This is a genomic window from Mesorhizobium sp. WSM4845 (assembly GCF_055811455.1).
Genome location: NZ_JBVVQA010000024.1, coordinates 1 through 55,824, shown reverse-complemented (window position 1 = coordinate 55,824; position 55,824 = coordinate 1). Strand labels below are relative to the sequence as shown.

Genomic DNA, 55,824 nt, shown 5'->3' with positions numbered 1-55,824 from the left:
CTCCAGCCTGATGGTTGTCGAAGGCAGACGGCCGGTCGGACTTGTCCATCTGCACGATCTGCTGCGCATCGGCGCGGCCTGAGCTCGCCAGAGCGAATCGAAACAGTCTCTGAGAGACATCAGGCCTGTTTGAAAAGTCGCCCGCCGAGATGGTCGGATCAGTCCAGGACCGCCTCGACCGTCAGTTCCAGATCGGCGTCGGCCGCGCCCGTCACGCGCACCTGCGTGCCGGCCGGCAGGTCGGGGCCGGAGACGCGCCATAGCGTATCGCCCAGCTTTACGCGGCCGCGGCCGTCCCTGATCGGCTCGTCCAGGGTGGCCATCCTGCCGATCATCTGTGCGCCGCGGCGGTTGAGCAGTGGCTGATCGGTGCCATCATCGCGCCCACCCACCAGTCTCTTGCCGACATAGGTTGAAACCAGCGACATCGCCAGGAAGGCGAGAACCTGGATCTGCCAGGTCCAGAAGTCCGCGTCCCAGATGAGCAGGGACACCACGCCGATCAGCAGCGCGGCGATGCCGATCCACAGCATGAATATGCCCGGTGCGATGACCTCCATCACCAGGAGGACGAAGCCGAGAACCATCCAAACCCAGGGGCCGAGTTCGGAAATGATGCGTTCGAACATGGCCTCAGGTCTCGCTGGGACGAACCACGGGCGGGCGTGCAGCTTGCCGCGTGGTGCCGGCAGTGCCCTCGCTGCCGAAGACTTCCTTGGCAATCGCGCCGATGCCGCCGAGCGTGCCGATCAATGACGAAGCTTCCATAGGCATCAGCACGACCTTGCTGTTTGTGGCGGAGCCGATCCTGGTCAGTGCTTCGGTGTATTTCAGTGCAACGAAGTAGTTGAGCGCCTGCACGTCGCCATTGGCGATCGCTTCCGACACCACTTGCGTGGCGCGGGCCTCGGCCTCGGCCGAGCGTTCGCGCGCCTCGGCGTCGCGGAAGGCGGCTTCCTTGCGGCCCTCGGCTTCCAGGATCTGCGACTGCTTGAGGCCTTCGGCGTCGAGGATCTGCGCGCGCTTGTTGCGCTCGGCCATCATCTGGCGCCCCATCGATTCGACGAGATTGGCCGGTGGATTGATGTCCTTGATCTCGACGCGGGTGATCTTGATGCCCCAGGGATGCGCCGCCTCGTCGACGACGCGCAGAAGGCGTTCGTTGATGGCGTCGCGGTTCGACAGCAGCTCGTCGAGGTCCATCGACCCCATCACGGTACGGATGTTGGTCATCGTCAGGTTGAGGATGGCGTTCTCCAGCCCGGCGACCTGGTAGGCGGCCTGCGCCGCGTTGAGCACCTGGTAGAAGGCGACGCCGTCGACGGCGACGGTGGCGTTGTCGCGGGTGATGATCTCCTGCGTCGGGACGTCGAGCACCTGCTCCATCATGTTCAATTTGGAGCCGATGCGGTCGACGAACGGCACGATGAGGTTGAGGCCGGGGCTCAATGTCCTGGTATAACGGCCAAAGCGTTCGACGGTGTAATTGTAGCCTTGCGGGATTGTCCGGATGCCTTTGAAAAGCACGAGCACGACAAGAGCGACAAGAACAAGAAGCGCGATATCGAAACCACTGAAATCCATTTGGCTCTCCCTCAGATGCCGGCCACGGAAATGTTTCAACGCGAGCGACTTCACCAAACACTTAAGTGTGTTTCAGGAACGTTACAATCAGGTGATAGTGGATTACCGGTGCATAGAAAGCCGGTTGGCGGCGCTCGATTGTATCGGCTTCACACCCAACCCGACAGTTCGCGCCGCACCATCGCCTCGATCACCCCCATGCCCTCGGCACTGTCGTTGAGGCAGGGAATATGCGCGAACTTTTCGCCGCCGGCATGATGGAAAGTCTCGGCCGCCTCCCTGCCGATCTCGTCCAGCGTCTCGATGCAGTCGACAGAAAAGCCCGGATTGACGATGGCGATCGATCTCACGCCTTCTCCGGGCAATTTCTCGACCATCTTGTCGGTGTAAGGCTGCAGCCACTCCTGCGCGCCGAAGCGCGACTGGAACGTGGTGATCAGCTTCTTCTCATCCCAGCCGAGCTTTTCCCGCAGCAGCCGGGTCGTCTCAAGGCAATGGGCCTGATAGGGGTCACCCTTGTCGGAATAGGGTTTCGGAATGCCGTGATAGGAGGCGATGACCATTTCCGGCTCGAAATCGAGGCTCGCCAGATGGCGCTCAATCGACGCGGCGAGCGCTTCGATATAGACCGGTTCGGCATAGTAGGGCGGCACGCTGCGGATCGCCGGAGCGCGGCGCATCTTCATCAGCGCGCGAAACAGCTGGTCGTTGGCGGTCGCGGTCGTGGTCGCGGAATATTGCGGATAAAGCGGAAAAGTCAGAATGCGGTCGCAGCCCTGCGCGACCAGCCCTTTGGCGACGCTCTCGGTCGAAGGATTGCCGTAACGCATTGCCCAGTCGACGCTGACGCCGGGCAGGTCGCGCAGCGCCTCGGTCAGCTTTTCGCTCTGAGCGCGGGTGTAGGTGCGCAGCGGCGACTCGTTGCGCTGCCGATTCCAGATTCTCGCATAGTTGGCGCCCGACTTCTTCGGCCGCGTGGTGAGTACCAGCCCGTAGAGGATCGGATACCAGATCGCCTTGTTGAGCTCGATGACGCGCAGATCGGACAGGAATTCCCTGAGATAGCGCCACATCGGCTTGAATTCGGTGCCGTCGGGCGTGCCGAGATTAACCAGCATGACGCCGATCCTGCCCGCCCCGACCGGCGGCTGTCCTGCCGGCAGTGGGCCGACGACCTTCGCGGCTTTTCGATCGGCAGGGTTAGAAAGCGTCATAACGGGTCTCCGGACACTGCGCGAAACTAGCGATGCCGCGCCGGTTTTCAATGCAGCGTCTGGCCGCACCTTATCAGCGAAAGCAGAAAAACCCGCCCAGTTAGCCGGACGGGTTTTCCAACGATGACCGTAGAATTCAGTTTGCGGCCGGGATGGTCAAGGTTGCGCCGACGGGAAGGCGGCGCGGCTCGTAGTCCTTGTTGGCATCGGAGATCGTTTTCCACCTGGCGCCATCGCCATAGGCCTTTTCCGCCAGGTCCCAATAGGTATCGCCGGCAACGATCACATGGCTGCTTTCGGCCGGCGTTGCCTCGGCCGGCTTTGCCGGTTCCGCCGCAGGCGCCGGTGCAGCCTCGGCTGGCTTGGCCGGCTCGGCAGGCGCCGGCGTTGCCGGGGCGGGTTCCGCCGGCACGGCTGGCGGTGTCGTGGCTATATCGTCCGAACCCGCCGGCGGTTCGGGCATCGCCGGGTCCGCAGCTGCGGCTGGAGCCGTTTCTGCTGGTTTTGCGGGCTCGGCCGGAGCGGGAGCCTCGGCCGGTTCCGCGGCGGCGGCGGCCGTGATTTCGGTGATGCGGCCATCGAGCTTCGGCGTATAGGGCCGATGCGCGCCGAGATAATCGGCGACCACCTGTTCGAGGCCCGGACCGTAATCGTAGGCGTTCTTGGCCTTGTCGGCGAAGACCCTATAGCCGTCGCCGCCCTGGCGCACAAAGTTGTTGGTGGCGACCAGGTAATCCTTATCCGGATTGATCGTGGTCCACGCGCCGCCTTGCATGACTTCGACCGACTTGACGCGCCCGGCATTCGGGGCGGCCGATTTGTCGAATGAATACTTCAGGCCGGCAACCTGCGGGAAGCGTCCGGCGCCGTCCTCGATCTGGCTGAGACCGTTCTCCAGCCCGGCAACCAGATCCCTGCCGGAAATCTGGAAGGTCGCCACTGTGTTCTGGAACGGCAGCACGTTCAGCACCTCGCCCATAGTGACGGTGCCCTGGTCGATCGAAGCGCGCAGGCCGCCGCCATTCGTGACGACGATCTGCACACCCTGGTCCTTGACGCGGTCGAGGACGGCATCGGAGACAAGATTGCCTATCTCGCACTCGCGGGTGCGGCAGTTCTCACGGCTGCCGTCGATCGCCTTCGTGGTCTCGGCGACCTCCTTGTTCTTCAACGCCTCGATCGGCGCGCCAAGCTCCTTGATGCGGGCAAGCACGGCGGAATCCGGCGTGATCGACTTGTCGAGGTAGATCGGGTCTCCGCTGGCTTGCTTGACGACGCCGTTGTCGTCGAACACGACCTTGAACTCGCCGAGATATTTCGAAAAGGACGCCGCCTGGACGACCGGCACCTTGTAGCCGTCCGGATTGTCGACCATCGTCGGGTAGGGGCCTTCAGCCTTGGGGTCGGTATTGGACAGCAGCGAATGGCTGTGGCCGCCGACCACCACGTCGACACCCGGGATCTTGGCGATGACGTCGCGCTCGCGCTTGTAGCCGATATGGGTGACCGCGATGATCTTGTTGACGCCTTCTCCCTTCAGCTTCTCGACCTCTGACGTGATCAACTTGACGTCGTCCTCGATCGTGACGTTAGGGCCTGGCGAAGTGAGTTCCGGCGTGTCGTTGGTGACCGCGCCGACGACGCCGATCTTCTGGCCGCCGACCTCGATCACAACAGACGGTTTCACGCGGTCACCGAGCTTGGATTGCGCGTTGGCCTTCACGTTGGCGCCGAGCACCGGAAACTTGATCATGTCCAGGAACGGCGCCAGCGCCGCCTCGCCGTCGTCGAACTCGTGATTGCCGACCGCCATGGCGTCGAATTTCATCTGGTTGAGGAATTCGCCTTCGGTCTTGCCCTTGTAGGTCGTGTAGAAGAGCGAACCCTGGAAATTGTCGCCGGCACTGAGCAACAGCACGTTCTGGCCTTCCAGCTTCTTGCGCTCCTGGATGATCGCGGTGATCAGCCGCGCCGCGCCGCCGATGCACTCGCCCTTGGTCTCCTCTTCGGCCGAGCAGGTCGATTCATATTTGTTGTTGCTTTCGATGCGGCTGTGCCAGTCGTTGATGTGCAGGATGTTCAGCGTGTAGTCGGCAAAGGACATGCCGGTCGAAAGGCCAAGCGTAGACGCCGACAGGGCGGCAATGGCGGCGGTCTTCTTCATCTTCGTCTCCCGGATGACCTGTTTATGCCCTTGCTCGACTGGAACATAACAGCCGGCTTTTCGCCAATGTTCACATCGCGTTGTAGCCGATGCAAGCGGAATCGGGCCCAGCTTTGCCGGCACAAAAAGACGGCGGCCTCAAGCCGCCGTCCTTTGCAAAAGCATTCAGTATGGGCTCAGGTGCGTCGCGTCAGCACAAAGTTCTGCCCGCTCACGCTGGTGCAATTAAGCTGCGAGGTGGAGATCAACAAGCAGTTGAAGCTGATCGGCGTCTGGCGGATCAGCGAAGTGCCCTGGATTTGGACCGAGGTGCCGCCGGTCATGGCGTAGCTGCCGTCGGCAAGCTTCTGGCCGGTGTCGGTGGCGACGGTCTTGAAGCTGCCGCCGGCGAAGGTCGACAGGCCCGTGCCCTGCGCGTCGATCCATGAGCCTTCGACCGGACTCCGCGTGGCCGATGGTGGCCCGCCCGGGCCGGCGGTGGTGCACGCCGCCAAGGCGGCAGCGGCCGCGACAATGCCGGCCGAAAGCAATTTGCGCGCAATCGTCATCATCAAGATCCTCTCCTCTCGCATTGGCCCGAAAATCGATGCGATTTTTCGGAAAGCACGATGCGTACACTCGAACCACCAGAGCGTACTTTGTGCGTCCAAATGGATGCACGTCGCTCCAGGCCGCCTTCCTTCAATCGCCCGATTTCCAGACGATTGCAAGGCAGTGAGACATTGCTTTCGAACGAGGATGTTGAACTATCGAACGAGGATGTTGCGGAATTGCCATGGGTCGTTTTTGTCGAGGTCTTCCGGGAACAGCCCAGGGCGGTTGTCGAGCGGCGTCCAGTCGGTGTAATAGCCCTTGATCGGCCCGAGATAGGGCGACTGCACTTCCAGGCAGCGCCTGTAGTCCATCTCGTCCGCCTCGACGATGCCGGCCTCGGGATTTTCCAGCGCCCAGACCATGCCCGCCAGCACTGCCGAGGTGACCTGCATGCCCGTCGCGTTCTGATAAGGCGCCAGCTTGCGCGCCTCCACCAGCGACAGCTGCGAGCCGTACCAATAGGCGTTCTTGTCGTGGCCGTAGAGCAGCACGCCGAGCTCGTCGACACCGTCGACCAGTTCGTTTTCATCGAGCACGTGATGCACCGGTTGTGCGTTGCCGGCAGCGCCGAACATTTCGTGCAGCGACAGCACGGCGTCATTGCAGGGATGGTAGGCGTAGTGGCAGGTCGGGCGATATTGGACCTTGCCCTTCTTGCCGCGCAGGGTGAAGAAGTCGGCGATCGAGATCGACTCGTTGTGGGTCACCAGGAAGCCATATTGCGGGCCCGGCGTCGGGCACCAGCTGCGCACACGCGTGTTGGCGCCCGGCTGCTCCAGATAGATTGCGGCCTTCGAGCCATGCTTGTGCTTCTTGCCGTTCTTCGGCATCCACGTCTCATGCGTGCCCCAGCCGAGCTCGGCCGGTTGAAGCCCTTCCGAGATGAAGCCTTCGACCGACCAGGTATTCCAGAACACGTTCATCGGCTTCGGCTTCTTGGTGCGCTGTGTGTCGCGCTCGGCAATGTGGATACCTTTGACGCCGGCCTTCTTCATCAGCCTGGCCCAAGCTTCGCGATCGTGCTGCGCGGGCTCGGAGAATTCGAGGCCAAGATCGGTGGCGAGGTTGACCAGCGCCTGCTTGACGAACCACGAGACCATGCCTGGGTTGGCGCCGCAGGTGGAGATTGCGGTCGTCCCGCCGGGGTGCGCGCGCTTTTCTTCGATCATGGATTCGCGCAGCGCATAATTGGTGCGACTGCCAGTGTCGGCCTTCGTGTCGAAATAGAAGCCGAGCCATGGCTCGACGACGGTGTCGATGTAAAGCACACCCAGCTTGCGACAGAGCCGCATCAAATCCACCGAGCCGGTGTCGACCGACAGGTTGACGCAAAAGCCCTGGCCACCGCCTTTGGTCAGCAGCGGCGTCAAAAGCTTCTTGTAGTTCTTGCTGGTCACCGCATCCTGCATGAAGGTGATGTCGCGCTCGTCGAGCAGCTTGCGATCGGTATCGCGTGGGTCGATGACCGTCATGCGCGACTTGTCGAACTTGAAATGGCGCTCGATCAGCGGCAGCGTTCCCCGTCCGATCGAGCCGAAGCCGATCATCACGACAGGGCCGGTGATCTCACCGTAAACGGGCCAGTTTTCATTCGCCATTTTATCGATTACTCCCTCAGATAGGCTGAAAAGCCGGGCAAACAGACGCAAAGCGGAGCATTTTTTTGCCCGACCGCCACGCGCTACAACCACAGATCATTGTCATAAACCAGCGAAAAGCCGCGAGCTACGCCGCATTCGTCATGTGGTTAAGGAGGACGACCAGTCGCTGACGGTCGGCGGTCATTTCCCGAGTTGGCCCTTGTAGTCGAGTTGGGCGAAGTCGGCCGCCCGCAATGGCGCGGCGAAAGATGCGGCGAGCACCAGCTCTCGTCGATGGTTCCCGATCTCGGTCACATTCCGGTGACACTCGGTAAGCGCAACAGCTTCGGTCGAGAGGCCGAACACTCTGCGCATGTCCGATCCATTCACCCTCGCGGCAGATCGCGCGAGGTCACATCGGCGATTGCCTTGCGAAGCCGGATCGTCTCGATTTTCTCGCCGGGACGCAATATGCCGATCACCGTTTCGATGTCGGGACAGCCATTTTTGCGGCATACCAGCTCCGTGACGGACACGACGACATCGTCATCGAGCCCGCAAGCCCTGCGAACCCAGACCTTGATCTGTCTGGTCTTCTCCGGAAGGGCAAGGCCGCGCGGGGCGAGTGAGTTCGCGAGACGGTTCATATCCAATCCCGTTCCGAAGACGAAGGCGCTCGGCCAGAGCAACGGGATAAAAGACGCGCGCTGTCGTCGGCCTTGCCGAACCTATGCATTCAGCGCCACCAGCGTGTCCATTTCGGCGCGGCATTTGAGGAAGCCGTCTTCAATCAGGCCTTTGGGCAGGTTGCGGCCGATAAATACCAGGCGGCTGACGCGCTTCTCCCCCGCTTTCCAGGGCTTTCCAGGGGCGCTGGTGATCGCCTTCGAGCAGCATGTGGACGGCCTGAACGACAAAGCGGTGTTCATCGCCCTCGAACGCCAGGATGCCTTTCATGCGCAGCATGTCGATGCCGAATTTCTGTGTGATCATCTGGATCCACGGCAAGAACTTGCGCGGATCGATCGAAGCTTCCGTGACGAGAAAGAAGCTGGTGACGTGATCGTCATGCACATGGTTGTGGCCCGCGTCGAGAAAGTCCGGCTCGACTTCGAGGACACGGTTCAGATCGAACGCGCCGCGATCCAGAACCTCGTCGAGTGGAACGTTGCAACGTATGGAATGCTTGATCGCAGCCGTCGGGTTGATCCTGCGAATGCGCGCCTCCACTGCCTTGAGTTCGGCCTGCGCCACCAGGTCGGTCTTGTTCAGTATGACGATATCGGCGAAGGCGAGTTGCTCCTGCGCCTCGTGGGCATGATCCAACTCGCCGAGGAGATGCTTGGCATCGGCGACGGTGATGGTCGCATCGAGTGTCGTCTTCTGCCTCACATCGTGGTCGACGAAGAAGGTCTGGGCGACGGGGGCGGGATCGGCAAGGCCGGTCGTCTCGATCAGGATGGCGTCGAAACGGTCTCTGCGCCGCATCAAGCTCTCAATGATCCGGATCAGGTCGCCGCGCACCGTGCAGCAGATGCAGCCGTTGTTCATCTCGAAGACTTCTTCGTCGGTATCGACGATGAGGTCGTTGTCGATGCCAATCTCGCCGAACTCGTTGACGATCACGGCGTACCGCTTGCCGTGCTGTTCGGACAGGATGCGGTTGAGCAGCGTCGTCTTGCCGGCGCCGAGGTAGCCGGTAAGAACCGTGACGGGCATTTTCTGGGCTTCAAGCGGCATAGTCGTCTCCGGATGTTGGATTGCGGATTTCAGCTGGGTCAGGCGCGAGCCGATTGGATCGCCCGTAGACGGAAGACTGGCGTCTGTTCAATGCGCGCAAGCCTCGCACAGACCCGAAAGCTCCACCGTGGCCGAGTTGGTTTGGAAGCCCTGCCGTCGGGCAATCCGGCGCAGCACCCGCTCCAATGCCGGGTCATGAACCTCACTTGCGCGCCCGCAATTCGCGCAGATTGCAAAGGCGGCGCGCCCATGGGTGCCGCATTCGCTGTGGACGCAAGAGCGCAAACGCGCTCAGGCTCTCGATCCGGTGAACCAGGCCCTGCTCGACGAGCCGATCCAGAGCGCGATAGATCTGTAGCGGCGAGCGGAGCCCTTCCTGGCGAAGAAGTCCAAGCAGTTCATAGGCCCCCATCGGCCTCTCGGAGCGCGTCAGCGCGTCGAGTACCAGCTGCTGGTTGCGTCCAGGCATCCGCTGTTCCCTCGTGTTCCAGGCAGTTTTGAGCACAATGGCGAGCGTCAGTAATAGTATAACATTTTGGATTGACGAACGTGATAACATAACATAACGGATCGTCAAGAGCGGGGCTGACTTCGATGGCTCCCGCGGTGATGGATCGAATGGCTGCTTGTGTGATCTTTCAAGACCTGACGCATCAAGACCTGCCGCTGGGCCGCAACAGCGTGCCTCGATGGGATCGTACGGCCAGGCGATCATTTGTCGGCGGGCACGATCCACATTCCCTTTTATCTCTGCCGGGGCGCGCGGCTGCTCGCCACGCGTCCGGCGCATCTCCCACAGAACCGCTTGAACAAAGGAGTCGATCGAATGTCCAGGACGCTAAAACTCGCCGCCGTGATAGGCGCTATAACATCGTTGCCAATCGCTCCGTCGGTGGCCGCTGCCGAGAACCTTAGGGTTGTCGCCAGTTTCTCGATCATCGCCGATTTTGCCAAGAATGTCGGCGGCGATCGTGTCGACATCGTCACGCTGGTCGGCCCGAATGGTGACGCCCATGTCTACGAACCAAAGCCGGCCGACGCGGCAACCGTCGGTTCGGCCGACGTGGTGCTGGTCAACGGCCTCCAGTTCGAGGGCTTCCTCCAGCGTCTCGTCGAGGCGAGCGCGACGAAGGCGCCGATCGTGGAATTGACCAAAGGCGGCGAGGTGTTGCGCAAGACCGAGGAAGAAGGTCACCACGATCAGGATAAAGCCGCCGAGGGCGGGGAAAAACACGCCGCGGCGGAAGAGGGCCATGAGGAAGGGCACCATCATCACGGCGAGTCCGATCCCCATGCATGGCAGTCCGTGCACAATGCCGAACTCTATGTGAAGAACATCGCCGACGCCTTCTGTGCCGCCGATGCAGCCGGCTGTGATACTTATCGGGCCAATGCCGAATCATACGGCCAGCAGCTCGAGGCACTGGAAGCGGAGATCAAGGCTGCCGTAGCTGAGATCCCCGAGGACGAGCGCACGATCATCACTTCCCACGACGCCTATGGCTATTTCGAACACGAATACGGCATAAAATTCCTGGCGCCGGAGGGCGTCTCCACCGAATCCGAGGCATCAGCCTCCAACGTCGCGGCCCTGATAAAACAGATCAGGCAAGACAAGGCTTCGGCAATCTTCGTGGAGAACGTCACCAATCCGCGCCTGGTCGAGCAGATCGCCAGCGAGACGGGCCTGAAAGTCGGCGGTGAGCTCTACTCCGACGCCCTGTCGGATAAGAACGGTCCGGCTGCGACCTATCTGGAGATGATGCGGCACAACGTCACGACGATCAAAGGCGCGATCCTCGGAAGCTGACCGCTAGCCTGTGATGGAAAGGCGGAGCAATCCGCCTTTTCCTCGATTACCAATAGTCATGTAATAACATTCAAGGAGAATACCGTGAGGACAAATTGGGCGTCAGCCACGGCCATCGCGCTGCTTGTGTCCCTATCAACAAGTGCTGCCCACGCCGAGGAGGTGACCGCATGGCGCCTCTTCATCTCGGACCACGCGGACCCGAAGGTGACCGTAATCGATGCGGTCGATGGCGAAAAGCTCGACACGTTCGAGATCAAAGGGCCGGCGTCGCTCCATCGCAGCGAAAGCGGCAGGACCGTGTTTGCCGTGCAGGGCTCGGCCGACGTCGTTGCCGGGATCGCGAGCGGCATTTCCTTCGAGGACCACGGCGAGCACGGCGACATCGACGTCGAAGCGCCAAAACTTGCCGGCGTCGAGATCACGGGCAAGAAGCCGTCGCATTTCGTTGAGCATGACGGCGACTTCGCCGTTTTTTTCGACGGCGAGGGTGTCGCCCGCATCATCTCCGAGAGGTCGGCCCTGGAAGGCAAGCCGGATTTCAGGGAAGTGAAGACGGACGCGCCGCAGCACGGCGTCGCAGTCGCCTTCGGCTCCCATGTCCTGCTGTCGGAGCCGAACCGGGAAAAGCCGGACGAGCTTCCGGTCGGCATCAGGGTCGCTGACAAGGCCGGCGCGCCGATCGGCGGCAGCCACGCCTGCCCAGACCTCCACGGCGAGGCGTCTTCCGGCAATATCCTGGCTTTCGCCTGCGCGACCGGCCTGCTTGCCGTCAGCCATGGCGACGGCAGTCCGGCGATCCGTCATCTGCCCTATGCCGACAGCCTGCCGGATGGCAAAACGACGACGCTGATCGGCGGCAGAGGCCTGCAATATTTCCTCGGCAACTACGGCGCCGACAAGGTGGTGCTGATCGATCCGACGATCGAGAGCGACGCATTCCGGCTGATCGACCTTCCGACGCGCCGCGTGCATTTCGCGGTCGACCCCGTTCGTGCCAAGTTCGCCTACGTCTTCACCGAGGACGGCCAGCTTCACCAGCTCGACGTGGTGAAGGGGGAGATCGCAAACTCGCTCAAGCTGACCGACCCTTATTCGATGGACGGTCACTGGAGCGATCCGAGGCCGCGTGTCGCGGTCGCCGGCGACAAGATCGTGGTCACCGATCCCCTGCAAGGCGTGCTGCATGTCGTTGACGCGACGTCGTTCGAGAAAACCGGCGACATTGCCGTCGAAGGCAAGCCCTTCAACATCGTTTCCGTCGGCGGCTCCGGTCAGACCCACGAAGGCGAATAGTCGCTCCTCCCAAGCGGCTGCCGCGCGTCCGGCCCATTCCTTCTCGGGCCGGACGCATCTTCTCCAACTCGCAAGGGAACCATGCTCGAGACACAGCAATGGGCGCATCGTCCGGCACCGATTGCATTTCAGCCAAGCCGTGCCGGGATCAGTCCGCGCAGTGAATTGCCGACGAACAGCGCTTTGGCCGACTTCAGATCATCCAGGCTGTAGATTGCTTCGCGGGCGCGGCCTTCGTCCAGCAATTCGCCGCGCAACACGCCAGGCAGCAAGCCGCAATCGAGCCGCGGTGTCGCCAGCGCGCCGTCGCCGAAATCGGCAAACAGATTGGTGATCGTGCCCTCACAGAGTTCGCCACGCTCGTTGGCCAAGAGAACCTCGTCGGCCCGGCTGATCAGATATTCAGCGCGCGCCCGCTGATAGGTGTCCCGGCGGCTCGTCTTGTGGCGCAGCAGCGTGTCGCTTGAATCAAGCCGCACCCGCGCCAGTTGCAGCCTCCAGACCTTGTCGGCTGCGTGCGGCTCATAAGGCAGCGCCGAGACCGTCACCTTGCCGCTGCGCGACAGGACCAGGCGTGTGCGCAAGGCTATGTCAGGCCTGTCGACGGCGTTCCTGAGCATCTCGCCGACCTTCTGCGGATCGCAGGCAAAACCCAGTTCGGCCGCCGAGGCATAAAGGCGTGCCAAATGGCGGTCGAAACGGAGGAAGCCCTGGCCCGGCTGCCAGCGCATGGTTTCGATCAGCTCGAAATCGGCGGTGTTCCCGTCGCGTAGCGCGCTTTCAGCAGGCACTCCTGATACTCCTCCTCGGCCGTCGAATCGAAGACGACGCCGCCGCCGACATTGTAGACGGCCTCGCCGCCGGAAAAGAGCGATATGGTGCGGATCGCCACCGAAAAGCGCATCGTGCCGCCGGGCGCGATCCAGCCGATCGCGCCGCAATAGACGTCGCGCGGCGTGGCTTCCAGATCGTGCAGGATTTCCATGGCGCGGATTTTCGGGGCGCCGGTGATCGATCCGCATGGAAACAGCGCAGCGAATATCCGGCGGATGCTGAGGTCGGGCAACAGCTTGGCCCGCACGCGGCTCACCATCTGGTGGACGGTCGGGTAGCTCTCGATGCGGAAAAGCTCCGGCACCTCCAGCGTGCCGACTTCGCTGATCAGCGAAATGTCGTTGCGCAGGAGATCGACGATCATCCGGTTCTCAGCCTGGTTCTTCTCGTCATTGAGCAAGAACGTCTTCAGCCGCTTGTCCTCCGCCTTGGTCGCGCCGCGCGGGGCGGTGCCCTTCATCGGATGCGTCTCGATCATGCCTGCGGCGTCGATCTCGAAGAACAGTTCCGGCGAACGCGACAAGACGAGCGGATCGCCGAGCGCGATCAGCGCGCCGTATTTCACCGGCTGGCGCTCCGTCAGCGCGTCGAAGGCGGCCAGCGGATCGCCCGACCATTGCGCATGAACCGGAAAGGTCAGATTGCCCTGATAGCAATCACCCTTGCGAATGTGATTGTGGAGCCGCGCAAAGCGTTTTGCGTAGTCTTCCGAAGTCCAGGCGGCCCTGGCGTTGAAGATCGGGCCGTTGGTCGACGGCGCGTTGCCGGGCACGACCGGCTGTTCGACAGGCGCGTCGAAGATCCCCAGGCAGACAAGCGGGGCGCGGCGTCCGCCCGGCAGCAGCGGAACGAGCTTCGGCTCGAGCAGGTAGCCGGCCTCGTAGGAGAAGTAGCCGGCCAGCCATTTGCCGGCGTCATGCGCGGCCTGCGCAATGTCCAGCGCCGGCAGGAAATCCTCTGCCTCATGCGCCACGATGATGTCGGCCGGCTGGTCGAAGACGAGCTGATGAGCGCGCTCGTCATTTCGAAAAATTGCAGAGGGCAGGGGCATGGGACTCGGATGCTGCGATCGATGACGCCAGCTATCGCTCTATATGGCGGCTCGATCGCGCGCAATCGAGAGACCGGCGTCTCAAGACGCAAACGCAGCTTGATGCAAAAGCAAACCGGCGGCACCTCGCGGGCGTCGCCAGTTCCTTATGTGCTCGATGCCGGCAGGCAATTCAGGTGTTGCTCCCGGTCCCCGAGGTCGGGAAGCGGCGCGCGAATTCCTCCTCATCGCCGGCGGCAAGCAGTTTCGCCTGCTCGATCCAGCGCTCACGCTCGATGCGGCCGTCGAAGTTCAACGTCTCCTCGATCCGCTTGACGTCGGCGGCCGTCCAGGCGGCGATTTGCGCGTAGGTCGTCACTCCGAGCCCGTGGAGCAGTCGCTCGTTGGCCGGACCGATGCCGATCAGGCGGCGCAGATTGCTGGCTTTGCCCACCGCCGCCTCTGTTGTCGCGGCTTTCTTTGCCGCTGGCGCAGCGCTCTTTGGTGCAGCACTGGTTTTTGATGCGGGAGGTTTTGGCGCACTTGCCTGCGACGCGCTCGCTTTCGACGCACTCGCTTTCGATGCACTGGCCTTCGGCGCGGCTGCCGCCTTCACGGCCGCCGGTTTCTTGGACGTGGTCTTTGCTGGCCCGGACCTAGCCGGCCCGGTCTTGGCCGGCGTCGCCTTGGCGGGCGTCGTGTTGGCCGGCGCGGATGTCGCTATCAATGCCGGCGGTGCCGGGATTGCTGCCTTTGTCGCACCGGCCTTGGTGTCTTGCGCCTCGCCCAACTGGCGCTCCAGGTCGGCGCGGGCGCCGCGGCATACTTCCAGCTCACGGGTCAGGCGGTCGGCGTCGGCGCGCAGCCTGTCGCGCTCGCTGCGGGTGCGGTCCATGTCACCGCGCAGGCTGTCGAGATCGCCACGCGGGCGTCCCCAGATGAACCAGCCAGCCAACACACCTACCAGGAACGCCAGGAGCATGTAGAAAAAAGTGCCCATTGTCTCTCTCCAGTCCGATCCATCTGCCGTGGCCTGGGACCTTGGCGCAAGGACCATTCAATGGTGGCTCCGCTGCTCGCGGAACAGCCGGCTTAAATCGCGCCTGTCGGCGACCGGCTTTCCTGCCATGGCCAACGGCGCTGTCGCAATCGTCGAAGCGCCCGTGACCGGCCGAAGATTTGGCCGCGCCCGGCTGAGCTTGAGGCGGGACGCTATCATACAGCTTCCGGAAAGCTAACGGAAAAATTCCACGGAGAGTTATTTAAGAACAGGTATTTAGCGCAAGAATAGAATGGCCTCAATATGCACTGCGGCTAAACTGTTCTGTCGAACCTGGCTGTTCAGCGCTGTGCGTCAATTGTCTAGAGCTTCGAGCTCGTCGATCAGCCCGCCGATCACGCCAAGGCCGATCTGCCAGAAGGCAGGATCGGTGGCATCAAGACCGAAGGGAGCCAGGAGCTCGGAATGATGCTTGGTGCCGCCGGCGCGCAGCATGGCAAAATATTTGTCCTGAAAGCCACGCTCTGCATTCTGATAGACCGCATAGAGCGAATTCACCAGGCAGTCGCCGAACGCATAGGCGTAGACGTAGAAAGGCGAATGGATGAAGTGTGGAATATAGCTCCAGAAGACCTCGTAACCCTCGCGCAGCTTGATCGCCGGCCCGAGGCTTTCCGCCTGCACCTCCAGCCAGAACTGGCCGAGCCTGTCCGATGTCAACTCGCCGTTTTTGCGCTCGGCATGCACCTTGCGCTCGAACTCGTAGAAAGCAATCTGGCGCACGACCGTGTTGATCATGTCCTCGACCTTCTGGGCAAGCATGGCCTTGCGCTCGCGCTTGTCGGTGGTCTGGTCCAGCAGCGAGCGGAACGTCAGCATCTCGCCGAAGACGGACGCCGTCTCGGCCAGTGTCAGCGGCGTCGAGGCCATCAGCGCGCCCTGGCTTGCGGCGAGCACCTGATGCACGCCGTGGCCAAGCTCATGCGCCAGCGTCATCACGTCGCGCGGCTTGCCCATGTAGTTGAGCAGGACATAGGGATGCGCCGACGGCACGGTCGGATGCGCGAAGGCGCCCGGCGACTTGCCAGGCCTTACCGGCGCGTCGATCCAGTTGCGGTCGAAGAAAACCCGGGCAATCTCCGCCATGTCAGGTGAAAAGCGCTGATAGGCGGAAAGCACCGTGTTCTTGGCCTCGTCCCAGCCGATGATCGCTTGCGGGGTCTCCGGCAACGGCGCGTTGCGGTCCCAGTGGTTCATCACTTCCATGCCGAGCCAGCGCGCCTTCATCGCGTAGTACCGGTGTGACAGGCGCGGGTAAGCGTCACGAACGGCTGAGGCCAGCGCATCCACCACGCTGCGCTCGACGCGATTGGCGAGATGACGCGAATCGGCGATGTCGGCGAAGCCGCGCCAGCGGTCGGAGATCTCCTTGTCCTTGGCCAGCGTGTTGGTGATCAGCGTGAACGTGCGCAGATTCTTGCGGAAGGTTGCGGCCAGCGCTTCAGAAGCCCGGCGGCGCACCTCGCCATCGGCGTGCTGGAGGCGGTTCAGCGCCGGCTCCAGGGTCAGCTCTTCGCCATCGATGTCGAAGCGCAGGTCGGTCATCGTCTCGTCGAACAAGCGGTTCCAGGCGCCGCGTCCGGTAATCGACTTCTCGTGGAGAAGCTGCTCGACCCGGTCTTCGAGCTGGTAGGGTTTGTCCATGCGCAGATCAAGCACCCACGGCCGGTAGTGAGCGAAGGCGGGATCGGCAGCAAGCGCGGTTTCGATCGCGGCATCGTCGACAAGATTCAGTTCGAGCGCGAAAAACAGAAGATGCGCGCTGGCGTCGGTCATCTTCTCCTGAATGTCGCCATAGAGCTTGGCGCGCTGCGGATCCGCGGTGTTGCCGGCGTAGATCAGTCCGGCATAGGAGACGATCCGGCCAATCAGTTCCTCCAGCGCCTCATAGGCGGCAAGCGCCTCGCCCAGCCTGCCGCTGTCGGCCCGCTCCGCCTCGGCGACGAGCGTGCCTTTCCAGCGGCTCTCGAAGCTGATGGCATCGGCGATCGCCTTTGAAATGTCACGTTTCAGCTCGGGGGCGCCCATGCCCGAATAGAGATCGGCGAGATCCCATTCCGGCAGATCACCAAGCTCCGCCGCGCCCTGACCGGACGCCGCCGCCGCAAGCTGCCGACTAAAAACCATGCTCATTGCCGACACTTTCCAGATTGCAAGACCTGAGAGACCGTTTGGAAACTCTACTCTGGCGGCCATCTGATGGCGTTTTCTGCGCTTACCTACAGCGCCGCGCGTCCAATGGACGCGCCGCGCTCTAATGTCCGCTGCGCGCCGGTTCTCGAAACCACCACCATATGACTCGCAAGAGCGAACTTCGAAACAGTCTCTAAGCGGTCAGCCCCAAAGATTCAAAGGGCCAAAGATTCAAAGAGGATGAGAAAGCCCGTCAAATCCTAAGGAATTCGTTCACCGGGTTTTTTGAAAGCTTATTTAGAACCCTGTGCCAGGATGATCCATAGGGTTGGATTCCCCATTGGGAAGACACAGTGGGGTGGGCATATTGGCGAGCATCGTTGAACCAGTCATGACAGGTTCCATACTCATAGTCGATGACGATCCCGTGCAGCGCAGGCTGCTCGAGGCGGCGGTGACGAAATTCGGCCACAGCGCGATCATCACGGATGGCGGCGAGGCCGGTCTCGACGCGCTCGACGGGCCCAAGGCGCGCGACGTGTCGGTGGTCATCCTCGACCTCGTCATGCCGGGCCTCGACGGCATCGGCGTGCTGAAGGCGATGCGTGAGCGCGGCATCCAGGTTCCGGTCATCGTACAAACCGCCCAGGGCGGCATCGAAACCGTCGTTTCGGCCATGCGTCACGGTGCTTTCGATTTCGTCGTCAAGCCGGCATCTCCCGACAGGCTGCAGGCATCGATCGGCAACGCGCTCAAAGTCGAGGCGGTCGAGGGGGAAGTGAAGCGCACGTCGCGGCGGCGCGGCGGCCATCTGACCTTCAAGGACATGATCACGCACAGCCCGGCGATGGACCGGGTGATCCGTCTCGGCCAGAAGGCGGCCGCGTCCAACATCCCGATCCTTATCGAGGGCGAATCCGGGGTAGGCAAGGAGTTGGTGGCGCGCGCCATCCAGGGCAGCGGCGATCGCCGCTCAAAACCGTTCGTCACCGTCAATTGCGGCGCCATCCCCGACAATCTGGTCGAATCGATCCTGTTCGGCCACGAGAAGGGCTCGTTCACCGGCGCCACCGAAAAACACACCGGCAAGTTCGTCGAGGCGCATTCGGGCACGCTCTTCCTCGACGAGATCGGCGACCTGCCGCTCGACGTGCAGGTCAAGCTGCTGCGCGCCGTGCAGGACGGTGAGGTCGATCCGGTCGGCGGGCGTTCGACCGTCAGGGTCGATATCAGGCTGATCTCGGCGACACACCGCAATCTTCTGCAGCAGGTCAAGGACGGTAAGTTCCGCGAGGATCTGTTCTACCGCCTGAACGTCTATCCGATCTTCGTGCCGCCGCTGCGCGACCGTCGCGACGACATTCCGTATTTGGTCGAGCATTTTCTGGACAAGGTCGCGCCCGCCGGTCCACGTCATCGCCTGCACGGCATTTCGGCTGCGGCGCTCGCCATGCTGCAGGCCTACGACTGGCCGGGAAATATCCGCCAGCTGGAAAACGCCGTATTCCGGGCCTCGGTGCTTTGCGAAGGCGATCTGCTGACGGAAGAGGAGTTTCCGCAGATCCGGGCGCAGGTCGAGGGCACCGTCAACCTCGATGCGCATGGCGCGTTGCCCGCGTTGCCTTTGGTCACCGAGCCGCCTGGCGAGGATAACGGCATCGCTGTAGCCGAGCTCGATCCGCCAGCCAGGCCGCAGCCTCGCTTCGGCACGCTGCGGGCGCTGGACGAACGCGGCAATGTGCGGGCGCTGGCCGAAGTCGAACTCGAAATGATCAAGCTCGCCATCGACCATTATAGCGGCCAGATGAGCGAAGTTGCCCGCCGCCTCGGCATCGGCCGCTCGACGCTCTACAGGAAGCTCAAGGAATATGGCATCGATCCGGATACGGGCCGTATCGACCGCCTTGCTTCTTGACAAGGCAACTCTGGCTGACAAAGGCAGCCCGGACCAGCTTGCCAGCCCGGCATCAGGACAATCGACAGTCGTCGAATCGGGCGTGACGCGGTCGGGCGACGCGCTTGCGGGCAGTGTTCACGCATTGAGGCGTCTGGTAACAGATCGTGTTCAGGCAAAGCCCAAAACATGATCTAAACCAGCAGTTTACCAAGAAACCCCGTGCAATATTTTTGACGGGATATCGCCACGGTGTTACCGCATTTCGGCTTCAATAAGCGATGATTAACCATTAGGATCGATATTCGGATGTGAACACCACCGCATCCGTTGGTCAAATCCGGGGACAAACGGCAGCCTGCAAGGCCTTTTGATTTGAACAAAGTCGAACGACACACAAACGGGCGGCACTATCACATGAGCGCCTGGCCGAGATGGCTGGCAGCGGTGATTCTCGCCTTTGGCTTCCTTACAGCGGCTGCGACCGGCGCCAGCGCCCAGACACGTTCGCTGAAACTCTACAACCTGCACACCAAAGAGAAGGCGGAGATCGTCTTCAAGCGCGGCGGCCGCTACGATCAGGCGGGTCTGAAAAAGATCAACGTCATCCTGCGCGACTGGCGCCGCAACGAGCCGACCAAGATGGATCCGCGCCTGCTCGACCTGGTCTGGGAGGCTTACCGGCAGAGCGGCGCCCGCGACTACATCCAGGTCGTGTGCGGTTATCGCTCGTCGTCGACGAACTCGATGCTGCGCAGCCGCAGCAGGGGCGTTGCCAAGAAAAGCCAGCATACGCTCGGCAAGGCCATGGACTTCTACATTCCCGGCGTGCCGCTGAAGAAACTGCGCGACATCGGTCTGCGGATGCAGGGCGGTGGCGTCGGTTATTATCCGAGGTCCGGCTCGCCCTTTGTCCACATGGATGTCGGCAATGTGCGGCACTGGCCTGGCATCAGCCGCCAGGAACTGGCGCGCGTGTTCCCCAACGGCAAGACGCTGCATGTGCCGAGCGACGGCAAGCCGCTGCCCGGCTATTCACAGGCGCTCGCCTCGTACAAGGCGCGCAAGGGCGCCGGCGCTCCCGCCATCGAAATGGCCAGCGCAGGTGGAGGTGCCAAAAGATCCGCCGGTCTGCTGGCGGCTTTCTTCGGCGGCGGTGAAGACGAGGCCGATGACAGCGCCGATGTGGTGGCCGCGCCAACGCCGAAGTCAACAAATGTGAAGCCGGCGAGCGTGAAGCTGGCGAACGCCAAGCCGGCGCCGGCCGCCAGGAACAGCAAGCTTCCGGGCATTGCCATCGTATCGCCTGAGGATGCGAAGCGCGCCGAGATTCCGCAAATCGCCGATGCGCCTGCTCCGGAACCGGAGGAGGACACGCCGGAAACGATCATCGCGGCGCTGCCGGCGCGCAGCGTGCCGCTGCCCGATTTCGCCCCGCGTCCGAAGGCCGATGTCGCTCAGCCGCCCGAAAACGTTCCGTTCGGCGTGGCGGATGCCACCGCCACCACCGAACAGGCGGTGACGACCGCGCAAGCGCCGGCGAACGCTCCCTTCGGCATGGCCGAACCGTCCGTTGTCGCCGATGCGGCGCAGGTTGCCGCCAACAACATTCCGTTGCCGAGCTGGCGCCCCAATCACTCGTTGCCGGCCGACCTTGCAGCGGCCGACCTTGCGCCGCAGGACAAGGCTGTGCTTCTGGCGCTGGCGGATACCGCCGGGCACGGCAAGACCGCTACCGATGTGTTCTCGGTGCTGCCGTCGGCTCGGCCCGATCTGGCCCAGCCCGAACTGGCCCAGCCTGACCAGGTCCAGTCTGCCGCAGTCCAGTCTGACGCGGTCAAAGCCGTCCTTGAACGGGTCAGCGCAACCGACGAATACCAGGTCGCTTCGCTCTCCCAGCCCAGCGCGGCCCTCGGTGAACTGGCGAAGGGCAATGCCGCATCGCCGCGTGAGGCTGTCTTTGCCCGCCCGGCTGGCTCCGATCCGGCCGCGGCGATCGGCACGGGTGTGAAGACCACCCGCAAGGCAGCCAGGGCAACCGCCCGTGACCTGAAGCCTGGTCGCAAGTCCGTGGTGGTCGCCGCAGAGCCAACGGCGGCGCGCTGGGCGTTGAACAGCGGCGAGAATGTCGCCACCGTCTCCAGCGCGACGACGGCGCAGCGCTACGCCTACAATATCGTGCACACGCCCCCAACCGAAGTCTATACCGTGGGCTTCCAGGCGGACGATCAGTTGGCCGACGCCAACCGGTTCACCGGCAATGCCGTCAAGTTCCTGTCGGTCGCCCGCTTCAGGACCGAGTAGCGGATCGACCAACCAATAAAAAAGCCGCGCCGGTAACCCGCGCGGCTTTTTTTTATGGATGTCGTTATCGCAAAATCGCTGCACGCCCTCGGGTCAGGCCCGAGGGCATGCTTTTGCGCGGCATGCATTGGTCTGCTTGGGGTGAGAGTTGTCTCTATCGCCCGAGCTTGCTCGCGGCGCGCGCCAGGGCTTCGATTTCGTCCCATTTGCCGGCCTTGACCAAATCGTCCGGCGCCACCCAGGAGCCGCCGACGCAGATGACGTTGGGCAGGCTCAGATAGTCGCTGGCGTTCTTGTCGGTGATGCCGCCGGTCGGGCAGAATTGGACATCGGCGAGCGGCGAGGCGAATGCCTTGAGTGAGGCGATGCCGCCCGACTGTTCTGCCGGGAAGAATTTCAGGAAGCGCAGGCCTGCCTCGCGGGCGGCCATGATCTCACCGGGCGTGATGGCGCCGGGCAGCAACGGAACGTCGCTGTCCTTCGCCGCCGCCAGAAGCTCGCGGGTGATGCCGGGGCTGACGATGAACTTCGATCCGGCTGCCGCCGCCTCGTCGAACTGGCGGGCGTCCAGAATGGTGCCGGCGCCGACGATGGCGTCCTCGATCTCGCTTGCCACAAGCCGGATCGCCTCCAGCGCATCAGCGGTCCGCAGCGTGATCTCGATCGCCGGCAGGCCGCCGCGCGCCAGCGCGCGCGCCAGCGGCACGGCATCAGCGAGATTGGCGATCTTCAGCACCGGGATAACCGGTTGGCCGTTGAGGAGCGACAGGAGCTTTTCGGTCTTGCTGCGCATTTGTCGTCTCTCCGGTATTGATCCGTACAATCGGTTAGCAGAAGGCCGGTTTTCTGTCCACGAAGCGAAGCGTGTCGCTATGTCACGCGCTGCCGGCAAGTCCGTCAGACCGGCCGTCAAGGCCACCAAGGAGAGGCTGCTCCGCGCGCCGGCCTTGAATCGGCTTTCATGAGCGTTTAGTGGCTTCGGCGATGACACTGCCCAATCAACCCCTGCGCGTTGCCGCGCTCTACAGGTTTGCCCGGCTCGACGACTTTGAGGCGTTGCGCGCGCCGCTCGCCGCCTTTTGCTGCGGACGCGGTATCAAGGGCACGCTGCTGCTGGCGCATGAGGGCATCAACGGCACGGTCGCCGGCAGCGAAGCTGACATTGCCGCGCTCATCGATCATCTCGAATCCATCGAAGGTCTCGCCGGTCTCGAGGTCAAGTACAGCAGCGCCGCGCAGATGCCGTTTCACCGCATGAAGGTGCGGCTGAAGCGCGAGATCGTCACCATGGGTGTTGGGGATCTCAATCCGGCGGCAAGCGCCGGCACCTACGTCGCACCGGCCGACTGGAACGCGCTGATATCGGATGTGGACACGATCGTCATCGACACGCGCAACGCATACGAGGTATCGATCGGCACGTTCAAGGGAGCGGTCGACCCCGCGACAACGAGCTTTCGCGAATTCCCGACGTGGGTCGAGCAGCATCGAGCCGAACTCGTCGGCCGCAAGGTGGCCATGTTCTGCACCGGCGGCATACGCTGCGAGAAGGCAACGGCCTATGTGAAGTCGCTCGGCTTCGAGGATGTGTTCCATCTCAAGGGCGGTATCCTGAAATATCTCGAAGAGCTGCCCGCCGAGCAAAGCCTCTGGCAGGGCGAGTGCTTCGTCTTCGACGAACGCGTCTCGGTGTCGCACGGCTTGGTCGAGGGTGAGGCCGAACTTTGCCGCGCCTGCCGGCATCCGCTGACCGGGCAGGACCTGCTGTCGTCGAAATACGCCGCCGGCATCTCATGCCCGCATTGCTACGATGCCCGTTCCGACGAGGATCGCGCCCGCTACGCCGAGCGTCAACGCCAGGTCGAGCTGGCGCAAGCGCAAGGCAGGGCTCCGCACATTGGACGTTAAAGCGACGTGCGTCGGCTTGGACGCACAAAGTGCGCTCTAACATTTTGAATCCATAAATCGTGCTTTCCAAAAATCGATTCCGATCTTCGGCCCAACGCGTTGGACAAGGCAGATCCTGACATCATCTCGTTTGTGCCGTCGCCGGCAAAGCGCCCATCCGTCATTGTAATGTCCATATGCGGGGCCTACCTGTTCAACGTCCGAAAACCTGCCCGGCGCTTTCGGCCGGCCAATTCTGGAGGCACTGATGTTCGATCCCAAGAAGCTCCTCAACGATCTGCTCGGCTCGCAAATTCCCGGAACCGGATCGACCGTGCGCGACAAAGGGGGCCAGGCGGTGCAAATGGCCAAGGACAATCCGCTGGCCGCTGGCGCGCTGGCCGCGGTGCTGCTCGGAACCGGCGCTGGCCGTCAGGTCGCCGGCACGGCGGTGAAGCTCGGCGGCCTGGCCGTCGTCGGCGGCCTCGCCTACAAGGCCTACCAGAACTACAAGAACGGCAAGGCGCCGGCTGAAACGCAAGTTGCCGGTGAACCGGAATTGCTACCGCCGCCCGCCGACACCAGCTTTCATCCCTCGCAGGCGCCGCAAGGCGAGGACGAATTCACGCTGACGCTGGTGCGCGCGATGATTTCGGCGGCGAAGGCCGACGGCCATATCGACGACGACGAACGGCAAAAGATCGCCGGCAAGCTCAGTCTCGCGGGCATCGACTCCGACGCGGAGAAATTCCTGTTGTCGGAACTGGAAAGGCCGCTCGACCTGGATACGCTGGTCGCCGGCGCCCAAACCGACGCCCAGAAGCTCGAGCTCTACACCGCCTCGCGCCTCGCCATCGATCCGAATACACGTGCCGAACGCGGCTATCTCGATCTGCTCGCCGGCCGCCTCAGCTTGCCGGATGCCCTGCTCGACCATGTCGAGGCGACGGTGTCGGCGGCGAAAGTGCCGGCGCCAGAGGTGCCGGGATCGGGCAAGGCAACCGCCAATTCGCGCTGGTAGGCTTCAGGGCCGCGGAGAGCGGCAATCCGGCGTGCTTTCGCGTTAATGTCTCGTTTACCCAGGAAGCGCATGATTTTAAGCAGTCGGATCGGCTTTCCTCCTCCCAGCCGGTTCAGATCAGGGCGGCCGCCAATGGCCGCCCTTTTTGTCGCAGCCGGTTAGCGCATGAGCCGAAATCGGAATCGATTTTTGGAAGCGATCATGCGCAAATTCAAAATTGCTCAAAATCATGGTGCTATAGCGTCCTTGCGGGCATGCGGCGCTATAGGAGGACAGTTATGACAGACTACAAAACAGCCATCGTCACTGGCGCCGGCACGGGCATCGGCAAGAGCGTCGCCACGGCGCTGCTCAGGGCCGGCTGGAATACGGTGTTCTGCGGACGCCGCAAGCCGGTGCTGGACAAGGCAATCGCTGATGCCGGATCGACACAAGCCAAGGCGCTGGCGGTCGCCTGCGACATCAGCAAGGCCGACCAGGTCGACGATCTGTTCGAGACGGTGGCGGCGGCTTTCGGTCGTGTCGACCTGCTCTTCAACAATGCCGGCGCGGGCTACAAGTCGACATTGATCGACGAGATCCCGGTCGAGGTGTGGAACGAAATTGTCGGGGTCAATCTCACCGGCTCGTTCCTGTGCGCCCGCGCTGCCTTCGGCGCCATGCGCAGGCAGCAGCCGATGGGCGGTCGCATCATCAACAACGGCTCGGTGTCTGCCTACGCGCCGCGTCCGGGCTCAGTGCCCTATACCGCGACCAAGCACGCCATTACCGGGCTGACCAAGACGCTGGCGCTGGACGGCCGGCCTTATGACATCGCCTGCGGCCAGATCGACATCGGCAACGCCCTGACCGACATGGCGCAGGCGATGACGGTCGGAGTACCGCAAGCCAATGGTTCCATCGCCGCCGAAGCGGTGATGGATGTCCAGCAGGTCGCCAATGCCGTCGTCCATATGGCCAGCCTGCCGCTCGACGCCAATGTGCTGTTCATGACCGTGATGGCGACGAAGATGCCGTATGTCGGGCGAGGGTGAGCGGCCGGTTCGCGTAAGCGAATTCATCGTGCCACTGGCACGATGAAAGGCCGGCGAACGCCGGGGGGACCCGGCCGGACGGCGTTCAATTTTGGCTAATGCATGTCGCGCAAAAGTGCGCAGCGGTTTTGCGATAACGACATGCATAAAACAAGAACTAAAGCGCGTCGCATCCTTCAAACGCGATGCGCTTTAGGACTGCGTCACCGAAAGCGGCACGCCCGGAAGATATAGCGAAATAGGGCGGATTTCGTAGACGGCCGTCGGATTGACACGGCGAAAGTCGCGCGCAATCGCGATCGCGGCATCGCGCGTGGCGCAGTCGACGACGTATAGTCCCAACAATTGCTCCTTGGTCTCGGCGAAGGGTCCGTCAATGACCATTCCGGCGCCCGGCCCGCGCAAGGTGCACGCGTCTTGGGTCGCCCCGAGCCGCGCCGCCGGGCCGAGGCTACCATCCCGGTAAAGCCGTTCGTGGATATTGAGCAGGTCGGCCATCAGCGCCGCGTCCTCCTCCGGCGTCAGCGCCGTGATCACTTCTTCCACGTGATAGGCAAGGATGGCATAGAACATCTGACATCTCCTTTCGTCGGTCGCGTACCCGCCCTCACTTGCCCAGAAACGCCTTGATCCGTTCCAGCGCGCGCAGGATGTTCTCTTCGGAATTGGCGTAGGACAGCCTGATATAGCCTTCACCGAGAACGCCGAAATCAGGTCCGCCGATCAGCGCCACGCCGGCATCCTCAAGCAAAGCCGAGGCGAGTTTCTTGGCCTTCCAACCAGTTTTTGAGACATTAGGGAAGGCATAGAAAGCGCCTTTCGGCGTGATGCAGGAAACGCCTGGTAAGGCGTTCAAGCCTTCGACCACGACGTTCCTGCGGCGGTCGAAGGCGCGCATCATCTTGTCGACGTCGTCCTGCGGACCGTCGATGGCCGCGATGCCGGCATACTGGCTCGGCGCATTGACGCAGGACCAGCAATTGACCGCCAGCTTGCGCACCTTGTCGTAGAGGTGGGCGCCCTTGTCGCCGTTCGGCCAGATCGACCAGCCCATGCGCCAGCCGGTCATCGCCCAGGTCTTCGACCAGCCGTTGAGCACGATCAGTCGGTCGCGGATTTCGGGGAAATTGAGCAGCGAGAAGTGCGTCTCGCCGTCATAGGTCATCACGTCGTAGATCTCGTCGGAGAGGATGGCGACGTCCGGGTGCGCTTCCAGCCCCTTGACCAGCTTCTCGATCTCGGCGCGCGGGGTGACCCCGCCGGTCGGGTTGGCCGGCGAGTTGAGGATGAGCAGCCTGGTCTTCGGCGTGATCAGCGCCAGCGTCTCCTGCGCCGAGAAGGCAAAGCCGTTCTCCTCGCGTATCGGCACCGGAACCGGAGCAGCACCGGTGAATTCGATCATCGAGCGATAGATGGGAAAGCCGGGATCGGGATAGAGGATCTCGGCGCCCGGTTCGCCGAACATCAGGATCGCGGCGAACATGGTCGGCTTGCCGCCGGGCAGGATCATCACCGCCTCGGGCGACACCTCGACACCGGTTGTGGTCAGCGTGCGGCGCACCACCGCTTCGCGTGTCGCCAGCAGGCCGTTGGCCGGCGTATAGCCGTGGTGGCCGTCACGCAGCGCCTTGATTGCGGCTTCGACGATGTGCTGCGGCGTCTTGAAGTCGGGCTGGCCGATGCCGAGATTGACGATATCGCGGCCCTGATGGGCGAGCGCGGTGGCACGAGCCAGCACCGCAAAGGCGTTTTCCTCGCCGAGACGATCGAAGGCCGAAATCGTGTGGAGCATTTTTCCCGTCCCTGTGGTTCTTTCACCGAGCGAGCGTTTTTGTGAGCGTCCTTTCGCAAAAGTCAAACGGATTGGAGCTTTGGGTGTCGGAAAATCTCAAGAATTGGCAACCGCGCCCGCGGCCGGAGCGCAAGGTGCTGGAGGGGCGCACTGTCAGGCTTGAGCCGCTGAGCTCCGAAAAGCATGGCGACGGCCTTTTCGAGGCGTCGTCGGTGCCTGATGTCGACGGCCGCTTCGCTTGGCTGCCCGATTATCCGCCGCAGACCCGCGCCGCCTTCCAGCCGTGGCTGGACAAGGCCGAAGCCAGCGAGGACCCGCTGTTCTTCACCGTCATCGACAAGGCCAGCGGCAAGGTCGCCGGACGCCAGACGCTGATGCGCATCGACCCTGCCTATGGCGTTATCGAGATCGGCAACATCTATTGGGGTCCGCTGATCTCGCGCAAGCCGGCGGCGACGGAAGCGCAATTCCTGTTCATGAAATACATCTTCGAGCTTGGCTATCGCCGCTACGAATGGAAATGCAACAACCGCAACGAGCCGTCGAAGCGCGCGGCGGAGCGTTTCGGCTTCAAGTTCGAGGGCATTTTCCGGCAGCATCTTGTGGTCAAGGGCGAAAACCGCGATACCGCGTGGTACTCGATCATCGACAAGGAGTGGCCGGCACTGCGTAGAGCCTATGAGGCATGGCTCGATCCGGGCAATTTCGACGGCGACGGCCGGCAGAAGCGACGGCTCGAGGATTTCCGCGCCGAGTTCGGCGCCTGACCATGACCCAGGACCACGATCCCGAAAAGTGAAGGCGAGTTTTCGGGCAAGATCGTGGTCAAACCAGAAGGACCATGATCCCGAAAAGTGGAAGCCGGTTTTCGGGCAAAGATCATGGTCAAACAAGAACACAGAGCCTCCGTCCGGATTCTGCCGGGATGGATCAGTTCTGACAGGAGTTCGCAGGTGGCGCATACCCACGACCATGGTTCGCAAGGGCATGACCGCAGCCACGGCGCCGGTCATGTGCACGGCTCGACCGACAAGAAACGCGTGCTGATCGCCGCCTGCCTGACCGCCGGCTTCATGATCGTAGAAGCGCTTGGCGGTCTCTTGACGGGATCGCTGGCGCTGCTGGCGGATGCCGGCCACATGCTCGCCGACTGTATCGCGCTCGGGCTTGCCTGGTATGCTTTTCATCTGGCCGGCCGGCCGGCCACGGTTCGCCTCACCTACGGTTTCGGCCGGGTCAAGACGCTGGTCGCCTATACCAACGGTATCGCCATCTTCGCCATTGCGCTGTGGATCATCTATGAGGCCTGGGAACGCCTGCTGACGCCTGCGCCCGTGCTCGGCGGGCCGATGCTGGTCGTTGCGATCGCCGGCCTGCTGGTCAATATCGGCTGCTTCTTCGTGCTGCATGGCGGCGACCGCGACAGCCTGAACATGCGCGGCGCCATCCTGCACGTGCTCGGCGATCTGCTTGGCTCGGCGGCGGCGATCTTAGCTGCGCTGATCATCCTGGCAACGGGCTGGACGCCAATCGATCCGATCCTGTCCGTCCTTGTCTCGCTGCTGATCCTGTCCACCGCCTGGTCGCTGATGCGCGAAGCAGCCCATGTCCTGCTCGAAGGCGTGCCGGCGAGCCTCGATCGCGACCTGATCGCCAGGGACATAGAGCGGACGGTGAACGGCGTGCGCGAGGTGCATCACATGCATGTCTGGTCGCTTGACGGGTCAAGCAACATGGCGACCTTGCATGCTTGCCTCAACGATGGCGTCGATGCCCACAAAGCGGTCAGCGCCATCAAGAAGCGGCTTGCCGCGCATGGCATTGCCCACGCCACCGTAGAACCGGAATTCGGCCATTGCGCCGATGATAAGCATGATGGCGAGCACGACCATGCGCATGATGCGGCTCCGCATCATCGCCACTATCACTGATCCCAGGAGTTCCATGGCATGGTAACGAAGTTGACGAATCCCCGCCGTGTCCGGGCCGCGTAATGGATCGCGACACGCGCAATGCGGCGATCGGCGCACTCTGGGTGCTGCTGCTGTTCGGCATCGCCGCCTACTATTTGCCAACCGTGATGCTGGCGGTCGGCCGCGTCTCGACCATTCTTGCCGCCATTATTGCGGCTGTCTTCATGGTGGCCATTTTCGTCGTGTTTTGGCTGCGTGGCCGCAGCCAGCGCAAAAAGGATCATTGATATGCGTGTTTTGATTACCGGCGCGGCAGGCATGGTCGGCCGCAAGCTCATCGCCTGGCTGGCGAAGGATGGAACGCTCAGCGGCCGGAAGGTCGCCGCGCTCGACCTTCACGACATCGTGCCGCCGCAGGCGCCGACACTGGATGGCGTCGACGTCACCATCCATACAGGCGATCTCGCCGCGGCGAGCGCGATGGAACGGCTGGTCGCGTCGCGCCCAGACGTGATCTTTCATCTCGCCGGCGTCGTGTCGGGCGAGGCGGAGGCCAATTTCGATCTCGGCTATCGCGTCAATCTCGACGGCACAAGGGCGCTGTTCGATGCCGTAAGACTGGCGGGGTTTGCGCCGCGCGTCGTCTTCACCTCGTCGATCGCCGTGTTCGGCGCACCGTTTCCGGACATTATATCAGACGAATTCCACCCGACGCCGTTGACCTCCTACGGCACGCAGAAGCTGATGGGCGAAGCATTGCTCGCCGATTATACGCGGCGCGGCTTCTTCGATGGCATCGGCATCAGGCTGCCGACCATCTGCGTCAGGCCGGGCAAGCCCAACAAGGCGGCTTCGGGCTTTTTCTCCGGCATCATCCGCGAGCCGTTGAGCGGCCAGGAAGCAATATTGCCGGTGCCGCGCTCCGTCGTGCACACCCACGCCAGCCCGCGCTCGGCGGTGAATTTTCTGATCCACGCCGCAGGGATCGACGGCAGCGCCGTCGGGCCGCGCCGCAATCTGACGATGCCCGGTGTCGCCGTCACGGTCGGTGAGCAGATCGAGGCCCTGGAACGCATTGCCGGCGCCAAGGCGGTGAAACTGATCCGCGAGGAGCCCGACGATACGATCTGGGCGATCGTCAAGGGCTGGCCGACACGGTTCGAGGCGCGGCGGTCGAGGGAGCTTGGCTTTGCCGCCGAAACCAGCTTCGACGACATCATCCGCGCCCATATCGAGGACGAGCTGGACGGGAAGATCGCAGGTTAGCTGTCGATATTCGGGGCCAGCGGCAACACACAAATTGTCGACCTCGGCGCTGCTCCTCACCTGCCTGCCGGCATCCTCTCCCCGTAAACGGGGCGAGGGGGCTGGCCGCAACGTTGGCGATCCCCCTCTCCCCTTTTTTTACGGGGAGAGGGTAAGGGTGAGGGGCAGCGCCGACGCCCGGTAAGGGTGAAGGGACTGCTTCATCCGCCAGTCAGGCTCGCCGACAACAACAGCAACCCAAACAAAAAGACGAAGGCTGCGCCGCCGATCTCAACGATCGAGTGGATGCGGTTGCCCATGCGGCCGTCGCCAGCGAAATACACCGCCCAGTTCTTGGCCGTCACCGCCAGCGTCGCCAGGATCGAGACGGTGATCGCGGTGCCGAGTGCCATCGCCAGCACCGACAGAATGCCGCCGAACCACAGCCCGTTGAGCATGGCAAAGCTCAGCACGATCAGCGCGCCCGAGCAGGGGCGGATACCGACCGCAGCCACCGCCGACCAGGCGGTGCGCCAGTCGAAGCGGTCGCCGGAAAGCAGCGCCGGGTCGGGCGCGTGTGAATGTCCGCACGTCTCGCAGACCTCGCCCGCCGCATGGTGATGGTGCCCGCCATGGTGATGGTGCCCGCCATGGTCATTGTCGTGTGCGCCATGATCATGGCTATCGTGGCCCTCATGGCCATGTGCGTGAGGCGCATGCACCGAATGCGCATGTGCAGGATGGCCTGTTTGCGAATGGCCGGCATGGGCCGCCGAGAGGCTGTAGGCAGGGTTCGCGCCGAACAGGCGAAGGATGGCAGGGCCGGCCTTGCGCCACAAAAGCCAGGCGCCGAACAGGGTGACAAAGACAAAACTCGTGACTTCGAGGAACCATGCCGCGTCGGTCATCGATATGGTGGTGCCGCGCAGGACGAAGTAGGCGAGCATCATCACAAGGATCGCCGTCAGCGCCTGCAACAGGGCCGAGACGAAGGACAGCATGATGCCGCGCCTGAGCGCGACTTCGTTCGCGACCATGTAGGACGAGATCACCGCCTTGCCGTGACCGGGGCCGGCGGCATGGAAAATGCCGTAGGCGAAGGACAGGCCGATAAGCAGCCACAGCTTGCTGCCGTCCTCACGCATCGCCTTCATCGCACCGGCAAGCGCGCGGTAGAATTCCTGCTGACGCAGATTGATCCACATCAGGATCTGGGCGAACGGGCCGGTGGTGGGAGCCATCCCGTCATTGGTGCCGATGCCGAGCGAGCTCTGGGCGTGGGCGGAGCCGAGGACGTGCGCCATCACAAGGGCGGCGGCCAAGAGCCCGAAAGCCAAACGCAGGGACGGTTTCGTCACCGGATTATCCTTTTGGCTGACAGTTCAGTTCAAGCTTGGTCGCAAATATCATATCGGTGCCTGTCGGATCGTTGAAGAAGGCATCCGTCAGGTTCTTCTGGTTCGCGGCGATCGCCTCGTCGGGGTTCGGACGAACGACCTTGCTCGTGCATGTCGACGGCAAGTCGGCGACCTGCATATTGGCATCCTCGGTGAAGTCGATCGCCGTGTAGAAGGTCGGGTCATAGACGCCGATATCGATCTTGCCGGCCAGCCTGGTCGGCGCCTTGGGTTCGGATTCGAACAGGATAATGAGCTGGTCGTTGTCGAAATTCGCCATCAGCTGCGGCGGCGGGCTCATCGCCTCATCCTTGCCGTCGACGGTGACGAGCTGGAAGTAATTGAACTCCGCCAGCGAAGCATGGACGGTGTCGGCGACTTCCTTCAGCTCCTTGTCGTCGAGCTTCAGGTCGGAATTCTTGTCGAACTCCATCATCACCGTGCTCGAAAACAAATCGTCGAAGCGCCAGACATGACGCAAGGCCTTCACGCTTTGGTGATCCGGGCTGAGGATCACTTCGAGGCGAGCCTCGGCGAAGACGTGGGGATGCACGTCGGCTGGCCCGACCGTGGCAAAAGTCGCCGCCATGGCCGAAGCCATCATGATTGCTTGCCGCTTCAGGTTCATTCTGGGTGGTGATTCCATCGACTTCGGTGACTGTCGAGAGTTACCAGAAAGCGGGCGAAAATGGGACCCCGGGCGCCCAAAAGCTCATGCATTGTCAATCGTCTTGAACCACTGCACCAGGAAATCGACAAAGACGCGAACTTTCGCAGGCAAATAGCGGCGGTGCGGATAGACGGCGAAAATGCCGCCACCCGGCAGGATGCGGTCATCCAGCGCGGTCACCAGCCGGCCACTTTCGATGTCGGGCGCTGCGATGAAATCCGGCAGGACTGAAAATCCCAATCCCGCCACGGCGGCGGCTCTTGCCGCCATCGGACTGTTGACCTCGATCGGACCGGAGACCGAAACAGTCACCGTGTCGCCGCTGTCGCCCTTGAACGGCCAGTTGGTCAGCCAGCGGCCATTGGTGTCGATGATGCAGGGCATGCGGCCAAGGTCCTGCGGCCGCGTCGGCATGCCGTGCCTGGCGATCAGCTCGGGAGATGCGCACAGCCGCACCGAGAACGGCGCCAGGCGCCTGGCGATCAGCGAGGAGCTTTCCAGCCGCGAAATGCGCACGGCGAGATCGAAGCCTTCCTCGACCAGATCGACGAAGCGGTCATCGAGATGAATGTCGAGCACGATGTCGGGATGCTGCTTGGCGAAGTCGATCAGCGATAGGCCGATCGGCGCGTCGGCAAAGGTGCGCGGCGCCGACAGCTTGATCCTGCCGCGCACGTCGCCAGAGGATTCGCGCACCGCATCGGCCAGGCTGTCGACCTCGCGGACGATTTCCGAGGCGCGGCGGTAATAGGTGTGGCCCGCCTCGGTCAGCGAGAACTGCCGGGTGGTGCGGTTGAGCAGCAGCGCGCCGAGCTCGTCCTCCAACTCGCGCACATATTTCGACAGCAGCGCCTTGGAGCGGCCGATCTTGCGCGCCGCTGCCGAAAATCCTTCGGCCTCGACAACGTCGATGAAGGCGCGCATGCGGGTCAGCGTATCCATGTCATGCGCTCCTCTGGTGGGCTGAAAGGATGCGCGCGGCAAGCGCCATCAGCTGCCGGTCGCTGTTTTTCGGTCCGAGCAGCGAGAGGCCGAACGGGGCGCCGTCAACCGGGCCCAGCGGCAGGGTGATCTGCGGAAAGCCGGACAGGCCGGAAAGACACAACAGTCTCAGCGCGCGTTCCCGATAGGTCTGCAAATCGTCGAATGAGGCGGCCTTGAGCGGGGCGGCACCCGGAGCGGTCGGCAGCACAAGAACACCGTCTTCGCCAAGCAGGTGAGCAAGTTCGCGACGAAACGAAACGCGACGTTCCGTTTCAAATTGTGCGGTTGCCGCGTCGATGGTTGCGCCATGCTCGAAGCGCTCCTTGACGCCGGGGCCGAGCATCCGATCGCTGCCGGCGATCCAGGCACCATGATTTTGCCAGGCCTCGTACCCCTGCAGTTTGCGGAAGCACCAATAGAGATCGTCGGTGGAATGCGACAGCGGGGCAACGGTGCGCGGTGCGCCCAACACCGATGCGACAGCGCGGACCATGGCGCGATACTCGTCGGCTTCCTGCGGGCCGAGCACGAGCCCGTCCAGCGCATCCAGCGCGAGGGGGCGCTGCAATTCTTGGTTGTGCAGATCGTCGCCGAGCAGCACCGCGCCGACCTTTTCGTAGGTGACCATGTTCCTGGCGAACCAGCCGAACGTATCAAGTGAAGGGGCCAGCGGCATGGCGCCTTCGAGCGAGATGCGGCCATGCGTGGTCCTCAGGCCGATCAGCCCACAAAAGCTTGCCGGAGCGCGAATCGAGCCGCCGGTATCGGATCCGGCGGCGATGTCGGCCAGCCCGCCGGCGACCGCGGCGGCGGAACCGGAAGACGAGCCGCCGGTGACGCGATCAGGTGCTGCCGGATTGACCGGCGACGGGAAATGCGCGTTCAGCCCCATCAGCGAGAAGGCCAGTTCGTCGCTCTGCGTCTTGCCGACGAAGCACGCGCCCGAATCAAGCAGCGCCTGGACGGCCGGCGCCGTCGCCGAGGCGGGTGAAGCCTGCTGGTATTTTTGCGGATTGCCGCAGCCGGTGCGGTAGCCGGCGACGTCGTAAATATCCTTGACGGCCAGCCGCAGGCCGGCAAGCGGGCCGGACTGCGCATTGGATATAGGTATACCATCGAGGTCGAGAAAAGCGTTCAGAGGGCCGCGAGTGCCTGCCATGCGTTCGATATCCGGATACAGTTGTTGCAACATTGTTCGACGCCAGGATTTTTACAACCTGGCGTACGATTTTTATTGATTGTGAAATCCATCGACCTTATATCGCGCTTGCCCAAAGTCGCACGTGCCTGTGGGTGTCCGCCGATCCTCAAAATGGTGAGGGATATCGGTAAGGTAACTGGAGCTAACCCCTCCAGTCGGTTTAGCGGCCAACCGCCAGACCGAGGACACCTTGAAGCAACGACGGTGCGGGCCTTTCTGGTGTTCTGCCGGTCGTCCAAAGACCGGGGTTACTGAAGAGGCACACCTTCATTGCCGGCAGTGCGGAACGGGTTCTCCCAATCCAAGCCAAGGCAGACAAAGCGAACCGAGGCCGGGCAAGGCCAAGGTTCACCGCCGCGAGACGGCGCTTCATGGTTCCGGGGTCTCCACCGGCTGGTTCCATGGATTGACGTCCCGCCTTTGTCCACCGCGTGTTCGCGAGGTCAATGACCCGTGTCCCGCAGCCTTTGTGCGCGCCGAAAGGCGCTATGGAGAGACCCCGATGGCTACCCAGCGCATCCTTGACTTCCTCGCCACCCGACGTCCGAACGGCCCTTGCCTTGTCGTCGATCTCGATGTCGTGCGCGACAATTTCCGCGCCTTCGAGAAGGCGCTTCCCGATTCGAAAATCTACTATGCGGTGAAAGCAAATCCGGCGCCGGAAATCCTGCGCCTGCTTGCTGCGATGGGCTCGTCCTTCGACACCGCTTCCGTTGCCGAAGTCGAGATGGCGATGGACGCCGGCGCGCCGGCGGACCGCATCTCCTTCGGCAACACCATCAAGAAGGAGCGCGACATCCAGCGCGCCTATCAACTCGGCATCCGGTTGTTCGCGGTGGACTGCGTCGAGGAGGTCGAGAAGATCGCCCGCGTTGCACCCCGCGCCCGTGTGTTCTGCCGCGTGCTGACCGACGGCGAAGGCGCCGAATGGCCGCTGTCGCGCAAGTTCGGCTGCGTGCCGGCGATGGCGGTCGACGTGCTGCGCCATGCGAGGGCGCTCGGGCTGGACGCCTATGGCGTGTCGTTCCATGTCGGCTCGCAGCAGACCAACCTGACCGCCTGGGACCGCGCGCTCGGCGACGCCAAAAAGGTGTTCGCTACGCTCGCTGACGAAGGCATTGTGCTCAAGATGGTCAATATGGGCGGCGGTTTCCCGACCCGTTACCTCAGGGACGTGCCGGCGGCACAGGCCTATGGCCAGGCGATCTTCTCGGCGCTGCGCAAGCATTTCGGCAACGCGATTCCCGAGACCATCATCGAACCGGGCCGCGGCATGGTCGGCAATGCCGGCGTCATCAAGTCGGAAGTCGTGCTGATCTCGAAGAAGGCCGACAACGACAATGTGCGTTGGGTCTTCCTCGACATCGGCAAGTTCGGCGGGCTCGCCGAGACGATGGACGAGGCGATCCGCTACCCGATCGTCACCGCGCATGACGGCACCGAGACCGCGCCGTGCGTGCTCGCCGGCCCGACCTGCGATTCGGCCGACGTGATGTACGAGAAAACGCCGTATCCGCTGCCCCTGTCGCTGACCATCGGCGACGAGGTGCTGATCGAGGGCACCGGCGCCTACACGACGACCTACGCCTCGGTCGCCTTCAACGGCTTCGAGCCTCTCCGATCCTACGTGATCTGACGGCTCGCAAGAGCCGGTCAGATCATCCGGCGCGGGCGACGAGATCGCCCGCTTCGGTTCGCCTGTGGAACAATCCGCTCGTGAAGGATCGCGGAAATGGAAATTGTGGATTTCATCGTTGATGGCGCTGTGAGCCGGCAAATCTCCCCCCTTGAGGGGGAGATGGCCGCAAAGCGGCCAGAGGGGGTCGCCTCAGCTGTCGCGACCTCTCTTGGACTGCGTGGCGCCGGCGCTTCACGCGCGGCGCCCTCCTCTGTCGGCTTCGGCGACATCTCGCCCTCTAGGGGGGAGATTGCTGGCGCTTTCGTCATCACCGCCGAAACCGCTGCCGACGTCCCGGCGCGCGAGGCCTTGCTCGATCGCGCCATGGGGCCGAAGCGCCGGAGAAAATCGTCGGAAAAGCTGCGGCGCGGCCGCCGGCCTTCGGAAGGCCTTGCCTTTGTCGCACGCGATGCGTCGGGCGCTGTCACCGGCACCGTGCGGCTCTGGGATGTCGTGCTGGGCGAGGGCGGTAGGTCCGCCCTTCTGCTTGGCCCGCTCGCCGTCGATCCCACAATCAAGAATGCCGGCATCGGCTCGGCGCTGATGCGCCATGCAATCGCTGAAGCCGCGCGCCTCGGCCATGCGGCGATCCTGCTGGTCGGCGATGCGCCCTATTACCAGCGCTTCGGGTTCTCGGCCGATAAAACCGGCTCGCTGGCCATGCCGGGACCTTATGAGCGGCACCGCCTGCTGGCGCTGGAGCTGGTGGAAGGCGTGCTCGCCGGCGCGCAGGGCACGCTGAAGGCGGCCGGGCGCAAGCTGAAGGCACAGCGGCTGTCGCTCGCTGCCTGACGGATCGGAAACAAGCCGCTGCCATCGGGCGGCGGCTTGTTTCCATCCAGGATTGGAATGGGTCAGCCGATCAACTGGCTCAGCGCCATGGCGACGCTCATGTCGCCTTCGACCTTTATCTTGCCGGACATGAACGCCATGGTCGGGTTGAGATCGCCTGATATCAGCGATTCCAGATCGTCGAGCGAAAGCTTTATCGTGCAGTCGGCCGGCGCGTCGGTGGTCGATACAGCAGCGCCGTCGATGACGATGACGCCGTCGCCTCCGGTATCGAATTTGACGGAACGATCGAACCCGGCACTCGCCACGCGCGCGCTGATCTTGTCGGCAATTTCCTGAACGCCCATGGCCGTTCTCCTCGTCTCGTTGCGTTTGTCGCACCCCATTGCACTTCGGTCTGGGGCACTTTGATCCGGCCCGAAGTCGCCGTCTTGCGCTTTTCGCGATCAAGGTCGCCGGCGCATATAGCTTCGGGTTGACGTTTACGTCAACGCGGTTCCCGATATGATGATGGGTTTTATCGCCGCAGTGAAGCTGCGCTGTCCACACTGGCAGTTACAAGGTCTGCATCATTCAAACAGACGAGGACAGTGGCCAGGCCTGTCCCTAGCGTGGGCTCGCCTCATGCGCCACCGCGCGATCAGGGGGAAGGGGATGAACCCGTATCCGGGAGGCGAGGATCAAGACCCCAGATGGCGTTACAGTAGGGGATGTTCAGTCATGAAAATCAGAAGTCTGATCAAGCGTGCCGAGACGGTGGACAGGGCATTCAAGGAACTCGAAGCCGATTTGGCGGATGCGTTCGATGAGTGTCTCAACCTGGACGACCAATCGCCATTGGACAACGTTCCGGATGAGAATCTCGCGGCAAGGAATGACAACTCTCAGCCCGAGGACGATGCCGACGCTCCCGAGATCGCACGGCGGCTGACCTCCCACACACAAACCCGCCTTGCTGCGCTAGATGCCGTTGAGGGGCTGTTTGACGATGCGCGCGAGTATCTGGAGGAGATCAACACGAAACTGTCGGAGATCGCGACCTCGCATCACCTGACAGGCGAATTCCTGAAGCTGCTTCACGGGGACATTCTTCGCGCCAACGAACTGGAACTGGCAAATGGCAGCCTGACCACGCAGCAAAGAGTGCTATCGGAGCAATTCCACGAAGCGACCAGAAAGCAGCGCGAGCGTGAAAGCGCCGTCGAGGCCCTGCAGCAGCGCGAGATAAGCCTGGCCGAGGACAAGGAGGCACTTCGCAGTGCGCTGGCTGCGGCAAGGCTGGAACTCGTCGTGGCAGGCAATGCGAGCGCAGAGCGCGAAGCGGAGTTCGGCGACCTCGTTAAAACGCTTTCGGCCAGAACGGCCGAGGCCAACCGATGCGCGCGCGAGAACGAGATATTGCGGGAAAAGCATGTCAGCCTGTCGATCGACTTCGACAAGGCGCTGAAGCGGGAAGCTGAGGCGCGGCACCGGCTGGACGAGCTCTCGACGATTCATGCCAGTGACGCGGCGCGACTTTCGGAACTGCTGTCTGCGCTCGGCAAGAGCGAACAAGAGGAGATGCGGCTGCAGAAATCGCTCGATATCGCGCAAGCGAAGCTGTCGGAAATGACGGAAGCGGCACGTATCATGGAAGGTGACAGGGAAGCCGAGCGTGCGCGTAGTTTCGCTGAGATCGGCGGCCTGCGTTCTGAAATTGGCAATCTCCAATCACGATTTGAAGTCGCCTCGAACGAGAACAATCAAGCCGCGAGCGAGATCGCCAATCTCAAGGCTCAATGGAGCGACGCTGTCGCCGAAAAGCAAATTGCGGAGGAAAGGTTGTCGGTTCTCAGAAAGGAGAACGAAAACGACAAGATGCACCTCTCGACCGTGAGCGCGAATTTTTCGCAGCTTTCCCTGCAGCAGGCATCCGAACAGATACAGCTCGATGTCCAGAGGCAGGAATGCGAGGACCTTCGAGCCGAAGTCGCGGTGCTCGACGCCCGGGTCAAGGAACTGTTGCCCTATGAGCGTCTCCACAAGGTCACAAACGCCAAACCGCATGAGAACGGCGTGGTCGAGATCACCGGTGTCGTGGCGGAGAAGTCCCGCGCCACAAGCAGGCGGCGCGTCCGTACGAGCCTGCGCGCCGCATCCTGACGCACGGGTGTCACTTGGCTTTACGGGAACAGACTGAAGGTCCGTTGTCGAAGCAACGCAGATTCGGCGAATTAGCTTGCGTGCGCTTCCTTCCTCAGGCCTTCCCCGATCTAGTGTACGGTGTTGCCCGTCAGGTTAGCGCATGGATCGAAGCGTCATTTGCTCACCAACTGGCCACACCGGCACCGCCTGATTAGGCATCGAGGAAGTCCAGGGCCTTCTCCACGAAGGCGCCGTGATACTGGAAAATGGCCGTATGCCCGCCGTCCTCGTACAGGACCAGCTCGGCATTGGGCAAGCGCCGTGCCAGGTCGACGGAATTGCTGGTGGGCACCATTCTGTCGTGATCGCCATTCACCACGAGGACCGGGTGCCGGACACGCGATAGGTCGGCAGGGCGCTCGAGGCCAAAGGCACGCACTGCCTTGAGCTGCTGGCTGAAAGCGCCGAGGGCGATGGGCTTGTCGCGGTCATTGGTCCGTTCGTTCAAGCGCTGCAGAAACTCGCGCGCCGCCTTCTTGCCGTTGGGGCTTTGGGTGAAGAAGAGGTAGTTCTTTGGGTCCTTGATGGTCAGCGCGGCGCGGATCATGTCGAAGAAGGTGACGAACGTCACCCTGTCGATGCCGGTACCCCCGGCTGGGCCGGTTCCCGCGAGGATAATCTTGCGAACCAGATTGGGCTCCAGCTGAACAATCGCCTGGGCGATGAAGCCGCCAAGAGATAGGCCGAGCAGGTCAACCTTCTCGAAACCGAGGGCCCGGATGAAGGCGATCGCGTCGCGGGCCATCGCCTCCACCGTGCTGGGAGTGGAGCCGCCTGATGCGCCAACACCACGGTTATCGAAGGTGACAACGCGTCGTTTTGCGGCAATACCATCGACGACCCGGGGATCCCAATTGTCGAGAACCGCACTCAGATGGGTAAGAAAAATCACCGGTACCCCGGTTGTGGGCCCGAGTTCCCGGTAGGCGAATTTCGTACCGCCGACGTCGACCGTTTTCGTCGGCACGTCCCTGTGTTTGACGATCGCGGCAGGTCGCGACAGATGATGCACGTTCATGATGGTTTTCTTCCTTCTGGCTTGTCGCTGTCGCTGCCGCTGGGCTGGAGCAGCGCCTTCGCCGCCACCGCGCCAGCCGCAAGAATGCGATCGGACAGTTCGGTTCCGTTCACCGCGCGGGACAGCTCAAGTGTGCCGATCAGGGTCGCGAAGACGCCGAACGCGACAGCCTCGGGATCGCGGGCGTCGGGCGTCAGCTCGGCCGCCACCTGGCGTACGAGCTTGAGCAGGTGCTCGGCGTAAACTTGGCGCGTCTCGATCGGCTCACGCGCAATTTCGGGCAGCAGCGCGGCTGAAGCGCAACCTTTGCCTGGATTGTCTCGGTGTTCCGCCGACAGATACGTGTCGATGGCCAATGACGTGCCGCCGGCGGCCAATAGCTCCTGTATCTGGGCCGTCTGGGCCTCCAGCGCGGCTGCCACACTCTCACGCACAAGCGCCGCCTTGGACGGAAAATGGGGATAGAAAGCTCCATTGGTCAGTCCCGCCTCACCCATGATGCCGGCGAGACCTGATGCAGCGATGCCGTCGGAGCGAAACCGTTCGGTCGCCACATCCATGATCCGCTGCCGCGATGCTTCCCTCCGGCCTTTCTCGTAGCGCATGTCTTTCTCCTTCGATCAGCTATTGCATTACGGTCATATTATCATTAAGTGACCATAATGCAATAGGGCAACGCATCGGAGATGGCGACCTGGCTCCAGGTCTCCTCAATTTAGGAAAGCTGCAATGAAGGCCTTCATCGTCGATCGATATGCAAAGAAAGCTCCCCTACGGCTTGGAGAGGTTCCAGAGCCGGAAGCAGGGGAGAATGACGTGCTGGTGCAGATCCATGCCGCCAGCGTCAATCTGCTGGACTCCAAGATCAGGGACGGAGAGTTCAAGCTGATCCTGCCCTACGGCCGGCCTTTCGTTGCAGGCCATGACGTGGCCGGAACGGTCATTCGCGTCGGCGCGAAAGTCCGACAGTTCAAACCGGGCGACGAGGTCTATGCGCGAGCGCGCGACGGTCGGATCGGAGCGTTCGCCGAGTACATCGCCATTAATGATGCGGACGTGGCCCTGAAGCCAAAAAACCTCAGCATGGAAGAGGCTGCGTCCATTCCCCTGGTGGGGCTGACCGCCTGGCAGGCGCTGGTTGAAAGGGCGAAGCTGAAGAAAGGACAGAAGGTCTTTATTCAGGCCGGCTCCGGCGGAGTGGGGACATTCGCCATCCAATTGGCAAAGCACCTCGGCGCAACGGTCGCCACGACAACAAGCGCGTCGAACACGGATATGGTCAGGAAGCTGGGCGCCGATGTCATTGTCGACTACAAGAAGGATGACTTCGAGAAAGTGCTTTCGGGCTACGATGTCGTCCTGAACAGCCAGGACAACAAGACCCTCGAAAAGTCCCTGCGTGTGTTGAAGCCAGGTGGCGTAGCCGTTTCGATCTCCGGTCCGCCCGATCCTGGGTTTGCCAGGGAGAAGGGGCTGAGCTGGGTGCTGAACCTGGTCATGCGCGTTCTGAGCGCAGGCATCAGGAGACGGGCAAAACGCGCAGATGTCCGATATTCGTTCCTGTTCATGGCGGCCAATGGCGGGCAGTTGACAAAAATCACGTCGCTCATCGAAACGGGCGTCGTCCGCCCGGTTATAGATCGCGTCTTTCCGCTTGAGCAGACCAACGAGGCATTGGCATACATTGAACAGGGCCGGGCCAAGGGCAAGGTCATCATCAAGGTCAAATAGCTTCTCGGCGCAACGCGGCACAAGCGAATGAGCTTGCGCGTGCTTCCTCCGACAGGGCTTCCGCCAACCTAATGCTCGATTGGTCCTTTCGGCATGACGATCGCGGTGCCGGCGGTTGTCGGACGCTCGATCATGCGGCGGACGCGCGGCGGCTCGTCGCCGCTGTGCAGCGCCCGCAGGCGCTCGCCGACAACGGCGTCGGCATGGGTGGCCCGCTTGTTGTGACGGATGTATTCGAGCCATGTCGGCGTGTGATAGTGCTCGATCCATATTGCGGGATTTTCGAGATCGCGCGCCAGCGTCCAGTTGCGGGCGCCGTCACGGCGGCGGATGCGGCCGCGTTCGGCCATGGTGGCCAGGAATTCCGGCACGTCCTCCTCGCGGATGATGTACTCGATCATGATGGCGATCGGCCCGCTGCGCAGTTTCAGGTCGAGTGCAAGATGCGGCTCCTTGAAACGGTTCAGCGGATCGAGGTTGAGCACCGCCTGCTGCGGCAAAGGCAGCAAGAGGCCGATCCCGCCGCCCGCCAGCATCGCGACGGCGGCCGCGGTCAGAGCGAATTCGGCGCCTTGCGCATCAGCGACAACACCCCAGATCCAGCTGCCGAGGGCGATGCCGCCGAAGGTCGCCGTCTGATAGACCGAGAGCACCCGGCCGACCACCCAGCGCGGCGTCGACATCTGCACCGTGACGTTGAAATGCGCCAGCGCGACCACCCAGCAGGCGCCGCCGATGAGCAGCCCGAGCGACGTTTGCCAGGCCTGATCGCTGACGGCGGCATTGAAGGCGCAGAGCGCGAAGCCGGCGAATGCCATGCGCACCATCGTCTCGCTCGACAGGATCTGCCGCAGCCTGACGCTGATCAGCGCGCCGCCGACGGCGCCGATGCCGAAAGCACCGAGCATGATGCCGTAGGTCAAGGCATCGCCCTTGACGACATTGCGCGCCACCAGCGGCAGCAGTGCCAGGACCGCACCGGCGCTGAAGCCGAAAGCTGCACCCCTTACCAGCACCTTGCCGATATTGGGCGACATCGCGACGTAGCGCAGGCCAGCACCCATCGCCGCGCCCAGCGTCTCGCGCGGCAGTGTCGAGGCCGGCAATTCCGGCTTCCAGCGGGCCAGCACGATGATCAGCCCGACATAGCTCAATGCGTTGGCGGCAAAGGCCGCTGCAGCACCTGCGGCGGCAACGATGATGCCGCCGATCGCCGGGCCGACGCTGCGCGTCAGGTTGAAGCCCAAGGAGTTGAGCGCGACGGCCGCCGGCAGCTTGGCGCGCGGCACCATGTCGCCGACAGAAGCCTGCCATGACGGGTTGTAAAGCGCCGTGCCGCAGTTGATCAGGAAGGCGAAGACCAGCAGCGTCCACGGCGTTATCAAGCCAAGATAGGTGAACACGGTCAGCAGAACCGAGACGATCAGCATGAAGATCTGGGCAATCAGCATGACCTTGCGCCGGTTGAAGCTGTCGGCGATGGCGCCGGCAACGAGCGCAAACAGCATGATCGGCAAGGTAGTCGAGGCCTGGACCAGCGCAACCTGATAGGACGAGGTGGCGATCGTGGTCATCATCCAGGCGGCGCCGACGCCCTGGATCAAGCCACCGAAATTCGAAACCAGACTGGCGGACCATACGGCGCGGAAAATGCCGTGTCGGAACGGCGCCAGCGCCGAGACACGTTCGCTGTCCGGCTCGTCGTCGATCATCGATGCTTCCCCGACTTCAAATGCTGCGTTCTTCCAGAATCGGTGCCCTCATGCCGTCCTAGAATTAGAGCATGACCTCGCAAAGGGCGAACGCCTTTTCAAAGAAGATCATGGTCCAACAAAGAGATAGCGGTGGCGGGAACAGGTCGGCGGCCATTCTTGCAGGCCGCGTGAAGCGCTTCGGTGAGGTGTCCGACTTTCTGTCCGCCGCGCCGCTGCCTGCTGCCGTGAACCGATAAACGCGAACGGCTGAGATTGGTGGGAAGCGGACTGGCGGCTTCAGGATTTTGTCTTCGATTGCAAGCATCAGCCCGTGCGAGCATCGCTACGAGCAACTTCTCTGCGGACTTGGCAACAGAATCCGCCTGCTCCAAGAACTCGGCGCGTTGCGCAAAAAATACTTAGCGACTTGACGAAGTTTTCGCTTGCGCCACCGGCAATTTGGGCGATAGTTAGCGACATGGCTAAGCATGACCCTGATCTCTCGCTGCTCTTCCACGCGCTCGCTGATCCGACCCGCCGGTCGATCCTGACCCGGCTCGCCGAAACACCTGCGCGGGTAACGGATCTGGCTGGGCCCACGGGACTGCGGCTGCCCACGGTGATGCGGCACCTTTCCGTGCTGGAGGAGGCAGGGTTGATCACCACGTCCAAGGACGGGCGGATACGCACCTGCGCCATCGTACCCGAGGCTCTGGATCCAGCGCGAACATGGCTCGATGAACAGCGGGCCATCTGGGAATCTCGGCTCGACCGGTTGGACGCATTTGTGATGAATGTGATGAAGAAGGAACGCGCAGAATGACACAGAACCTCGCTACAAACAGTGCGACCCGTGCGGTGCCCGATGATAGGAAGGGCCGTTTTGCGACGCTGACCTTCGAACGGGACGTGGCCGCGCCATTGGCCGTGCTGTGGGAGGCTTGGACGGCGCCGGCCGCGCGGGCGATCTGGGCTGCGCCGTCGCCCTCGGTCCCCGTGGATTTTTTGGAGGCCGACACCAGGGTGGGTGGTCGCGAGATCTCGCTCTGCAAGGCAGAGGGCCAGCCGGACATCCGCTGCGAGTGCGGCTGGCTGGTGTTGCAGCCAGCGCTGTGCAGTGTGAACTACGAGGTGATCTCGTGCGAAGGCGTGACGCAATCAGCAGCGCTGGTGACGGCAGATCTCTCAGGCACGCACGAGCGCAGCCGGCTGGTCGTGACGGTGCAACTTTCCTCGCTGGCGCAGGACATGGAAGCAGGCTACCGGGCGGGCTTCGGTGCCGGCCTGGACAACCTCGCGGGCGCGGCCGAACGAACCATGGTGCTGCAGCGGGTGATTCAGGCGCCGCGGTCCATCGTCTGGGGCGCGTGGATGAACCCTGAAACGCTGCCGCAATGGTGGGGGCCGGAAGGCTTCTCCTGTCGAACGAAGAGGATCGACTTGCGAGCGGGCGGCGAGTGGGTATTCGACATGATCGCGTCTGACGGCACGGTTTTCCCGAACCACCATCTCTATAACGAGGTCCGGCCCGAGGAGAGGATCGGCTATACGCTGCATTGGGGCGAGAACGGGCCGAAACATGCCGACGCCTGGGCCTCGTTCGTGGATCAGGACGGGGCAACGAAGGTAACGCTGGGCATGGTATTCAGCACGGCTGCCGAGTTCCAGGAGGCGAAGGGCTTCGGTGCCGTGGAACTGGGACTGCAAACTCTCGGCAAACTGGAACGCTTCGTCGCATCCCGCTGAGATGCTGCGACTTCCGTCGGCCCGAATCAGGGCTTGCGGACGAGGTCTCCATGTCGCGCCTGTCCTCATCGGCGACGGCATCCGCCGCTTCAGTCAGAACGGCATGGTGCCGATCAGGCTGGAGAAGACCGAGCTCTCGGAAGCGGGGCAGATCACCAACATGCGCTTCCGCTTCACGGGATAGGCCGAGAATTCACAAAGGGATACACGAAGAGGAGGGTTCTATGAGAAAGCTGATCATATGGGACATGGTGAGTGTCGACGGCTTCTTCGAAGGTCCGGACAGGGACATCAGCTGGTTCGTCTTTGAAGAAGAACTTGAGAACTACATTCGTGAGACCCAGGAAAAGGCCGACACGCTGATCTTCGGCCGCGTGACCTACGAGCTCATGGCAGCCTATTGGCCGTCCGAGCAAGGCTGGATCGCAGATTTCATGAACAAGATCGAGAAGGTGGTCTTCTCGCGCACGCTGAAAAGCGCCGACTGGAACAACACGAAGCTCTTCAACGGCAATGTCGCGGAAGAAGTCTCCAACCTGAAGAGCAGGGACGGCGGAGACATCTTCGTGTTCGGCAGCGCCGACCTCACGGCGACCCTGATGGAGCACGGCCTGATCGACGAGTATCACCTCGGGATCAACCCCGTCATTCTCGGGAGAGGCACGCCGCTCTTCAAGGGCGGCCCGAACCGGATACGCCTGAAGCATCTCGAGACGAAGACACTCAAGTCAGGTGTTTGTCATCCTCCATTACGCGCCGGAGAGCAGACAATGACGATCGATCCGCTGTTTCCGGTCAACCACTTGTCGAATTGGGAGGGCCCGGGGAAGTGGCGCGCTCCAGACGATCGGCGGCCAAGTGGCGTAGCTGCCATCACCGCTGCGCTCTCGGGTCGAACGCCCGGGGCAGCCCTTTGGGCGACACGCATTACCGATCCTCGAATCCGGTCAGCACGCCGACCGCATTGATGCCGATTTCCTCGACGGCGTAGCCGCCTTCCATGACGAACAGCGTCGGCAGGCCGAGCTTGGCGATGCGACGGCCAATCCTGGGATAGTCGGCGCTTTTCAGCTTGAACCTGCTGATCGGGTCCTTCTCGAACGTGTCGACGCCGAGCGAGACGACAACGATCTCGGGGGCGTAAACTGCAAGTTTTGCGCAGGCGTCCTCCAGCGAAGCATTCCAGGCATCCCATGTGGTGCCGAACGGCATGGGGTAGTTGACGTTGAAGCCTTCGCCGGCGCCGGCGCCACGCTCGTCGGCATGGCCGAGGAAGAACGGATATTCGGTCATCGGGTCGCCATGCAGGTTCAGCACCTGCACGTCGTCGCGGCTGTAGAAGATCTCCTGCGTGCCGTTGCCGTGATGGTAATCGACATCGAGGATCGAGACGCGCCTGGTGCCCTGGTCGCGGAACCATTGCGCGGCAACCGCGGCGTTATTGATGTAGCAATAGCCGCCCATGAATGCAGCACCGGCATGATGGCCGGGCGGGCGGCAGAGCGCGAAGGCTGATATCTCGCCGCCCTTGACCAGAGCGGCTGCGGTCAGCGTCACATCGTAGGACGACTTGATCGCCTCCCAGGTGCCTTTGACGAAGCTGGCGCCGCCGTCGAAGGAGTAAAAGCCAAGCAGCGCATCGATGGTTTGCGGGCGCACATCGCCGCGCAAGCCGCGCGTCGGCCAGGTGAAGGGGATGGCCGAGCCTGTCCGGCCCGACGCTTCCCAGAGCGGCCATACGGTCGGCAGGAAATCGATGTAGTCGCTGGTATGCACCTGCTTGGCGGCTGCGAGGTCGTGGGTCTCGGGTGGCAGGATCAGGCCGAGCTTTTCGCTCTCCACCCTCGCCTTGATGAACTCGGCGCGCGACGGCTTCTCGAAGGCCGGCACGATGGCGCCGGCAATCAATTCGACATTGCCGGAATGGCCGGCATGGAGGGGCGAAAAAACAGTCTTCATGAAATTGTTCCGTGGTGAGATGCGGCGACCCTAGCCGTCTTGCACTGCCTTTCACAAGGCGCTGGGCCAACCAGCCATGGCTTGCTGGCACGGCAGCTACTCGTCTAGCCTGTCGGTAGCGCAACCGAACCGCGGGTAATCATGAGTTCAAATGCCGACCTGATCGTCATCAATGCCCGTGTGCTGACCATGGACGAAGGCCATCCGACGGCCGAGGCGGTGGCGATAAAGGACGGCAACATCCTCGCGGTTGGGGATCGCCGGACGATTGAGGCGCTGAAAGGGCCGGCCACGAAGATTATCGATGCGCAAGGCGGGTCGCTGGTGCCGGGCTTTATCGAAGCGCATATGCATCTTTTCGGCGGCGCGGCCGAACTCGACAATCTGCACCTTCAGGGCGTGCATGGCTTCGATGCACTGAGCGACGCGATCCGCGCCTATGCGGCGGCACGGCCGAACGCCAAATTGCTGCTTGGGGCCGGCGTCGACTACACCGTCCTTTCCAAGGAAGAGCCGGTCACCCGCCATCATCTCGACCGCATCATCGCCGACCGGCCGTTCGCCATGTCGGCTTCCGATCATCACACGATGTGGGCCAACACCAAGGCGCTGGAGTTGGCTGGCGTCCTGCACGGCAAGCAACTCGGTCCCGGCAACGAGATCGTCATGGGAGCGGATGGCCTGGCGGCGGGCGAATTGCGCGAGGGGGAGGCGTTCGGGCCAATCCTCGAGCTTTCGGGACAGAACCGAGTGCGGCTCGGCATTGCGACAGGTGGAGAGCCCGAGCCGTACCCTTCCGCCGCCGAAGTCGCGGCCGATCGTGACCTGATGCATCGCGGGTTGGAATGGTGCGCCCGCCACGGCATCACCTCGATCCAGAACATGGACGGCAATCTTTACCAGCTCGAGCTGCTAGCCGGGCTGGAACAGGAAGGGCGACTGCTCTGCCGCACCAAGATACCTTTTCATTTCAAGAACTTCATGACGCTCGACAGGCTGGAAAAGGCATCGAGCATGGCCAACTCCTACCAATCGGAATGGCTGTCGTCCGGCATGGTCAAGATGTTTTACGACGGCGTGCTGGAAGGCTGGACCGCGGTTATGGTCGACGACTATGCCGACCGGCCGGGCTGGCGGGGTGAGCCGCTGTTTACGCCGGAGCATCTCGCCGAGGTGGCGGTGGAGGCCGACCGGCGCGGGCTGCAGGTCGCCGTGCATTCGATCGGCGACGGCGCGGTGCGCGCGGTCCTCGATGGTTATGAGGCGGCGCGGGGGAAGAACGGCAGGCGCGACAGCCGGCACCGGGTCGAGCATATCGAGGTGGTCACTGCCGCCGACATACCGCGCTTCGCAGAGCTTGGCGTCATCGCCTCGATGCAGCCGCCGCACCCGCCCGGCGCCATGGACTTCCCGCTGGAGCCGACGCTTTCGCGCATCGGCCGCGAAAGATGGCCGCTGAGCTATGCCTGGCGGACGCTGAAGCAGGCGGGCGCGCATGTCGTCTTCGCTTCCGACTGGCCGGTGTCGCCGATCGATCCGATCCTGGGCATTCAGGCGGCGGTGCTGCGCAAACCTTGGGCAGAGGGCGATCCCGACCAGAGCTTTTCGCTGCATGAATCACTAGCGGGCTACACGGTGGAAGGCGCCTATGCCGAGTTCATGGAGCACCGCAAGGGCCGCCTCAAGCCAGGCTTTATGGCCGATCTGGTGGTGCTCTCAGCCGACATCGAGACGACCGCGCCGGAAGCGCTGCATACGGTGCGGCCGGTGACGACGATCTGCGGCGGCAAGATCACCTACCAGGCCTGACGGTGGCACGGGAATTGCGTCCTAAATCGACGTTCAGATGTATGATCGACATTCAGATGTGTGCTTGCCAAGCCATGCGCCGTGTGCTGACAATCGAGTGGGAACTGGATCCGCCAGAAGAGCGGACACAAGAATGGGGTAATCGTGCCGGAACAACCGGGTAGAAGTGCAATTGAAGTTCGTGGCGTCCGCAAGGTATTCGGTAGCGGAGAGTCACAGGTCGCCGCCCTCGACACGGTTTCGGTGTCGATCCGCGAAAATGAATTCTTCACGCTGCTTGGTCCGTCCGGCTGCGGGAAGACGACCCTTCTAAGGCTGATCGCCGGCTTCGACTTCCCGAGCGCCGGCGAGATCTTGCTGCACGGCCAGGACATAGCGCCGCTGCCGCCGTTCAAGCGGCCGGTCAATACCGTGTTCCAGAACTATGCGCTGTTCCCGCATATGACGGTGGCCGAGAACATCGGCTTCGGCCTCGAAATGCTCGGCAAGCCCAAGGCCGAAGTGAAGGCGCGGGTCGCCGAGATGCTGAAGCTGGTCAAGATGGAAGCGCTCAGCAACCGCCGCACCAGCCAGATTTCCGGCGGCCAGCAGCAGCGCGTGGCGCTGGCGCGCGCCTTGGCGCCGCAGCCGAAAGTGCTGCTGCTCGACGAGCCGCTGTCGGCGCTCGACTTCAAGCTGCGCAAGGAGATGCAGATCGAGCTGAAGCGGCTGCAGCACGAGACCGGCATCACCTTCATCTTCGTCACCCACGACCAGGAGGAAGCGCTGACCATGTCGGACCGCATCGCGGTGATGTCGTCGGGCAAGATCCTGCAGGTCGGCACGCCCTGGGACATCTACGACAAGCCGGCGGAGCGCTTCGTCGCCGACTTCATCGGCGAAACCAATTTCCTGACGGCGGCCATATCAGGCATGGGCAACGGCAAGGCACGCGCAACGCTCAAATCCGGCGCGACCATAGACGCGACTGTGGCGGAAGGCTTCCAGCCAAAGGACAATGCCACCGTGGTGGTCAGGCCCGAACATGCCAAGCTGACCAGCGGCAAGGGCGACCTGTCGGGCACGGTGGAAAACATCGTCTATTTCGGCACCGACACGCACATCCATGTTCGCCTGGACAGCAGCGAGAGCTTCACCGTGCGCCAGCAGAACACGCGCAGCGCCGGCTGCGGTTTCGAGCGGGGCGACAAGGTCGGCATCTCGATCGGCAACGACGCCGCGCAAGTGCTGAGGGATTGATGGCGAGCGCGGAACAAGTCGCTGAGGAGGCCGAGCGCCGAGAGATCCGCGATCGCTGGCTGCTGTCGGCGCCGGCGCTGATCATCATCTTTCTCGCCGCGAGCGGACCGCTGCTGATCGTCGTGATCTATTCCTTCCTGACGCCGGGGCCCTATGGCGACGTGGTGTGGAAATTTTCTACCGACGGCTGGCTGTCGGTGTTGATGCAGCGTGACATCTTCGACGACACTCTGGCCTTCGCAGATGCGCATTTGTCGATCTTCTGGCGTTCGATAAGCCTGTCGTTCTACACCACCGTGCTGACGATGTTCTTCGGCTTCCCCACAGCCTATTTCATCGCCACGCGACCGCCGAAGACGCGCGAGGTCTGGGTTTTCCTCGTCACCATTCCGTTCTGGACGAATCTCCTGATCCGCACCTTCGCCATGCAGCAGGTGATCCGCAACGAAGGCCTGGTCAACACGGCGCTGATGGCGCTCGGCATCATCAAGCAACCGCTGCAGATCATGAATACCGACGCCGCCATCTTGTTCGGCATGATCTATATCTACCTGCCTCTGATGGTGCTGCCGATCTACGCCTCGATGGAGAAGCTCGACTTCCGGCTGGTCGAGGCCGGATATGACCTCTACGCCGGTCGCTGGCAGGTTCTGCGCCGCATCATCTTCCCGTTGATCAAGCCCGGCGTCATAGCCGGCTCGATACTGGTCTTCATTCCCTCGCTTGGCGCCTATGTCATTCCGCGGGTGCTGGGCGGCGGCAAGAACATGATGCTCGGCAACCTGATCGAACTGCAGTTCGGCGCGGGCCGTAACTGGCCGCTTGGCGCGGCCATCTCAATTACGCTCATGGTGCTGGTGATGATCGCGCTCCTGTTCTACGTGCGCAACGCATCCGGGTCGCGGGGCGCCCATGGCTAAGCGTCCGTTCGACATCCAGGCGCAACCCGGCTTCGGGTTCATGGCGCTTCTGACCTTCTTCGCGCTCTATCTGCCGATCGCGGCGCTCGTCACCTATTCGTTCAACACGGCGGATTCGCTTTCGCGCTGGGACGGCGTCTCACTGCGCTGGTTTATTTCGGCCTGGCACAATTCGGCCGTGCAGGACGCCTCCGTCCGCTCGCTCGTGCTGGCGGTCTCGGCCGCCGCGCTGTCGACGATCGCCGCCACCATGGCTGCGCTGGCCACGACCCGCACGCGGCCCTATCCCGGCCTTACCTTCAAATACGCCTTCATCAACCAGCCGCTGATGGTGCCGGAGATAGTCACCGGCGTCGCGCTCCTGATCGTGTTCTCGCGCATCAAGGTCTGGACCGGTTACTCAGGACTCGGTTACCTGATCGCCGCGCACACCGCCTTCTGCATCCCGTTCGCTTACTTGCCGATCCGGGCGCGGCTGGAGAGCATGGACCTGACGCTGGAGCGCGCAGCCGCTGACCTATACGCCACGCCCTGGAAAGCCTTCCGTTTCGTGACGCTGCCGCTCTTGAGGCCGGCCATCATCGCGGGCTTCATGCTCGCCTTCGTCATTTCGCTCGACGATGTGGTCATCACCGAATTCGTCAAGTCCGGCGGCCAGGATACGCTGCCCACCTACATGCTCGGCCAGTTGCGGCGCGAAACGAGCCCGGAAATCAATGCGATCGCCACGGTATTCCTGGCGCTGTCGGTGGTGCTCGTAACCGCGTTCTACTTCGTCAATCGGCGCAAGCCATGACCAACGATTGCCAAAACGGGAGAATAGCAATGAAATGGAAGACCACGGCTGCCACGGCGGTATTCGCAATGTTTGCCTTTGCGGGCAGCGCGTATGCGGAAGGCGAACTCAACATCTTTAATTGGGGCGACTACACCAGCCCCGAGATGATCAAGAAGTTCGAGGATACCTATAAGGTCAAGGTGACGATCACCGACTACGACTCCAACGACACCGCGCTAGCAAAGGTACGCGCCGGTGGTCATGGCTTCGACATTGTGGTGCCGTCGGCCAACTACGTGCCGATCTGGGTGAAGGAAGAGCTTCTGCTTGAGGCCCGGCCCGACCAGATGGAGAACTTCAAGAATGTCGACGAGCGCTGGGTGAACGTTCCCTGGGATCCGGGCCGTCATTATACGGTTCCGTGGCAGTGGGGCGTGAGCGGTATCGGCGTCAACACAAAGGTCTATGACGGCGACATCAACACCTCGGCCATCTTCCTCGATCCGCCGAAGGAACTGGTTGGCAAGATCAATGTCTCGCCGGAAATGAACGACGTGCTGTTCGCCACCATCAAGTATCTGGGCGGCGACTGGTGCACGGACGACAAGGAACTGCTCAAGAAGGTGCGCGACAAGCTGGTGGAGGCCAAGCCGAAATGGCTGGCCATGGATTATAGCGTGACCGAGAAGCTACCGGCCGGCGACTATTCGGCCGTCTACTACTGGAACGGCGCCATCATGCGCTCGCGCATCAAGAACCCCGACATCAAGTTCGGCTACCCGAAGGAGGGCTTCCCCTTTTTCATGGACAGTGTTGCCATCCTCAAGGATGCCAAGAATGTCGACAACGCCAAGCTGTTCATGAACTTCATCATGGATCCCGAGAACGCCGCCATGATCTCCGCCTTCGCCAAATATGCCAATGGCATCAAGGGCTCGAAGGCATTCATGCCAGCCGACATGAAGGATGCGCCCGAACTGGTGGTACCGCCAGAACTGGAGAAAGCGGGCGAGTTCCTCACCCCTTGCTCGCCCGAGGTGCAGCAACTCTACACGCGCATCTGGACGGACGTTCAGAAATAGCGGCACTCCGCCTTCTTCCGCGCGAGCGGGAAGAAGGCGGGTCAAGGGCCGGATGAGGGGTAGCGCTGAATTCGCAGCGTTCGCGCCGCCCCTCACCTGGCCTGCCGGCACTGCCCTTCGCCATGGCGTCGGGCGTTCGTCACTCGAAAGGCCCATTCGGGGGCTTTTTCGTCCGCTGTGCAGACCGCTCCTCATCCAAGTGAACGGAAGAGCGGCATGCGGCGGCAGGGAAATTCTCATGCAGTCTTACCGCAACTCCGATCCGCGGCCGCCGATCATGCAGGGCTCACCGCCCAGGATGGTGCCGCCGAAGCTCGACTGGGACAGGGAACCTTGGAATCGCTGGGCATTCCAGCACATCCGCGAAATCCTGCCGACCGTCGAAGTCTGGCGCGGCAATGGCCATCGCCGCCGGTTTGAGCGAACCGAGGTCGATCTCGACGCGCTGCCGGTGAGCGACAGCACAGGTCAGCCGACGACGCTGGCCGGGCTGCTGGACGAAACCTATACGGATGGGTTCCTCGTGCTCAAGGACGGCAAGATCGCCTATGAGCGCTATTGCAACGGCATGACCGAGCGCACACCGCATTTGTCGCAGTCGATGGCGAAGTCGGTCACCGGCTCGGTGTTCGGCATATTGGTCGGGCGCGGGCTGATCGATCTCACCATGCCGGTGACGACTTATCTGCCGGAGCTGGAAGCTACCGGCTGGGCCGGCGCCAGCGTGCAGCATGTGCTCGACATGACGACTGGCGTGCGTTTTTCCGAGGAATACACCGACCGCTGTTCCGACATCAGCCAGGTCGATGTCGCCAGCGGCTGGAAACCGGTGCCGCCGGGCAGCGACCCAGCCTTCGAGTGGCCGTCGCATATCTTCGAATTGATCCTGCGGCTCAAGGAGACAAGCCGGCCGCATGGCGCCGCCTTCGAATACCGTTCGATCGAGACCGACGTGCTCGCCTTCATCATGGAACGGGTGACCGGCAAGCGGCTGGCGCAACTGGTTTCGGAAGAACTCTGGCAAAAGCTCGGCGCGGATGAAAGCGCCTGCTTCACCGTCGACAGCGCCGGCTACGCCATCGCCGATGGCGGCTTCAACGCCACGCTGCGCGACTATGGCCGTTTCGGCCAGCTGATCCTCGACAATGGCGGCGGCGTGGTGCCGGCCGACTGGATCGAGGCGACGCGCACCGGCAGGCATGGACCGGACTTCAATCCCAGCCTGCCGCAAGGCAGCTACCGCAACCAGTTCTGGATCGAGGACCCGCGTTCGCGCGCGCTGATGTGCCGGGGCGTGTTCGGGCAGCTGATCCATATCGACTGGAACACGAGAATGGTTGTGGTGAAGCTTTCGAGCTACCCCGATTTCACCAGCATCGCCTATTCGGTGGCGACGCTGAAAGCCGTGCACGCGATCGCCGCCGCGCTGGCCTGATTTTCCAAAAATTAAGAGGAAACGCCATGACCGGCAAGACCGCGTTCGAGACCAGACACGGCTTTGCCCGCAACCAGGTGCTGCTCGGCAACTGGCGCGAAAGCCCGTTCAGCCGGTGGTCGTTCCAGAATGTCGAAGAATTGGTGCCGAGCGCACGCGTCGCTGCAGCGTCAAGCGGCAGTGAGGCGCCGGCACGGGATATTGGCGGGCTGCTTGACGAAAAGGTCGCGCTGGCTGGGGGCCCGGAGACCGTTGCGGCCTTTCTCAGGCGTTCCGACACCGACGCGCTGACGATCATGAAAGCCAGCAAGTTCGTCGGCGACTGGTTTGCACCGCATATGCAGTTCGGCGCCCGCCACATCATCTTCTCGATCAGCAAGTCGCTGACCGCCATTGTGGCCGGCATATTGGAAGGCGAGGGGATTTTCGATCCGCAGGCTCCGGTCACCCGCTACCTGCCGGAAGCTGCCGGCTCGGCCTATGGCGATGCCAGCGTGCGGCATGTGCTCGATATGAGCGTCACCCTCGACTTCGAAGAAGCCTATCTCGATCCGGAAAGCGCCTTTGCCCGCTATCGCCGCGCGACGCTGTGGAATCCGGGCGGCGGCACCGAAAGCCTGGCCGACTTCATCCTGACGCTGCAGCGCCTTGGCGAGCCGCATGGCCGGACGTTCCGCTACCGCTCGCCCAATTCCGACCTGCTCGGCATCCTGCTCGAACGCGCGTCCGGCCAGCGCTTCGCCGAGTTGATGCGCGAGAAATTGTGGCTGCCGCTTGGTGCAACGAGCGAAGCGTCGGTGACAGTCGACATGGCCGGCACTGCGCGCACAGCCGGCGGCATTTCGCTGACGCCGCGCGACCTGGCGCGGGTCGGCGAGATGATGCGGCAGGGCGGCACGGCCGATGGCCGCCGCATCGTGCCAGAAGCCTGGGTGCGCGACACTGTCAGCACAGGCGGAGATGCTGAGGCCTGGCAGCGTGGCGCGATGGCGTTCCTTTTTCCACAAGGCCGCTACCGCAACAAATGGTACCAGACCGGCGCGGCAAGTGGCGCTTTTTGCGGTATCGGCATCCACGGCCAGTGGCTCTACGTCGATCCCAAGGCGGAGGTGGTTATCGCCAAGATGTCGTCGCAGCCTGAGCCGGTCGACGAGCCGCTCGATGTCGATATGGTCACCTTCTTCGATGCGCTGAGCCGGATGGTCTAGCAGGGCAATCGTATCCGACTGGCAATGTCAGCGCTGCCCCTCATCCGCCTGCCGGCACCTTCTCCCCGTATAGTGACGGGGAGAAGGGGGCTGTGTCCGAACCGGATAGATAGGTAACAGAATGGACTGATTGCATGGGTGACAGTTTTCTCCTTCGCCGGGAGGACCGG

The 55,824-nt window shown here is 62.6% G+C and carries 53 protein-coding genes and 2 pseudogenes (1 of these 55 only partly in view); 27 read left to right on the top strand and 28 right to left on the bottom strand.

What is annotated here, in order from left to right; translation table 11 throughout:
• Positions 1 to 82, top strand: partial view of a KpsF/GutQ family sugar-phosphate isomerase gene (locus AC0L2C_RS24200; protein ID WP_023798068.1) — the 3' end only. It extends 920 nt beyond the left edge of the window; 82 of the gene's 1,002 nt are visible here — the last part of the coding sequence; the start codon falls outside the window, past its left edge; it ends in the stop codon at positions 80 to 82.
• A gap of 76 nt (positions 83 to 158) precedes the next feature.
• On the opposite strand, the gene AC0L2C_RS24195 is transcribed toward AC0L2C_RS24200, so the two are convergent.
• The 11 genes and pseudogenes from AC0L2C_RS24195 to AC0L2C_RS24145 all read right to left on the bottom strand — a co-directional run bounded on the left by AC0L2C_RS24195 (position 159) and on the right by AC0L2C_RS24145 (position 9,345).
• Positions 159 to 629 carry an NfeD family protein gene (locus tag AC0L2C_RS24195; RefSeq protein ID WP_128170927.1) on the bottom strand — a complete coding sequence of 157 codons (471 nt, stop codon included), beginning with the start codon at positions 627 to 629 and terminating at the stop codon, positions 159 to 161.
• A gap of 4 nt (positions 630 to 633) precedes the next feature.
• On the bottom strand, positions 634 to 1,584 hold the full coding sequence (locus tag AC0L2C_RS24190; protein WP_473524630.1) for an SPFH domain-containing protein: 951 nt from the start codon (positions 1,582 to 1,584) through the stop codon (positions 634 to 636).
• Between the two features lie 149 nt (positions 1,585 to 1,733).
• The gene (gene hemH, locus AC0L2C_RS24185; protein ID WP_473524629.1) at positions 1,734 to 2,798 is read right to left on the bottom strand and encodes a ferrochelatase; all 1,065 of its coding nucleotides are present in this window, start codon (positions 2,796 to 2,798) and stop codon (positions 1,734 to 1,736) included.
• Positions 2,799 to 2,934: 136 nt separating this feature from the next.
• Positions 2,935 to 4,962 (bottom strand): bifunctional metallophosphatase/5'-nucleotidase, encoded by a 2,028-nt coding sequence (locus AC0L2C_RS24180; protein WP_128170929.1) that lies wholly within the window; start codon positions 4,960 to 4,962, stop codon positions 2,935 to 2,937.
• Positions 4,963 to 5,138: 176 nt separating this feature from the next.
• On the bottom strand, positions 5,139 to 5,510 hold the full coding sequence (gene omp10 / locus AC0L2C_RS24175; RefSeq protein ID WP_128170933.1) for an outer membrane lipoprotein Omp10: 372 nt from the start codon (positions 5,508 to 5,510) through the stop codon (positions 5,139 to 5,141).
• 198 nt (positions 5,511 to 5,708) lie between these two features.
• Positions 5,709 to 7,154 (bottom strand): homospermidine synthase, encoded by a 1,446-nt coding sequence (locus AC0L2C_RS24170; protein ID WP_473524628.1) that lies wholly within the window; start codon positions 7,152 to 7,154, stop codon positions 5,709 to 5,711.
• A gap of 183 nt (positions 7,155 to 7,337) precedes the next feature.
• Entirely contained in the window at positions 7,338 to 7,511 is a 174-nt protein-coding gene (locus tag AC0L2C_RS24165; protein ID WP_287227824.1) for a hypothetical protein, read from the bottom strand.
• 11 nt (positions 7,512 to 7,522) lie between these two features.
• Entirely contained in the window at positions 7,523 to 7,783 is a 261-nt protein-coding gene (locus tag AC0L2C_RS24160) for a nitrate reductase (protein WP_128170931.1), read from the bottom strand.
• An 81-nt stretch (positions 7,784 to 7,864) separates the two neighbouring features.
• Positions 7,865 to 8,876, bottom strand: a pseudogene (locus tag AC0L2C_RS24155) (CobW family GTP-binding protein).
• An 87-nt stretch (positions 8,877 to 8,963) separates the two neighbouring features.
• Positions 8,964 to 9,062 carry a hypothetical protein gene (locus AC0L2C_RS24150; protein ID WP_287259388.1) on the bottom strand — a complete coding sequence of 33 codons (99 nt, stop codon included), beginning with the start codon at positions 9,060 to 9,062 and terminating at the stop codon, positions 8,964 to 8,966.
• 16 nt (positions 9,063 to 9,078) lie between these two features.
• A complete protein-coding gene (locus AC0L2C_RS24145; protein ID WP_287227820.1) occupies positions 9,079 to 9,345 on the bottom strand; it encodes a hypothetical protein in 267 nt (88 codons plus the stop codon).
• Between the two features lie 357 nt (positions 9,346 to 9,702).
• On the opposite strand from AC0L2C_RS24145, the gene aztC reads away from it, so the two are divergent.
• Positions 9,703 to 10,686, top strand: coding sequence for a zinc ABC transporter substrate-binding protein AztC (gene aztC / locus AC0L2C_RS24140; protein WP_473524627.1), 984 nt, complete (start codon positions 9,703 to 9,705; stop codon positions 10,684 to 10,686).
• An 84-nt stretch (positions 10,687 to 10,770) separates the two neighbouring features.
• Entirely contained in the window at positions 10,771 to 11,982 is a 1,212-nt protein-coding gene (gene aztD / locus AC0L2C_RS24135) for a zinc metallochaperone AztD (RefSeq protein ID WP_473524626.1), read from the top strand.
• Positions 11,983 to 12,110: 128 nt separating this feature from the next.
• On the opposite strand, the gene AC0L2C_RS24130 is transcribed toward aztD, so the two are convergent.
• The 4 genes from AC0L2C_RS24130 to AC0L2C_RS24115 form a co-directional block, all read right to left on the bottom strand.
• Positions 12,111 to 12,773 carry an aminotransferase class IV family protein gene (locus AC0L2C_RS24130; RefSeq protein WP_287240505.1) on the bottom strand — a complete coding sequence of 221 codons (663 nt, stop codon included), beginning with the start codon at positions 12,771 to 12,773 and terminating at the stop codon, positions 12,111 to 12,113.
• The gene (locus tag AC0L2C_RS24125) at positions 12,722 to 13,867 is read right to left on the bottom strand and encodes an aminodeoxychorismate synthase component I (protein WP_128173759.1); all 1,146 of its coding nucleotides are present in this window, start codon (positions 13,865 to 13,867) and stop codon (positions 12,722 to 12,724) included. The genes AC0L2C_RS24130 and AC0L2C_RS24125 overlap by 52 nt, the downstream gene beginning before the upstream one ends.
• Before the next feature lie 172 nt (positions 13,868 to 14,039).
• On the bottom strand, positions 14,040 to 14,846 hold the full coding sequence (locus AC0L2C_RS24120; RefSeq protein ID WP_287240502.1) for a proton-conducting membrane transporter: 807 nt from the start codon (positions 14,844 to 14,846) through the stop codon (positions 14,040 to 14,042).
• A 354-nt stretch (positions 14,847 to 15,200) separates the two neighbouring features.
• Positions 15,201 to 17,039 carry a M3 family oligoendopeptidase gene (locus AC0L2C_RS24115; protein ID WP_287343806.1) on the bottom strand — a complete coding sequence of 613 codons (1,839 nt, stop codon included), beginning with the start codon at positions 17,037 to 17,039 and terminating at the stop codon, positions 15,201 to 15,203.
• Positions 17,040 to 17,430: 391 nt separating this feature from the next.
• On the opposite strand from AC0L2C_RS24115, the gene AC0L2C_RS24110 reads away from it, so the two are divergent.
• Positions 17,431 to 18,954, top strand: a complete 1,524-nt coding sequence (locus tag AC0L2C_RS24110) for a sigma-54-dependent transcriptional regulator (protein WP_473524625.1) — start codon at positions 17,431 to 17,433, stop codon at positions 18,952 to 18,954.
• 396 nt (positions 18,955 to 19,350) lie between these two features.
• Positions 19,351 to 21,237 (top strand): peptidoglycan L,D-endopeptidase MepK, encoded by a 1,887-nt coding sequence (mepK, locus tag AC0L2C_RS24105; protein WP_473524624.1) that lies wholly within the window; start codon positions 19,351 to 19,353, stop codon positions 21,235 to 21,237.
• Between the two features lie 154 nt (positions 21,238 to 21,391).
• Here the strand turns inward: mepK and AC0L2C_RS24100 are convergent, their stop codons facing one another.
• Entirely contained in the window at positions 21,392 to 22,030 is a 639-nt protein-coding gene (locus tag AC0L2C_RS24100) for a 2-dehydro-3-deoxy-phosphogluconate aldolase (protein WP_473524623.1), read from the bottom strand.
• Between the two features lie 191 nt (positions 22,031 to 22,221).
• Between AC0L2C_RS24100 and trhO the strand changes: the two genes are divergently transcribed.
• The 3 genes from trhO to AC0L2C_RS24085 all read left to right on the top strand — a co-directional run bounded on the left by trhO (position 22,222) and on the right by AC0L2C_RS24085 (position 25,179).
• Complete coding sequence (gene trhO / locus AC0L2C_RS24095) at positions 22,222 to 23,145, top strand: oxygen-dependent tRNA uridine(34) hydroxylase TrhO (RefSeq protein ID WP_473524622.1); 924 nt, start codon at positions 22,222 to 22,224, stop codon at positions 23,143 to 23,145.
• Between the two features lie 247 nt (positions 23,146 to 23,392).
• Positions 23,393 to 24,145, top strand: coding sequence for a tellurite resistance TerB family protein (locus AC0L2C_RS24090; protein ID WP_023798047.1), 753 nt, complete (start codon positions 23,393 to 23,395; stop codon positions 24,143 to 24,145).
• Between the two features lie 278 nt (positions 24,146 to 24,423).
• The gene (locus AC0L2C_RS24085; RefSeq protein ID WP_023798045.1) at positions 24,424 to 25,179 is read left to right on the top strand and encodes an SDR family oxidoreductase; all 756 of its coding nucleotides are present in this window, start codon (positions 24,424 to 24,426) and stop codon (positions 25,177 to 25,179) included.
• A gap of 192 nt (positions 25,180 to 25,371) precedes the next feature.
• Here the strand turns inward: AC0L2C_RS24085 and AC0L2C_RS24080 are convergent, their stop codons facing one another.
• Positions 25,372 to 25,752 carry a YciI family protein gene (locus tag AC0L2C_RS24080; RefSeq protein ID WP_023798044.1) on the bottom strand — a complete coding sequence of 127 codons (381 nt, stop codon included), beginning with the start codon at positions 25,750 to 25,752 and terminating at the stop codon, positions 25,372 to 25,374.
• A 34-nt stretch (positions 25,753 to 25,786) separates the two neighbouring features.
• Positions 25,787 to 26,971: a pyridoxal phosphate-dependent aminotransferase gene (locus AC0L2C_RS24075; RefSeq protein ID WP_473524621.1), complete on the bottom strand. Its 1,185-nt coding sequence runs from the start codon at positions 26,969 to 26,971 to the stop codon at positions 25,787 to 25,789.
• 83 nt (positions 26,972 to 27,054) lie between these two features.
• On the opposite strand from AC0L2C_RS24075, the gene AC0L2C_RS24070 reads away from it, so the two are divergent.
• The 4 genes from AC0L2C_RS24070 to denD all read left to right on the top strand — a co-directional run bounded on the left by AC0L2C_RS24070 (position 27,055) and on the right by denD (position 30,150).
• Positions 27,055 to 27,738 carry a GNAT family N-acetyltransferase gene (locus AC0L2C_RS24070; protein WP_128173749.1) on the top strand — a complete coding sequence of 228 codons (684 nt, stop codon included), beginning with the start codon at positions 27,055 to 27,057 and terminating at the stop codon, positions 27,736 to 27,738.
• A gap of 186 nt (positions 27,739 to 27,924) precedes the next feature.
• The gene (locus AC0L2C_RS24065) at positions 27,925 to 28,902 is read left to right on the top strand and encodes a cation diffusion facilitator family transporter (RefSeq protein WP_473524620.1); all 978 of its coding nucleotides are present in this window, start codon (positions 27,925 to 27,927) and stop codon (positions 28,900 to 28,902) included.
• Between the two features lie 62 nt (positions 28,903 to 28,964).
• Complete coding sequence (locus AC0L2C_RS24060) at positions 28,965 to 29,171, top strand: hypothetical protein (protein WP_027153224.1); 207 nt, start codon at positions 28,965 to 28,967, stop codon at positions 29,169 to 29,171.
• Between the two features lies 1 nt (position 29,172).
• Positions 29,173 to 30,150, top strand: coding sequence for a D-erythronate dehydrogenase (gene denD / locus AC0L2C_RS24055; protein ID WP_287227795.1), 978 nt, complete (start codon positions 29,173 to 29,175; stop codon positions 30,148 to 30,150).
• Between the two features lie 200 nt (positions 30,151 to 30,350).
• Here the strand turns inward: denD and AC0L2C_RS24050 are convergent, their stop codons facing one another.
• From AC0L2C_RS24050 to AC0L2C_RS24035, 4 genes are all read right to left on the bottom strand, one after another.
• Positions 30,351 to 31,487, bottom strand: coding sequence for a nickel/cobalt transporter (locus tag AC0L2C_RS24050; RefSeq protein WP_473524619.1), 1,137 nt, complete (start codon positions 31,485 to 31,487; stop codon positions 30,351 to 30,353).
• Between the two features lie 4 nt (positions 31,488 to 31,491).
• Positions 31,492 to 32,154: a DUF1007 family protein gene (locus tag AC0L2C_RS24045; RefSeq protein ID WP_473524618.1), complete on the bottom strand. Its 663-nt coding sequence runs from the start codon at positions 32,152 to 32,154 to the stop codon at positions 31,492 to 31,494.
• Positions 32,155 to 32,238: 84 nt separating this feature from the next.
• Positions 32,239 to 33,138, bottom strand: a complete 900-nt coding sequence (locus AC0L2C_RS24040; RefSeq protein ID WP_128168892.1) for a LysR family transcriptional regulator — start codon at positions 33,136 to 33,138, stop codon at positions 32,239 to 32,241.
• 1 nt (position 33,139) lies between these two features.
• A complete protein-coding gene (locus tag AC0L2C_RS24035; protein ID WP_473524617.1) occupies positions 33,140 to 34,339 on the bottom strand; it encodes an amidase in 1,200 nt (399 codons plus the stop codon).
• Between the two features lie 544 nt (positions 34,340 to 34,883).
• Between AC0L2C_RS24035 and odc2 the strand changes: the two genes are divergently transcribed.
• Together odc2 and AC0L2C_RS24025 are read left to right on the top strand one after the other, a co-directional pair.
• Complete coding sequence (gene odc2, locus AC0L2C_RS24030; RefSeq protein WP_473524616.1) at positions 34,884 to 36,017, top strand: ornithine/lysine decarboxylase; 1,134 nt, start codon at positions 34,884 to 34,886, stop codon at positions 36,015 to 36,017.
• Positions 36,018 to 36,179: 162 nt separating this feature from the next.
• Positions 36,180 to 36,851, top strand: a complete 672-nt coding sequence (locus AC0L2C_RS24025; protein WP_128168960.1) for a GNAT family N-acetyltransferase — start codon at positions 36,180 to 36,182, stop codon at positions 36,849 to 36,851.
• A gap of 62 nt (positions 36,852 to 36,913) precedes the next feature.
• Here the strand turns inward: AC0L2C_RS24025 and AC0L2C_RS24020 are convergent, their stop codons facing one another.
• A complete protein-coding gene (locus AC0L2C_RS24020) occupies positions 36,914 to 37,198 on the bottom strand; it encodes an SCP2 sterol-binding domain-containing protein (protein WP_023798033.1) in 285 nt (94 codons plus the stop codon).
• Positions 37,199 to 37,571: 373 nt separating this feature from the next.
• Between AC0L2C_RS24020 and AC0L2C_RS24015 the strand changes: the two genes are divergently transcribed.
• A complete protein-coding gene (locus AC0L2C_RS24015) occupies positions 37,572 to 38,993 on the top strand; it encodes a coiled-coil domain-containing protein (protein ID WP_473524639.1) in 1,422 nt (473 codons plus the stop codon).
• A gap of 193 nt (positions 38,994 to 39,186) precedes the next feature.
• Here AC0L2C_RS24015 and AC0L2C_RS24010 read toward each other — a convergent pair whose 3' ends face one another.
• A complete protein-coding gene (locus AC0L2C_RS24010) occupies positions 39,187 to 40,053 on the bottom strand; it encodes an alpha/beta fold hydrolase (RefSeq protein ID WP_128173745.1) in 867 nt (288 codons plus the stop codon).
• Positions 40,050 to 40,658, bottom strand: a complete 609-nt coding sequence (locus tag AC0L2C_RS24005) for a TetR/AcrR family transcriptional regulator (protein WP_473524615.1) — start codon at positions 40,656 to 40,658, stop codon at positions 40,050 to 40,052. The genes AC0L2C_RS24010 and AC0L2C_RS24005 overlap by 4 nt, the downstream gene beginning before the upstream one ends.
• A gap of 124 nt (positions 40,659 to 40,782) precedes the next feature.
• Between AC0L2C_RS24005 and AC0L2C_RS24000 the strand changes: the two genes are divergently transcribed.
• On the top strand, positions 40,783 to 41,784 hold the full coding sequence (locus tag AC0L2C_RS24000) for an NADP-dependent oxidoreductase (RefSeq protein WP_128173744.1): 1,002 nt from the start codon (positions 40,783 to 40,785) through the stop codon (positions 41,782 to 41,784).
• A gap of 68 nt (positions 41,785 to 41,852) precedes the next feature.
• Here AC0L2C_RS24000 and AC0L2C_RS23995 read toward each other — a convergent pair whose 3' ends face one another.
• Together AC0L2C_RS23995 and AC0L2C_RS23990 are read right to left on the bottom strand one after the other, a co-directional pair.
• Positions 41,853 to 43,496 carry an MFS transporter gene (locus tag AC0L2C_RS23995; protein ID WP_473524614.1) on the bottom strand — a complete coding sequence of 548 codons (1,644 nt, stop codon included), beginning with the start codon at positions 43,494 to 43,496 and terminating at the stop codon, positions 41,853 to 41,855.
• 64 nt (positions 43,497 to 43,560) lie between these two features.
• A complete protein-coding gene (locus AC0L2C_RS23990; protein ID WP_473524613.1) occupies positions 43,561 to 43,803 on the bottom strand; it encodes a hypothetical protein in 243 nt (80 codons plus the stop codon).
• Between the two features lie 153 nt (positions 43,804 to 43,956).
• Here AC0L2C_RS23990 and AC0L2C_RS23985 point away from each other — a divergent pair, with 153 nt between their 5' ends.
• From AC0L2C_RS23985 to AC0L2C_RS23970, 4 genes and pseudogenes are all read left to right on the top strand, one after another.
• The gene (locus tag AC0L2C_RS23985; protein WP_287053279.1) at positions 43,957 to 44,301 is read left to right on the top strand and encodes an ArsR/SmtB family transcription factor; all 345 of its coding nucleotides are present in this window, start codon (positions 43,957 to 43,959) and stop codon (positions 44,299 to 44,301) included.
• Entirely contained in the window at positions 44,298 to 45,224 is a 927-nt protein-coding gene (locus AC0L2C_RS23980; RefSeq protein ID WP_473524612.1) for an SRPBCC family protein, read from the top strand. The genes AC0L2C_RS23985 and AC0L2C_RS23980 overlap by 4 nt, the downstream gene beginning before the upstream one ends.
• A 1-nt stretch (position 45,225) precedes the next feature.
• Positions 45,226 to 45,408, top strand: coding sequence for a hypothetical protein (locus AC0L2C_RS23975; protein WP_473524611.1), 183 nt, complete (start codon positions 45,226 to 45,228; stop codon positions 45,406 to 45,408).
• 40 nt (positions 45,409 to 45,448) lie between these two features.
• Positions 45,449 to 45,998, top strand: a pseudogene (locus tag AC0L2C_RS23970) (dihydrofolate reductase family protein).
• Between the two features lie 153 nt (positions 45,999 to 46,151).
• Here AC0L2C_RS23970 and AC0L2C_RS23965 read toward each other — a convergent pair.
• Complete coding sequence (locus AC0L2C_RS23965; protein WP_473524610.1) at positions 46,152 to 47,183, bottom strand: histone deacetylase family protein; 1,032 nt, start codon at positions 47,181 to 47,183, stop codon at positions 46,152 to 46,154.
• Positions 47,184 to 47,324: 141 nt separating this feature from the next.
• Between AC0L2C_RS23965 and AC0L2C_RS23960 the strand changes: the two genes are divergently transcribed.
• The 7 genes from AC0L2C_RS23960 (at position 47,325) to AC0L2C_RS23930 (ending at position 55,654) form a co-directional block, all read left to right on the top strand.
• The gene (locus AC0L2C_RS23960) at positions 47,325 to 48,992 is read left to right on the top strand and encodes an amidohydrolase (RefSeq protein ID WP_287173382.1); all 1,668 of its coding nucleotides are present in this window, start codon (positions 47,325 to 47,327) and stop codon (positions 48,990 to 48,992) included.
• 144 nt (positions 48,993 to 49,136) lie between these two features.
• Positions 49,137 to 50,231, top strand: a complete 1,095-nt coding sequence (locus AC0L2C_RS23955; protein ID WP_287173379.1) for an ABC transporter ATP-binding protein — start codon at positions 49,137 to 49,139, stop codon at positions 50,229 to 50,231.
• On the top strand, positions 50,231 to 51,151 hold the full coding sequence (locus AC0L2C_RS23950) for an ABC transporter permease (RefSeq protein ID WP_473524609.1): 921 nt from the start codon (positions 50,231 to 50,233) through the stop codon (positions 51,149 to 51,151). Before AC0L2C_RS23955 ends, AC0L2C_RS23950 begins: the two co-directional genes overlap by 1 nt.
• Complete coding sequence (locus tag AC0L2C_RS23945) at positions 51,144 to 51,947, top strand: ABC transporter permease (protein WP_091594807.1); 804 nt, start codon at positions 51,144 to 51,146, stop codon at positions 51,945 to 51,947. The genes AC0L2C_RS23950 and AC0L2C_RS23945 overlap by 8 nt, the downstream gene beginning before the upstream one ends.
• A gap of 29 nt (positions 51,948 to 51,976) precedes the next feature.
• Positions 51,977 to 53,011, top strand: a complete 1,035-nt coding sequence (locus AC0L2C_RS23940; protein WP_023798018.1) for an ABC transporter substrate-binding protein — start codon at positions 51,977 to 51,979, stop codon at positions 53,009 to 53,011.
• A 238-nt stretch (positions 53,012 to 53,249) separates the two neighbouring features.
• The gene (locus AC0L2C_RS23935; RefSeq protein WP_473524608.1) at positions 53,250 to 54,446 is read left to right on the top strand and encodes a serine hydrolase domain-containing protein; all 1,197 of its coding nucleotides are present in this window, start codon (positions 53,250 to 53,252) and stop codon (positions 54,444 to 54,446) included.
• Positions 54,447 to 54,472: 26 nt separating this feature from the next.
• Positions 54,473 to 55,654, top strand: a complete 1,182-nt coding sequence (locus AC0L2C_RS23930; RefSeq protein WP_473524607.1) for a serine hydrolase domain-containing protein — start codon at positions 54,473 to 54,475, stop codon at positions 55,652 to 55,654.
• Positions 55,655 to 55,824: the final 170 nt, after the last annotated feature.

What these genes read in the sequence shown, in the direction of transcription:
- AC0L2C_RS23950 (WP_473524609.1), top strand. Translation starts at nt 50,231, where the DNA reads ATGGCGAGCGCGGAACAAGTCGCTGAGGAGGCCGAGCGCCGAGAGATC.
- AC0L2C_RS24020 (WP_023798033.1), bottom strand. Translation starts at nt 37,198, where the DNA reads ATGGGCGTTCAGGAAATTGCCGACAAGATCAGCGCGCGCGTGGCGAGT.
- AC0L2C_RS23930 (WP_473524607.1), top strand. Translation starts at nt 54,473, where the DNA reads ATGACCGGCAAGACCGCGTTCGAGACCAGACACGGCTTTGCCCGCAAC.
- aztC (WP_473524627.1), top strand. Translation starts at nt 9,703, where the DNA reads ATGTCCAGGACGCTAAAACTCGCCGCCGTGATAGGCGCTATAACATCG.
- AC0L2C_RS23935 (WP_473524608.1), top strand. Translation starts at nt 53,250, where the DNA reads ATGCAGTCTTACCGCAACTCCGATCCGCGGCCGCCGATCATGCAGGGC.
- AC0L2C_RS24085 (WP_023798045.1), top strand. Translation starts at nt 24,424, where the DNA reads ATGACAGACTACAAAACAGCCATCGTCACTGGCGCCGGCACGGGCATC.
- AC0L2C_RS24015 (WP_473524639.1), top strand. Translation starts at nt 37,572, where the DNA reads ATGAAAATCAGAAGTCTGATCAAGCGTGCCGAGACGGTGGACAGGGCA.
- AC0L2C_RS24145 (WP_287227820.1), bottom strand. Translation starts at nt 9,345, where the DNA reads ATGCCTGGACGCAACCAGCAGCTGGTACTCGACGCGCTGACGCGCTCC.
- AC0L2C_RS23995 (WP_473524614.1), bottom strand. Translation starts at nt 43,496, where the DNA reads ATGATCGACGACGAGCCGGACAGCGAACGTGTCTCGGCGCTGGCGCCG.
- AC0L2C_RS24120 (WP_287240502.1), bottom strand. Translation starts at nt 14,846, where the DNA reads ATGGGCACTTTTTTCTACATGCTCCTGGCGTTCCTGGTAGGTGTGTTG.
- AC0L2C_RS24060 (WP_027153224.1), top strand. Translation starts at nt 28,965, where the DNA reads ATGGATCGCGACACGCGCAATGCGGCGATCGGCGCACTCTGGGTGCTG.
- hemH (WP_473524629.1), bottom strand. Translation starts at nt 2,798, where the DNA reads ATGACGCTTTCTAACCCTGCCGATCGAAAAGCCGCGAAGGTCGTCGGC.
- AC0L2C_RS24170 (WP_473524628.1), bottom strand. Translation starts at nt 7,154, where the DNA reads ATGGCGAATGAAAACTGGCCCGTTTACGGTGAGATCACCGGCCCTGTC.
- AC0L2C_RS24100 (WP_473524623.1), bottom strand. Translation starts at nt 22,030, where the DNA reads ATGCGCAGCAAGACCGAAAAGCTCCTGTCGCTCCTCAACGGCCAACCG.
- AC0L2C_RS24080 (WP_023798044.1), bottom strand. Translation starts at nt 25,752, where the DNA reads ATGTTCTATGCCATCCTTGCCTATCACGTGGAAGAAGTGATCACGGCG.
- AC0L2C_RS23975 (WP_473524611.1), top strand. Translation starts at nt 45,226, where the DNA reads ATGCTGCGACTTCCGTCGGCCCGAATCAGGGCTTGCGGACGAGGTCTC.
- mepK (WP_473524624.1), top strand. Translation starts at nt 19,351, where the DNA reads ATGAGCGCCTGGCCGAGATGGCTGGCAGCGGTGATTCTCGCCTTTGGC.
- AC0L2C_RS24165 (WP_287227824.1), bottom strand. Translation starts at nt 7,511, where the DNA reads ATGCGCAGAGTGTTCGGCCTCTCGACCGAAGCTGTTGCGCTTACCGAG.
- AC0L2C_RS24180 (WP_128170929.1), bottom strand. Translation starts at nt 4,962, where the DNA reads ATGAAGAAGACCGCCGCCATTGCCGCCCTGTCGGCGTCTACGCTTGGC.
- AC0L2C_RS24195 (WP_128170927.1), bottom strand. Translation starts at nt 629, where the DNA reads ATGTTCGAACGCATCATTTCCGAACTCGGCCCCTGGGTTTGGATGGTT.
- AC0L2C_RS24045 (WP_473524618.1), bottom strand. Translation starts at nt 32,154, where the DNA reads ATGAACCTGAAGCGGCAAGCAATCATGATGGCTTCGGCCATGGCGGCG.
- AC0L2C_RS23990 (WP_473524613.1), bottom strand. Translation starts at nt 43,803, where the DNA reads ATGCTTGCAATCGAAGACAAAATCCTGAAGCCGCCAGTCCGCTTCCCA.
- AC0L2C_RS24035 (WP_473524617.1), bottom strand. Translation starts at nt 34,339, where the DNA reads ATGGCAGGCACTCGCGGCCCTCTGAACGCTTTTCTCGACCTCGATGGT.
- AC0L2C_RS23985 (WP_287053279.1), top strand. Translation starts at nt 43,957, where the DNA reads ATGGCTAAGCATGACCCTGATCTCTCGCTGCTCTTCCACGCGCTCGCT.
- AC0L2C_RS24025 (WP_128168960.1), top strand. Translation starts at nt 36,180, where the DNA reads ATGGCCGCAAAGCGGCCAGAGGGGGTCGCCTCAGCTGTCGCGACCTCT.
- AC0L2C_RS23965 (WP_473524610.1), bottom strand. Translation starts at nt 47,183, where the DNA reads ATGAAGACTGTTTTTTCGCCCCTCCATGCCGGCCATTCCGGCAATGTC.
- AC0L2C_RS24125 (WP_128173759.1), bottom strand. Translation starts at nt 13,867, where the DNA reads ATGCCCCTGCCCTCTGCAATTTTTCGAAATGACGAGCGCGCTCATCAG.
- AC0L2C_RS24160 (WP_128170931.1), bottom strand. Translation starts at nt 7,783, where the DNA reads ATGAACCGTCTCGCGAACTCACTCGCCCCGCGCGGCCTTGCCCTTCCG.
- AC0L2C_RS24075 (WP_473524621.1), bottom strand. Translation starts at nt 26,971, where the DNA reads ATGCTCCACACGATTTCGGCCTTCGATCGTCTCGGCGAGGAAAACGCC.
- AC0L2C_RS24190 (WP_473524630.1), bottom strand. Translation starts at nt 1,584, where the DNA reads ATGGATTTCAGTGGTTTCGATATCGCGCTTCTTGTTCTTGTCGCTCTT.
- AC0L2C_RS23980 (WP_473524612.1), top strand. Translation starts at nt 44,298, where the DNA reads ATGACACAGAACCTCGCTACAAACAGTGCGACCCGTGCGGTGCCCGAT.
- omp10 (WP_128170933.1), bottom strand. Translation starts at nt 5,510, where the DNA reads ATGACGATTGCGCGCAAATTGCTTTCGGCCGGCATTGTCGCGGCCGCT.
- AC0L2C_RS24090 (WP_023798047.1), top strand. Translation starts at nt 23,393, where the DNA reads ATGTTCGATCCCAAGAAGCTCCTCAACGATCTGCTCGGCTCGCAAATT.
- AC0L2C_RS24115 (WP_287343806.1), bottom strand. Translation starts at nt 17,039, where the DNA reads ATGAGCATGGTTTTTAGTCGGCAGCTTGCGGCGGCGGCGTCCGGTCAG.
- AC0L2C_RS23940 (WP_023798018.1), top strand. Translation starts at nt 51,977, where the DNA reads ATGAAATGGAAGACCACGGCTGCCACGGCGGTATTCGCAATGTTTGCC.
- AC0L2C_RS24000 (WP_128173744.1), top strand. Translation starts at nt 40,783, where the DNA reads ATGAAGGCCTTCATCGTCGATCGATATGCAAAGAAAGCTCCCCTACGG.
- AC0L2C_RS24005 (WP_473524615.1), bottom strand. Translation starts at nt 40,658, where the DNA reads ATGCGCTACGAGAAAGGCCGGAGGGAAGCATCGCGGCAGCGGATCATG.
- AC0L2C_RS24010 (WP_128173745.1), bottom strand. Translation starts at nt 40,053, where the DNA reads ATGAACGTGCATCATCTGTCGCGACCTGCCGCGATCGTCAAACACAGG.
- odc2 (WP_473524616.1), top strand. Translation starts at nt 34,884, where the DNA reads ATGGCTACCCAGCGCATCCTTGACTTCCTCGCCACCCGACGTCCGAAC.
- trhO (WP_473524622.1), top strand. Translation starts at nt 22,222, where the DNA reads ATGACACTGCCCAATCAACCCCTGCGCGTTGCCGCGCTCTACAGGTTT.
- AC0L2C_RS24040 (WP_128168892.1), bottom strand. Translation starts at nt 33,138, where the DNA reads ATGGATACGCTGACCCGCATGCGCGCCTTCATCGACGTTGTCGAGGCC.
- AC0L2C_RS24110 (WP_473524625.1), top strand. Translation starts at nt 17,431, where the DNA reads ATGACAGGTTCCATACTCATAGTCGATGACGATCCCGTGCAGCGCAGG.
- denD (WP_287227795.1), top strand. Translation starts at nt 29,173, where the DNA reads ATGCGTGTTTTGATTACCGGCGCGGCAGGCATGGTCGGCCGCAAGCTC.
- AC0L2C_RS23945 (WP_091594807.1), top strand. Translation starts at nt 51,144, where the DNA reads ATGGCTAAGCGTCCGTTCGACATCCAGGCGCAACCCGGCTTCGGGTTC.
- AC0L2C_RS23960 (WP_287173382.1), top strand. Translation starts at nt 47,325, where the DNA reads ATGAGTTCAAATGCCGACCTGATCGTCATCAATGCCCGTGTGCTGACC.